The sequence below is a fragment of the Alistipes sp. genome, from assembly GCF_048465575.1.
Taxonomy (GTDB): domain Bacteria; phylum Bacteroidota; class Bacteroidia; order Bacteroidales; family Rikenellaceae; genus Alistipes.
The window spans coordinates 228667-286337 of the sequence record NZ_DBFWLG010000042.1 but is presented as its reverse complement, the minus strand read 5'-3'; the positions used below and the strand labels follow the sequence as shown (position 1 = coordinate 286337).

At 63.1% G+C, this 57671-nt stretch carries 32 protein-coding genes and 1 pseudogene (2 of these 33 only partly in view); 17 read left to right on the top strand and 16 right to left on the bottom strand.

The features are described from left to right. The 5 genes in view from ACMQ11_RS12000 to ACMQ11_RS11980 are tightly spaced (at most 26 nt apart) and all read left to right on the top strand, a layout consistent with a single transcriptional unit that may run on beyond the window. A protein-coding gene (locus ACMQ11_RS12000) for a glycosyl hydrolase (RefSeq protein ID WP_418993012.1) crosses the window boundary here: on the top strand, window positions 1-2285 show its 3' portion. It extends 46 nt beyond the left edge of the window; only the last 2285 of its 2331 coding nucleotides appear in the window; its start codon lies off the left edge, out of view; the stop codon is at window positions 2283-2285. A 26-nt stretch (window positions 2286-2311) separates the two neighbouring features. Then, complete coding sequence (locus tag ACMQ11_RS11995) at window positions 2312-3478, top strand: glycosidase (protein WP_418993011.1); 1167 nt, start codon at window positions 2312-2314, stop codon at window positions 3476-3478. Continuing rightward, a complete protein-coding gene (locus tag ACMQ11_RS11990; RefSeq protein ID WP_418993010.1) occupies window positions 3475-4872 on the top strand; it encodes an MFS transporter in 1398 nt (465 codons plus the stop codon). The genes ACMQ11_RS11995 and ACMQ11_RS11990 overlap by 4 nt, the downstream gene beginning before the upstream one ends. A 4-nt stretch (window positions 4873-4876) precedes the next feature. Beyond that, window positions 4877-6070, top strand: a complete 1194-nt coding sequence (locus ACMQ11_RS11985; protein WP_418993009.1) for an AGE family epimerase/isomerase — start codon at window positions 4877-4879, stop codon at window positions 6068-6070. A gap of 6 nt (window positions 6071-6076) precedes the next feature. Next, window positions 6077-8647 carry a beta-mannosidase gene (locus tag ACMQ11_RS11980; protein ID WP_418993008.1) on the top strand — a complete coding sequence of 857 codons (2571 nt, stop codon included), beginning with the start codon at window positions 6077-6079 and terminating at the stop codon, window positions 8645-8647. 49 nt (window positions 8648-8696) lie between these two features. Here ACMQ11_RS11980 and ACMQ11_RS11975 read toward each other — a convergent pair whose 3' ends face one another. The 10 genes from ACMQ11_RS11975 to ACMQ11_RS11930 all read right to left on the bottom strand — a co-directional run bounded on the left by ACMQ11_RS11975 (window position 8697) and on the right by ACMQ11_RS11930 (window position 26988). Further along, entirely contained in the window at window positions 8697-11561 is a 2865-nt protein-coding gene (locus ACMQ11_RS11975) for a glycoside hydrolase family 2 protein (protein WP_418993040.1), read from the bottom strand. Then, a complete protein-coding gene (locus ACMQ11_RS11970; protein WP_418993007.1) occupies window positions 11561-13228 on the bottom strand; it encodes a cellulase family glycosylhydrolase in 1668 nt (555 codons plus the stop codon). Before ACMQ11_RS11970 ends, ACMQ11_RS11975 begins: the two co-directional genes overlap by 1 nt. A 19-nt stretch (window positions 13229-13247) precedes the next feature. Continuing rightward, on the bottom strand, window positions 13248-13802 hold the full coding sequence (locus ACMQ11_RS11965; RefSeq protein WP_418993006.1) for a hypothetical protein: 555 nt from the start codon (window positions 13800-13802) through the stop codon (window positions 13248-13250). 12 nt (window positions 13803-13814) lie between these two features. After that, entirely contained in the window at window positions 13815-15482 is a 1668-nt protein-coding gene (locus ACMQ11_RS11960) for a RagB/SusD family nutrient uptake outer membrane protein (protein WP_418993005.1), read from the bottom strand. A gap of 10 nt (window positions 15483-15492) precedes the next feature. Continuing rightward, entirely contained in the window at window positions 15493-18372 is a 2880-nt protein-coding gene (locus ACMQ11_RS11955) for a SusC/RagA family TonB-linked outer membrane protein (RefSeq protein WP_418993004.1), read from the bottom strand. A gap of 33 nt (window positions 18373-18405) precedes the next feature. Next, window positions 18406-20244, bottom strand: a complete 1839-nt coding sequence (locus ACMQ11_RS11950) for a RagB/SusD family nutrient uptake outer membrane protein (RefSeq protein ID WP_418993003.1) — start codon at window positions 20242-20244, stop codon at window positions 18406-18408. 13 nt (window positions 20245-20257) lie between these two features. Beyond that, window positions 20258-23542, bottom strand: a complete 3285-nt coding sequence (locus ACMQ11_RS11945; RefSeq protein WP_418993002.1) for a SusC/RagA family TonB-linked outer membrane protein — start codon at window positions 23540-23542, stop codon at window positions 20258-20260. A gap of 34 nt (window positions 23543-23576) precedes the next feature. Beyond that, a complete protein-coding gene (locus tag ACMQ11_RS11940; RefSeq protein WP_418993039.1) occupies window positions 23577-24653 on the bottom strand; it encodes a glycoside hydrolase family 26 protein in 1077 nt (358 codons plus the stop codon). Window positions 24654-24881: 228 nt separating this feature from the next. Next, window positions 24882-25919 carry a hypothetical protein gene (locus ACMQ11_RS11935; RefSeq protein ID WP_418993001.1) on the bottom strand — a complete coding sequence of 346 codons (1038 nt, stop codon included), beginning with the start codon at window positions 25917-25919 and terminating at the stop codon, window positions 24882-24884. A 190-nt stretch (window positions 25920-26109) separates the two neighbouring features. Then, entirely contained in the window at window positions 26110-26988 is an 879-nt protein-coding gene (locus tag ACMQ11_RS11930) for an AraC family transcriptional regulator (RefSeq protein WP_418993000.1), read from the bottom strand. A 297-nt stretch (window positions 26989-27285) separates the two neighbouring features. Between ACMQ11_RS11930 and ACMQ11_RS11925 the strand changes: the two genes are divergently transcribed. Genes ACMQ11_RS11925 through ACMQ11_RS11905 form a run of 5 tightly spaced genes read left to right on the top strand, consistent with a single transcriptional unit; the run spans window position 27286 to window position 33852 of the window. Then, the gene (locus ACMQ11_RS11925) at window positions 27286-28929 is read left to right on the top strand and encodes a carboxylesterase/lipase family protein (protein ID WP_418992999.1); all 1644 of its coding nucleotides are present in this window, start codon (window positions 27286-27288) and stop codon (window positions 28927-28929) included. A gap of 12 nt (window positions 28930-28941) precedes the next feature. Next, window positions 28942-30411 (top strand): glycoside hydrolase family 30 protein, encoded by a 1470-nt coding sequence (locus ACMQ11_RS11920; RefSeq protein WP_418992998.1) that lies wholly within the window; start codon window positions 28942-28944, stop codon window positions 30409-30411. Beyond that, window positions 30399-31556: an esterase gene (locus ACMQ11_RS11915; protein WP_418992997.1), complete on the top strand. Its 1158-nt coding sequence runs from the start codon at window positions 30399-30401 to the stop codon at window positions 31554-31556. Before ACMQ11_RS11920 ends, ACMQ11_RS11915 begins: the two co-directional genes overlap by 13 nt. 21 nt (window positions 31557-31577) lie before the next feature. Continuing rightward, window positions 31578-32711: a glycoside hydrolase family 26 protein gene (locus tag ACMQ11_RS11910; protein ID WP_418992996.1), complete on the top strand. Its 1134-nt coding sequence runs from the start codon at window positions 31578-31580 to the stop codon at window positions 32709-32711. Between the two features lie 7 nt (window positions 32712-32718). Next, window positions 32719-33852 (top strand): glycoside hydrolase family 26 protein, encoded by a 1134-nt coding sequence (locus ACMQ11_RS11905; RefSeq protein WP_418992995.1) that lies wholly within the window; start codon window positions 32719-32721, stop codon window positions 33850-33852. 54 nt (window positions 33853-33906) lie between these two features. Here ACMQ11_RS11905 and ACMQ11_RS11900 read toward each other — a convergent pair whose 3' ends face one another. Next, window positions 33907-34911 (bottom strand): aldo/keto reductase, encoded by a 1005-nt coding sequence (locus ACMQ11_RS11900; RefSeq protein ID WP_418992994.1) that lies wholly within the window; start codon window positions 34909-34911, stop codon window positions 33907-33909. A 196-nt stretch (window positions 34912-35107) separates the two neighbouring features. Here ACMQ11_RS11900 and ACMQ11_RS11895 point away from each other — a divergent pair, with 196 nt between their 5' ends. Next, complete coding sequence (locus tag ACMQ11_RS11895; RefSeq protein WP_418992993.1) at window positions 35108-36775, top strand: DUF6377 domain-containing protein; 1668 nt, start codon at window positions 35108-35110, stop codon at window positions 36773-36775. Between the two features lie 5 nt (window positions 36776-36780). On the opposite strand, the gene ACMQ11_RS11890 is transcribed toward ACMQ11_RS11895, so the two are convergent. Next, on the bottom strand, window positions 36781-38211 hold the full coding sequence (locus ACMQ11_RS11890) for an MGH1-like glycoside hydrolase domain-containing protein (RefSeq protein ID WP_418992992.1): 1431 nt from the start codon (window positions 38209-38211) through the stop codon (window positions 36781-36783). Between the two features lie 20 nt (window positions 38212-38231). Further along, window positions 38232-39095, bottom strand: a complete 864-nt coding sequence (locus ACMQ11_RS11885) for an endonuclease/exonuclease/phosphatase family protein (protein ID WP_418992991.1) — start codon at window positions 39093-39095, stop codon at window positions 38232-38234. A 382-nt stretch (window positions 39096-39477) separates the two neighbouring features. Here ACMQ11_RS11885 and ACMQ11_RS11880 point away from each other — a divergent pair, with 382 nt between their 5' ends. The 6 genes from ACMQ11_RS11880 to ACMQ11_RS11855 all read left to right on the top strand — a co-directional run bounded on the left by ACMQ11_RS11880 (window position 39478) and on the right by ACMQ11_RS11855 (window position 53338). Continuing rightward, the gene (locus ACMQ11_RS11880) at window positions 39478-41973 is read left to right on the top strand and encodes a fibronectin type III domain-containing protein (RefSeq protein WP_418992990.1); all 2496 of its coding nucleotides are present in this window, start codon (window positions 39478-39480) and stop codon (window positions 41971-41973) included. 15 nt (window positions 41974-41988) lie between these two features. Then, window positions 41989-43524: a calcineurin-like phosphoesterase C-terminal domain-containing protein gene (locus tag ACMQ11_RS11875; RefSeq protein WP_418992989.1), complete on the top strand. Its 1536-nt coding sequence runs from the start codon at window positions 41989-41991 to the stop codon at window positions 43522-43524. A 69-nt stretch (window positions 43525-43593) separates the two neighbouring features. Continuing rightward, window positions 43594-46722, top strand: a complete 3129-nt coding sequence (locus ACMQ11_RS11870) for a SusC/RagA family TonB-linked outer membrane protein (RefSeq protein ID WP_418992988.1) — start codon at window positions 43594-43596, stop codon at window positions 46720-46722. Between the two features lie 11 nt (window positions 46723-46733). Continuing rightward, window positions 46734-48653 (top strand): RagB/SusD family nutrient uptake outer membrane protein, encoded by a 1920-nt coding sequence (locus ACMQ11_RS11865; protein WP_418992987.1) that lies wholly within the window; start codon window positions 46734-46736, stop codon window positions 48651-48653. 19 nt (window positions 48654-48672) lie between these two features. Beyond that, on the top strand, window positions 48673-50085 hold the full coding sequence (locus ACMQ11_RS11860) for a BT_3987 domain-containing protein (protein ID WP_418992986.1): 1413 nt from the start codon (window positions 48673-48675) through the stop codon (window positions 50083-50085). Window positions 50086-50098: 13 nt separating this feature from the next. Next, window positions 50099-53338: a glycoside hydrolase family 2 TIM barrel-domain containing protein gene (locus tag ACMQ11_RS11855; protein ID WP_418992985.1), complete on the top strand. Its 3240-nt coding sequence runs from the start codon at window positions 50099-50101 to the stop codon at window positions 53336-53338. A gap of 57 nt (window positions 53339-53395) precedes the next feature. Here the strand turns inward: ACMQ11_RS11855 and polA are convergent, their stop codons facing one another. The 3 genes and pseudogenes from polA to sppA form a co-directional block, all read right to left on the bottom strand. Further along, window positions 53396-56272, bottom strand: coding sequence for a DNA polymerase I (polA, locus tag ACMQ11_RS11850; RefSeq protein ID WP_418992984.1), 2877 nt, complete (start codon window positions 56270-56272; stop codon window positions 53396-53398). 154 nt (window positions 56273-56426) lie between these two features. Continuing rightward, a pseudogene (locus ACMQ11_RS11845) lies at window positions 56427-56870 on the bottom strand (6-pyruvoyl trahydropterin synthase family protein); the annotation flags it as partial. 162 nt (window positions 56871-57032) lie between these two features. Further along, a protein-coding gene (sppA, locus tag ACMQ11_RS11840) for a signal peptide peptidase SppA (protein ID WP_418992983.1) crosses the window boundary here: on the bottom strand, window positions 57033-57671 show its 3' portion. The gene runs 1140 nt beyond the window's last position; the window shows 639 of its 1779 coding nt (coding positions 1141-1779); its start codon lies beyond the right edge, outside the window — the gene reads right to left on this strand; the stop codon is at window positions 57033-57035.

Sequence of the window (57671 nt, the reverse complement as noted above, 5' to 3'; positions counted from 1 at the left end):
CGAACGGATGCACTACCCGACAGCCCGCATTCGTCCGCGTCGAAAACGGACATTTCACGGGTGCCCCGGCCTACTACGTGGGCACCAATTTCTGGTACGGCGCCCTGATGGCCACCGAGGGTCCCAACTGCGACCGCGACCGGCTGTGTCGAGAGCTGGACAGCCTGAAAGCACTGGGAATCAGCAACCTCAGAATCCTCGTCGGATCGGACGGCAACACGGGCGTGGTCTCGAAAGTGGAACCCATCCTGCAAACAGCACCGGGGGTCTACGACGACCGGGCGCTCGACGGGCTGGACTATTTGATGGCCCAGCTCGGAAAACGCCGGATGCACGCTGTGCTCTACCTGACCAACGCGTGGGAGTGGAGCGGCGGCTACTGCCAGTACCTCGAGTGGAGCGGCCGCGGAACCTACCCCATCCCGCGCGAGGTGACGTGGCAGACATTCGTCGACTACGTGGCGCAGTTCCACGAAGCGGAGGCCGCGGACAGCTGCAAAATAATGCTGAAAAATCACATACGCCATATCGTCACCCGAACCAACCGCTACACCGGACGCCCTTACCGCGACGATCCGGCGATCTTCTCGTGGCAGCTGGCCAACGAACCGCGGGCCTTTTCCGAGGCTAATAAGGAGCGCTTTTACGAGTGGGTTTCGCGGACGGCCAAACTCATCAAGCAGCTCGACCCCAACCACCTGGTTTCGACCGGCAGCGAGGGCGAGGTGGGGTGCGAACGCGACATCGAACTCTGGCGGCGCATCCACGCCCTGCCCGAGATCGACTACACGACGATCCACATCTGGCCCTACAACTGGAGTTGGATTCGCAAGGAGGGGGTCGAGGAGGACCTTCCGACCGCCTGCAGGAATACCGACGAATACATCCGCCAGCACGCCGAGATCGCCCGCGAGCTGCGAAAGCCGCTCGTGATCGAGGAGTTCGGCTACCCGCGCGACGGATTCCGCTTCGAGCCGGGCTCGCCCACAACGGCACGCGAAGCCTACTACCGGCTGGTGTTCGACCACGTGGTGCGCAGCGCCGCCGCGGGCGACATCCTGGCCGGCTGCAATTTCTGGGGCTGGGGCGGCGAGGCCCGGCCCCTGCACCTGCGCTGGCAGGTGGGGGATGCCTACTGCAACGACCCGGCGCAGGAGGAGCAGGGGCTCTATTCGGTCTTCGACTGCGACCACGGCATTCCCGACCAGATCGCCCAGACGAACCGCACGCTCGACCGCTACACGCGGGCCCTCGACGCTCCGGCCGGAAACCGCAGCCCGGAGGCGTTGCTGGGGCGGCTGCGCAAGGTCGCGGCCGAGGGCAAAGTGCTCTTCGGACAGCAGGATTTCCCTTTCTACGGATGCCATTGGGCCTATGAACCCGGCCGCTGCGACGTCGAGGCGTGCTGCGGGTCGTATCCGGCCGTCCTGGGCTGCGACCTGGGAGAGATCGAACTCCGCACGGGGCGCAACCTCGACGGGGTGCCTTTCGACACGATGCGGCGCGAGATCGTGCGCCACCACGAACGGGGCGGCGTGACCACCCTGAGCTGGCACCCCCGCAACCCCCTCACGGGCGGCGACGCCTGGGACGTGAGCGATCCGAACACGGTCCGCGCGGTGCTGCCCGGAGGAAAGAAACACGCCGAATTTCTGGGTTGGATCGACCTCGCGGCCGATTTTCTCAACTCGCTCCGGACACCGGACGGGAGCGTCGTGCCGGTGCTTTTCCGCCCCTGGCACGAGCATACGGGCAGCTGGTTCTGGTGGGGCGAGGGACTTTGCACGCCCGAGGAGTACCGTTCGCTGTGGAAGATGACCGTCGCGCGGCTGCGCGAACGCGGCGTAGAATGTCTTACCGTCTACTCGCCCTCCTCGGTGGAGGACGAGCACGAGTACCTCGAACGCTACCCGGGCGACGCATGGGTGGATGTGCTGGGACTCGACGCCTACCACGCGGGCGATGCAGCCGGATTCAAGGCTCGGCTCGACAAGTCGCTCGGAGTGATGGCGCGGATCGCCGCCAAGAACGGAAAACCTTACGCTCTCACCGAGACGGGACAGGAGGGGATACCGACTGCCGACTGGTGGACCTCCGTGCTGCTCGCGGGCATCGGGGAACACCGCCCGGCGTATGCGCTCGTCTGGCGCAACGCCCCGCAAACCGTGAAGCCCGGGCACTACTACGCCCCCTGCCCCGGACACCCCTCCGAAGCGGATTTCAAGCGTTTCCACGACCTCGACCGGACGATCTTCGTCTCCGGAACCCCCGCTCCCAAGCACTGATACGAACCCCTTTCAACACCATCCGCATGACCCCTTTCGAGCAAACGCTCCGCCGGCTCAAAGACCGGCACGAAGAACTCCTGACCCGCAAAAACACCCCGTCGGAGCACTACAACGGCATCTACACCCGTTACCGCAATCCGATCCTCACGGCCGAGCATACGCCCCTCCACTGGCGCTACGATTTCGACCCCCGGGACAACCCCTACTGCATGGAGCGGATCGGGATGAACGCCGTGATGAACTCCGGGGCGATCCGGCTCGACGGCAGATACCTCGTCGTGGCCCGCGTCGAGGGCTCGGACCGCAAATCGTTCTTCGCGGTGGCCGAATCCGATAACGGGATCGACAATTTCCGGTTTTGGGACTACCCCGTCACCATGCCCGAGTACGGCGAGCCGGCCACCAACATCTACGACATGCGGCTGACGGCCCACGAGGACGGCTGGATCTACGGCATTTTCTGCGTCGAACGCAAGGACCCGGCGGCGCCGCGCGGCGACCTCTCGTCGGCCGTGGCCTCGGCGGGGATCGCCCGCACGCGGGACCTCGTAACGTGGGAGCGCCTGCCCGACCTCGAAAGCCCCAGCCAGCAACGGAACGTGGTGCTCCACCCCGAGTTCGTCGAGGGGAAATACGCCCTCTACACCCGTCCCCAGGACGGATTCATCGACACGGGAAACGGCGGGGGAATCGGCTGGGCGCTCGTCGACGACATCGCCCGCGCCCGGATCACCCGCGAGCGGATCATCAATTTCCGCCGCTACCACACCATCAAGGAGGTGAAGAACGGCGAGGGACCCCATCCGCTCCGCACCCCGGCCGGGTGGCTCCACCTGGCCCACGGCGTGAGGGCCTGCGCCGCCGGGCTGCGTTACGTCCTCTACCTCTACATGACCGAACTCGACCGTCCCTGGGTGCCGCTGGCCGAACCCGCCGGGATGCTGATGGGCCCCGTGGGCGAGGAGCGCACGGGCGACGTGTCGAACGTTCTCTTCTCGAACGGCTGGATCGCGGACGACGACGGCCGTGTGCTGATCTACTACGCTTCGAGCGATACGCGCATGCACGTGGCCGCCTCGACCGTGGAGCGGCTCGTGGACTACTGCCTCAACACCCCGCCCGACGGCTACACCTCGGCCAGCAGCGTCGAAAAACTACGCCGCCTGATCGACAAAAACCTCAGCCGATGACACGCGCACCCCTCTCCGAGAAGATCGGGTACGGACTGGGCGACATGTCGTCGAGCATGTTTTGGAAGATTTTTTCCTACTACCTCCCGTTCTTCTACTCGAACATCTTCGGCCTCGGCCTGGAGCACGCCGCCGTGCTGCTGCTCGTGACCAAACTCTGGGATGCGGTGTCGGACCCCATGATGGGGCTGCTGGCCGACCGCACCCGCTCGCGCTGGGGCCGCTACCGCCCCTACCTGCTCTGGATGGCCCTGCCGTTCGCCGCGGCTGGCATCCTCACGTTCACCACCCCGGCCTGGGGCGAGACGGGCAAACTGGTGTGGGCCTACTCAACCTACCTCCTGATGATGACCGTCTACACGGCGATCAATGTCCCCTACGGGGCCATGCTGGGGGTGGTGACGGACGATTCGCGCGAACGCACGGTCTTCTCCTCCTACCGGATGTTCTTCGCCTACGGCGGCAGCTTCCTGGCGCTGGCGCTCTTCGAACCGCTGTGCAACCTCTTCACGGGGCGCGATTCCGGAGGGGCGGCGCGAGGGTGGTTTTGGGCCATGGTCGTGATCGCGGCGATCTGCGCGGGGCTGTTCCTCCTGTGCTTCCGGCTGACGCGCGAACGGGTCGTGCCGGCGGAGGATGCGACCCCGGGCGGACGCTCCGTGGCACGCGACCTCAGGGCGCTGGCCGCGAACGGTCCGTGGTGGCTGCTGCTGGGCGTGGCGGTCGCGGCGCTGCTCTTCAACTCGATCCGCGGCGGGGCGGCGGCCTATTTCTTCAAGGACTATGTGGGCACAGACAATGCACTGGGCGGCTCGATGATCCTCACGTGCGGGGCGTTCCTGGCCGTGGGCGAGGTCGCCAACATGGCCGGCGTGGTGCTGGCCGTGCCCCTTTCGCGGCGGCTCGGGAAACGGATGACCTACCTCTGGGCGATGGTCGTATCGGGCCTGCTGAGCGCCGCTTTCTTCTTCGTCCCGGCGACCACGGCCGGCTGTTGGACGATGGTGGCGCTGCAAGTGGTCGTCTCGGCCGCGGCGGGGGTCACCTTTCCGCTGTTGTGGAGCATGTTCGCCGACGTGGCCGACTACTCCGAGCTGCGCCACGGCCACGGCTCGACGGGGCTGATCTTCTCCTCGTCGTCGATGGCCCAGAAATTCGGGGGCGCTTTCGGCAGTGCCTTGATCCTCTGGCTGCTGGCATCCTACGGCTACGACACCACCGCCGGTGCTGCGCAGAACGGCCAGGCGATCCTGGGCCTGAGGATGCTGATGAGCTGGCTGCCCGCGGCCGGATGCGCCCTGGCCGCCGTGCTGGTGGTCCTCTACCCGCTCGGCGAGCGGCGCATGCGCGAAATCGGTGAAAAACTGGCCCTCCGACGGGCTGTCGAACAATGATCTCATGAACCCCGAACAACGACTCCGGCAGGAACTTTTGGAGGAGCTCCACACGAACATACTCCCTTTCTGGAGCAACCGGATGGCCGACCCGCACGGCGGATTCTACGGTCGCATGACCGGCACGAACGAACTCATAGCCGACGCCCCTCGCAGCGCGATCCTCGCGGGCCGCATCCTGTGGACCTTTGCGGCGGCCTGCCGCGTGACGGGTCGCCCGGAGTACCTCGCGCAGGCGACCGCCGCGCGGGATTACCTCGTCGACCGCTTTCTCGACCCCGTTAAGGGCGGGGTCTACTGGTCGGTGGAGGCCGACGGCCGGCCGCGGGAGACCAAAAAGCAGTTTTATGCCCTGGCTTTCGCCCTCTACGGACTGAGCGAATACGCCCGGGCCACGGGCGACGAACGCTCGCTGCTGCAAGCCGTCGAACTCTACCGCACCATCGAGCGGTACGCCTACGACCCCGTTCACAACGGGTACGCGGAGGCTGCGGCGAGGGACTGGACGGCGCTGGGCGACGTCAGGCTGAGCGACAAGGAGGCCAATGTGAACCGCACGATGAACACCCACCTGCACATCCTCGAAGCCTACACCAACCTGCTGCGCGCATGGCCCGACGAGCAGTTGCGGCGGCAGACGCGCAACCTGGTCGCAATCTTCCTCCGGCACATCGTCGATGCCCGGAGCGGCCACCTGGGGCTCTTCTTCGACGAAGAGTGGCGGCCGATCGAGGCGGGCTGCCACTCCTACGGGCACGACATCGAGGCATCGTGGCTGCTGCTGGAGGCCGCCTCGGCGGTCGGCGACCCGGCGTTGTACGAACGCACGCGCAGCAGCTGCGCCCGGATCGCCGACGCGGCGATGGAGGGGTACCGGCCGGACGGGAGTCTGATCTACGAACGCCGCGCCGACGGCACGACCGACTGCGAACGCCACTGGTGGGTGCAGGCCGAGTGCGTGGTGGGGCTCTCGTACCTCTACCGCTACCACGGCCGCCGCGAGGCGCTCGATGCGGCGCTCGCAACCTGGGACTATATCCGCACGCACCTCGTCGACCGCGAAAGGGGCGATTGGTGGTGGAGCATCCTGCCCGACGGCACGGTCAACCGCACCGACGACAAGGCCGGATTCTGGAAATGCCCCTACCACAACGGGCGGATGTGTCTGGAAATCGCGGCTCTCTTTTCCGAAAATTAACGAACCATGAAAAAAATTCGAATCGCGTGTGCCGCAGCGCTCCTACTGACGCTTCCGGCACGGGCCGCACACTTGTCCCTCGATGGGGCGTGGCAGTTCCGGCAGGCGAATGCCGCGGAGTGGCTCCCGGCGACGGTGCCGGGGTGCGTGCACACCGACCTAATGGCCCTGGGCCACATTCCCGACCCCTTTTACGGCGTGAACGAGAAACATTTGCAATGGATCGGCGAAAAGGATTGGGAGTACCGCCGCACGTTCCGCGCAGGCGAAGAGCTGCTCGGCGAGGAGCATGTCGAACTGGTCCTGAAAGGGGTCGACACCTATGCCGACGTGTGGGTCAACGGCTGCCGGATAGGTCGGTGCGAAAACATGCACCGCACGTGGCGTTTCGACCTGAAACCCCATCTGCGGTCCGGAGAGAACGAAATCCGGCTCGCATTCCGCTCCGTCTTCCGCGAGGATATGCCCAAGTACCTCGACGCACCGGTGCGGCGGATGGCGTGGCCCAACAACGACCAGAGCGACATTTGGCTCAGCCCCTACGCCCGCAAGGCGGGGTACAACTACGGCTGGGACTGGGGGCCGCGGCTGATTACGACGGGTATCTGGCGCAGCGTCGGGATCGAAGCGTGGAGCGGCCTGCGGATCGCGTCGACGCGGATCACCACCCGTCGCCTGCCCGCCTGCTGCCGGCGCTGGGCCGATATGCACGCAGAATGCCTGGTTCTCTCTGACCGGGCCGGAGCGGGCCGCTTCACGGTCCGCTGCCAGGGGCGCACGACGACCGTGGAGGTCGGGCTCCGCGCGGGCGAAAACCGCGTAGCGATGGATTTCCGCGTGCCCGACGCCCGGCTGTGGTGGTGCAACGGCGCGGGCGAACAGCCGCTCTATGATTTCGCGGTGGAGGTTGCCGACGACTCGTGTGCAGCCGCCGACACGGTCCGCACGGGGATTCGCACGGTGGAGATCGTCCGCGAGAAGGATGCCGGGGGCCGCTCGTTTTACGTCCGGCTGAACGGCCGCCCGATCTTCATGAAAGGCGCCAACTACATTCCGACAGACAACTTTCCGACCCGTACGACCGGGGATGTCTACAAGCGGATCGTGCAGGCGGCGGCCGCTTCCCACATGAACATGCTCCGCGTCTGGGGCGGCGGAATCTATGAGGACGACCGTTTCTACGACCTCTGCGACCGCTACGGGGTGCTGGTGTGGCAGGACATGATGTTCGCCTGCGGCATGTTCCCCGGCGACGAAGCCTACCTGAAGAACGTCGCCTGCGAGGTGCGCGACAACGTGCGGCGGCTGCGCAACCACCCCTCGATCGCCCTGTGGAACGGCAACAACGAGAACGAAATCTCCTACTACGCCTGGGGCTGGAACCGCACGCTCAGCCCTTCGCAGGACCGCATCTACAGGGCGGAACTGCATGAACTCTTCTATCGCACCATTCCCCACGTCCTCGAAGAGGAGGACCCGGAGCGCTACTACCACCCCACCTCGCCCTCGACGGGCTACAACGGAATCGGCTACGGGGAGGGCGACGTGCATTTCTGGTCGGTATGGAAAGGAGGCTGGATCGAGGAGTTCGACCGGACCGAGAGCACGGGGCGCTTCATGAGCGAGTACGGCTTCCAATCCTACCCCGCGATGCGGACGCTCGAAAGCTGCATCCCGCCCGACCAACTCTACATCGGCTCCGAAGCGATGCTGAGCCACCAGCGGGCCCGCGACGATGCGACGCGCGACCCCCACTACGGGGACAACCAGATGCGCAAATACTTGGAGCGCTACCTGAGGGTGCCTCGCCAGCTGGAGGACTTTGTCTACGCCACCCAAGTGATGCAGGCCGAAGCCGTGAGGGCAGGGATTGAAGCCCACCGCCGGGCCAAACCCTACTGCATGGGCTCGCTCTACTGGCAGATCAACGATTGCTGGCCGGCGGCTTCGTGGTCCTCGCTGGACTGGTATGGCCACTGGAAGATGGTGCAATACGCCGCCGCACGCGCGTTCGCCGAGGTGATCGTCTCCCCCTTTACAGAAGAGGGGCGCGTCACGTTCCGCGTGGTCTCCGACCGCACGGCGGCCCTCAACGTCGAGCTGGTGCTCACGGCCATGACTCCGGACGGCCGAACCCTCGGCCAAATGCGTCACCCAGTGCACGTCGCGGCGGACGGGGTGACGGATGGGGCCATCGTGGAGCTTGCGGAATTAGGGGCCTGCGAGGAGCTGCATCGCTTCTTCGTCGTGGCCGAACTGCGCGAAAAGGGCTCGGTCATCGCCCGAAACTGTTTTTACCCGGTCTCTCCCAACCGGTACGAATACACCGCAGCCGAACCGGAAATCACCGTATCGGAGGTGAATGGCGGAGTCTTGCTGACGCTCCGCTCGCCGGTGCTCGTGCGGGGTTTGTGGCTGGAGACGGACGATGAACAAACCGTCTTCGCGGACAACGCGCTGACCCTCCTGCCCGGGCAGCCGCTCACGGTGCGCGTCGAAACCTCGTTGTCGGCCCACGCGCTGCGCCGGGCGCTCCGGTGGCACTCGGTGAACGACCTAATGCGGCAGAAAATTTAAAAGCCGGGAAGCTGTTGCTTCCCGGCTTTTTTCGGTTAATGTACTGCGGTCAGAGCTCCAGCAAGGTCTGCCGCGCGACGTTGTAGCCCTCGGCCGTGAGCACCGCGCGCCCCGGGGCCGTGTATTCGGCCTCGACCGTGCGCCGTTCGCCCGGAAGCAGGTGGATGTAGCCCTCGGAGATATACGCCGGAAGAATCGCAGCGCCGCTTTCCGGATCGCGGACGTTGAACTTCACGGCCAGCGCCGTTTCCGATGAGGGGTTCGAGACCTCGAAGCGCATTACGACGCGCCCGTCCTTGCGATCCGCGGCCAGACGGCGCGCCCGGAGCCGGGCCGGAGCGACCCGGTCGAGGGCCTTAAAATCGCGGTCGGGGCTCAGGAGGTAGTCATTGAGCGAAACACGTCTCCCGCGCACGAACAACTCGAGCCGCACGAGGCGGCATGCACCGTCGGCCTCCGCGGCCGGGTCGAGATGCAGCACCGGAGTCAGTCCGTTGGCGGCGATGCGCCCCACAGCGGCCGTGCGGCGCGCGAGGCGCTTGCCGTCGGGCGTATAGGTCGTGACGACCGCTTTGGCGCCCGCGAGGGTTTCGAGCGTGGTATTGACCACCACGACCCGGGAGTCGTCGGCGTTGAGCTGGATGTGGACCGGTTCGCACGCCTTGCGGCAGCCGTAGTAGGAGCCGTGGGTCTCGAAATCCCACGAATAGGTCTGCCATTCGAGACTCGGCCAGGCCGGGTGGCTCATCCAGAGCAGCACGCCCGAGGCGGAGTTCCACATGCGGCTGTTCCACGCTTCGAGCATGGCCCGGTGGCTGTCGTAGTTGATGAGCTGGACCTTGCGGCAGAAATCGTCGAGCGAGGTGGCTTTGCCGTAGAGCCGATCGACCGCCTGGCAATACTCGGGAAGGCCGAAATGAAGGTCGTGGTAGTACCATGTGTCGCTCACGGGCCAGCGGTCGGCCTCGGGGATGAATTTGCGCATGGTCTCGGCCGTCGGCGCCGAGGGGGTGCCCAGTTCGGTGGAGAAGCCGTGAGCCAGGTCGCGGAAATAGGCCGAGGCATCCTCCAGATAGTGCCACGGCCCGCTCGGGCGCAGATTCATGTAGCGCGAATTGGGACTGTAATAGCGGGTGCCGTCTTCGCGGGCGATCAGTTCCTGCAACCGCGGTTCGAGCGTCGGGGTGGCATAACCCTCGTTGCGCGGGCACCACACGGCCAGCGAGGGGTGGTTGCGGAAGCGACGCACCGTCTCGCGCGCATTGGCCATGAAAAGCTCCTCGTCGTTCACGTTCTGGTTGTAGCCCTCGGTCGAGAGCCAAAAGTCGTTCCACACCAAAAGACCGTACTCATCGCAGAGGGTATAGAAAATCTCCTCGGTCGATTCGCCCGTCCAGTTGCGGACCATGTTGAACCCCTCGTCGCGGTGCAGCCGCATGGCAGGTTCCAGCCGTTCGCGCGAAACTCGCTTCATGCCGTCGTCCATGCCCCAGTTGCCACCGCGGCAGAAGATCCTTCGGCCGTTGCAGCGAATCACCATGTAGGGAGCGGCTCCGTCGCGTTCGATCCGGCGCAGGCGCGAGGCGTCAGTCTCCTTCTTGAGCGCCGGCACGACCACCCCGTCACCCACCGGACGGCGGTGGAACGTGTCGAAGGGCATCGTGCCGTCCCGCAGGTCGTCGGTCGGATGAAAGTCGATGCGCAGCTCCTCGCCCGAGGGGGCATCGACACTCAGCTCGTAGCTCAGTTCGCGGATGCCGAAGCGCACCCGTTCCGTATCGGAACAGGCGCCATGCTCATCCACCTCGAGTTGCAGCGTGTAGAGCTCCTGCGCGCCGTAGCCATTGGGCCACCAAAGGCGCGGAGAGGCGATCGCAAGGGCCGGACATTCGGCCGCCGAGCAGCTCACCGTGCGGCTTTCGCCCGCGGCCAGTGCGACCGGCAGTTCGAAGCTGCGCTCTTTGTCTATCGTGCCGCGCAGGAGCACCCGCCGAGGTTCGCTGGCGTGGTTGGTAAGCCGGGCGCGGACGGTCAGCTCGGCCCGCGAGGTGTCGGGAAGCGGCAGGTTGGTGATGACCTGCGGGTCGTGGAGGGTCACCTCGCCCGTGTATTCGAGGCGCACGCCCTGCCAGATGCCGATGTTGCGGTCGCGGATGCCCGGAATCCAGTCCCACCCCTCGGAGCTGATGAAGGTCGGGCCGTCGAGACACAGCTGACCGCCGTTGGGTCCGCGTCCCGCAGCCCGCGACTGCTCGTGGGGAATGCCCGGATTGTGGGGCGGGCAGATCTTCACGGCCAGCACGTTCGCGGCTTCGAGCAGCTCCGTGGCGTCGAACACGCCGCGGGCGAAAGCGCCGTCGATGCGGCCCAGCCGGCGACCGTTGAGCCACACGTCGGCGCGGTAGTTGATCCCCTCGAAACAGAGCCAGGCGCGGCGTCCCGCAGCACCCTCGGGCCGGTCGAAGCGGATGCGGTACCACCACTCGGTACGGCAGAGCGTGTCGGGGATCGAGAGGTTGTTCAATCCGTAGTAGGGATCGGGATAGACGCCCGCCGCGACCAGCGAGGTGAGGACCGTGCCGGGGACCACGGCGTCGTACCACGACGAGGTATCGTACCCGGGGTCGAAAAGCGAACCCCCGGCAGCAACCAGGCGGTCGTCCGGGGCCAGTTCCCATCCCTCGGAGAGTTCCCATGCGGCGGGTCCCGCGGGCGTAAGGCGCGAGCGGACCGCCCGCCGGGGTTTCGGGACAGCGACCTGGGGCGGGGTCGCCGACTGCGGCAGCTCGGCGGCGGGCTGGGGGCTGACCAGGCCGAAATTGGTGGGGACGAGGGGCCGCGGCGACTCCTGTGCGGAGGTTTGGGCGCCAGCGGCGGCAAGGGCGGCAAGCAGCATGCAGCAAAGCAGTTTCATCACGACGCGGGAGTTTTGGGGGTGAAGCGGTAGATGCGTTCGGCCCAGGGTTCGAGTGCGACACCGCCGAGTACGAAGCGCCCGGGGGTCTGCAATTCGCCCTCAGACGACCAGGAGCAGGTCTCGGGATCGAACGCTTCGATCGCCTGGGAGCCGGTGCACCCGGTATTGACCGTCACCTCGAGCGACTGCTTCGGCTCGGCCGAGTTGTTGCGCACATAGACCCAGACGCTCTGACCGCACCGTACGCCCATCGCCTCGACGGGCTGGCAGGCGACGCTCAGCTGTTCGAACGAGCCGCTGCCGTCTGAAAGCATGCGGTCGGAAACGGCGCGAACGCCCCGGAAATAGGGCATCATGCCGCGGTGTTCGAAATACTCCCACCACCAGCTCATCGGCGTGAGGGGCGTGGGCGAGAAGAGTCCGTACCAGAGACCGCGGCGAAAATCGCGGTCCATCTCGTCGCCGAAATCGTCGAAATTCTTCGACCAGTCCCACTCGTAGCCGAACTCTCCGATGACGTAGGGTTTGCCGTAGCGATTCTCGTAGCGAAGGATCTCGGCCGGAATAGCCCCCGTGTTGCGGTAGATGTGCTTCTGGTTGATGTCGATCCCCTCGACGGCGTTCAACCCCTCCAGGTCGCGGTGCGAGATGGAGGTGGTGACGGGGTGGTCATAGGGGTCGATGCTTCTGAGGTAGCGGCTCATGCGGTCGTGCCACGCGACGATCTCGGCCGAGGGGATGGGATTCGCGGCATCGCGGTACTGGATGTTGTCGATCTCGTTGAAGAACTCCCACATGCCGATGGCCGGACTGTACCCCCAGCGGGCGACGATGTAGCGCAACCGGTTCATGTAGCGGCGCGCCTGGGGCTCTCCGGTGAAGAATGCGCGGTCGGCGGCCACGTCGCCCTGACCCATGCAGAGCATGGCGTGGATGCCCAGCCGCTCGCACAGGTCGATGAAATGATCCATCCGCGCGATGGCGCTGGGGTTGTAGTAGGCTTCGGACGGGGTGTAGCGCGGATTGTTGAAATCCCGCTGCCGGTCGATCGGGAAGTTCCAGCCGCACATCCACACGCGAATGAAATTGCCGCCGCTGCGGGCGAAGAGCGGAAGCAGGCAGTCGTAATTGTAGGTGTCGTGCCGTTCGTGAAGCGCCTTGAAATAGCGCGAATCGTCGTTGGCACGCGACTCCCAGCAGATGTTCTCGGCTACTCCCCGGAACGGAGTGCCGTCGTCGTAAGAGAGTGTCCAGTAGTCGCGTGTATGAAGGATGCCGCGGGATACGGCCTCCTCCCCTACGTCGAGACGGACGGGCTCGGAAAGGGAGGTCTCCCGTCCGGCCTCAGTCAGGCGGAAACGGCAGGTGTAGCTTCCGCGCTGCTGCGGCGTGAAGCGCGCTTCCCAGCGCGACGCGGTACCCGCAGCACCCTCGACCCAGTAGCAGGGCAGCAGCCGCTCCCGGCCCGAAGGGGTGGTGACGAGCATGTCGAGCGCCACCTCCTCCTGGAGGTAGGCGTTGGAGTAGCGGGCGGTCAGGCGGATCACAAAATCGGTCCGCTCGTAGAGCCGGGATGTGGTCGTAGAGGGTTCGACCGAGTGGATCTGCGCCTGCGCGCACGCTGCGCCCAGAAGCAGGAGAAGGGCTGAAATCGTCTTTTTCATGATTTTAGGTTTTTCAAGATCAGAGCAGGGCTTTCAGGGCATCGACATCCAGGATCACGGCCGTGCGGGTACCCGTCGCGGCCAGCTCCCAGGCCGAAGGGTTGCGGATGCCCACCGAGATGACGAACTTTCGCCCGGCATATTCGGGCCCGGAAAGGGCCGAGACGGGAATGTCGAGGTAGAACGTTCCGCCCGCCCGGCCTTCGGGTACCGAGACCGCGTCGGGCAGCCTGCAAAGTCCCGCGGGCATCGCCTCGCCGCCATAAGCAGCCACGGCTGCCGCCGTATCCTCGTCGGAGGTGTAGACCTCGACCGTGTAACCCCGCCTGTCGGAGAGCTTGCCCGAGCGCATGACGCCCAGGATCACCCGGACCGTGCCGCGCTCGATGCGGAAATTGCGGGTGTCCTCGCCGCCGCCCGAGGGTACGGCGTAGGAGTTGTTCAGTCCCCCGGTCGAGACGGCCTGGGGCATGTAGATCTTGCCGAATCCGTAATCGGCATCGCCATCGCCCTCGCAGGCCGCAAAGGCCAGCGTGCAGAGGGCTGCGAAGAGCAGTATGAGTTTGTTTTTCATCTTCTTGTAGATTTAATACCCGGGGTTCTGCCGGAGCGTGTTGTTCGAATTGACCACCTCCGAGCGGGTGAATGGCATGTAATAGTTGCGTTCGAGGAAGGTGCGGGAGGCCACCGTGATCTCGGTATAGCTCCATCCGTCGGCGGTCTTACGGACCTCGACCCCGCGCACGGGACGGTTGAGCACCTCCAGGGCATCCTTCCAGCGCAGCAGGTCCCAGTAACGGTGATCCTCGAAAGCCAGTTCGACGAAGCGTTCGTGCTTGATGGCCTTGCGCAGTTCGTCGCGGTCGGTGGTCGTGACGGGTTCGAGAGCGAGGCTCGCGCGGTCGCGGACAAGTTGCAGCGCATCGAGCGCCGTGAGGGTGTAGTCGCCCGGAGCCGCGACGGGTCCGTAGGCTTCGTTCATCGCTTCGGCGTAGTTGAGCAGCACCTCGGCGTAGCGGTAGGCAACCCAGTTGTGCTGCGCCTTGGCGTCCTGCGTGAGGTTCAATTCGTCGGTCAGGAACTTCTTGAGGTAATAACCCGTCTTGCTGGCGTTCGGGGCCGACCGGTCGTCCGAACCGCCCGGGGCCTGGTCGATGACGCGGCCGTTCCACGTCGAGCCGTTGGTCACCACGCTGGCCGCAAGACGCGGGTCCCGGTTGGCGTAAGGATCGCCCGGGACGGGGTCGCCGACATATTCGTAGGCCTCGACGAGGTTTTGCGTGGGCGTGACGCCCGATCCTCCGCCCGGCGTGGCGACGGGGTAGTTGTTGCGTTCGAGCGAATTGGACTGATCGCGCCGCACGACATAGATCGTCTCGGGGCTCGACAGCGAACGGTTGCCCCGGAAATAGGCGCCGTAGTCCCCATCGAGGGCGTAATCGAGATCGGGGTGCGAGATGATCTCCCAGGCGGCCGCGGCGGCGCGCTCCCACTTTGTGCGGTCGTTCTGCGGGTTGTGCAGGGGCGAGGCGGCGTAGAGCAGCACGCGGGCCTTGACGGCCAGGGCGGCCCCCAATGTGAAGCGCCCGCTACGCTCGGAGTAATCGCTCCAGTCCACGGCCAGCCGGTCCTTGCAGTCGTCGATCTCGCGGACGATGTATTCGACCACCTCCTCGTAAGAGGAGCGGGCGACGAAACGCCCCGCGGCATAGGGGGTTTCGACGATCGGAACGCCTCCGTACTGCTTGATAAGCTCGGCGTAGTACCACGCCCGGGCCACGTGCGCTTCGGCCTGGTACCAGTGCAGCGAAGCGAGGTCCTTGAGGTAGTTGGGCCGGTCGTTGATCGTGTCGCGGTTCATGCCCACCATCTTCTCGCCTTTGCCGTCGGAGGTATAATCGAGGAAGAAATTGGCTGCGCGGATGCCCTCGTAGCAGTCGGTGTAGTTGCCCGACAGCGGATTGAGGTTGGCGTTGAGCACGCCCTTGTTGAAATAGCTCGCGTCGCTCTGCACGCGCGTCTGCTGCGCCTCGTCGGTAGCGGCGGCGAAGAGGTTGGAATCGAGCGCCGTAAAGCCGTTCGAAAGGGGCGTATAGAACGCGTTGCCGAATTTCCACAGCGTGCCGCGCGTCGTCTCGATCGACTCGCCGGTTTCGTTCTGATCGAGACTCGTATCGAGAAATTCGCTGCACGAGGTGCCCCCCGCAAGGAGCGCCGCGACGAGGAACGAATGGAACAGGTTGTTGGATTTCATCGTAGTCAGGTTAGAAGGTGAGGCTTACGCCGACATTGTAGGATTTGAGCGCCGGATAACGGTAGGAGAGCAGCTCGGGATCGAGGTCGTAATCGGACAGGAGCTTGCTCACCGTGAACGGATTGGTCACATTGAGGTAGATGCGCAGGTTGGAGATGCCCGCCGCACGGAGCCCGGCATGATAATGGAAATTGTAGCCCACCTCGATGTGGCGCACACGCAGGAAATTGCGGCTGCGGACCCAGAACGAACTGAGCCGGTAGTTGTTCTCGTTGCTCTGGGTCGTCAGACGCGGGTAGGTCGCCGTGGCGCGCGTGTCGATTCCCTGGTCGGGGTAGTAGGCCCAGGCGCCGCGTGCCAGCGGGTAGGCATTGCCGTTGTCGACGAAAGCACGGGTCTGCACGGCGTTGTCGAGCAGGTTGAATGACGCCCCGGCGATGCCCTGCAGGAGGAAGCTCACATCGAAGCCGCGGTAGTTGAACGCCGCGCCCAGCGAGTAGGTCCACTCGGGGTAGGGCGACTTGCCGATCTTCGTGATGTCGTTCTGGTCGACGAAGCCGCTGCGGTCGAGGTCGAGGTAGCGGATGTCGCCCGGCTGCACCGAGCCGAACATGGGCTGCGGAAGCCCCTCGCGGAGCGAGCCGTCGGCCTCGAAATCGTCCACGTCGTAGAACCCGTCGGCCACCAGGCCGATCAGCGTGCCGTAGGGACGGCCCGTCTGGGCGTTGTAGTCGTAGGCGGGGGCCACCTCGGCCATGTAGTCGATCTTGTTGCGGTTGAACGAGACCGATCCGTTGACCGAGTACCCCCAGCGGGCGCGCTGGTCGGTCCAGACGAGCGAGGCCTCGAATCCGCGGTTGGTCATGCGGCCGATGTTCTCGAACGAATAGTTCTTGCCGTAGTAGCCCATCATCGAGTTGTCGAGCGTAAGGATGTCGGTGCGCTTGTCCAGAAAGGCGTCGGCCGAGAGCCGCAGGCGGTTGCCGAAGAGTTCGGCGTCGATGCCGACGTTGTACTTGCTGCTCTTCTCGGCATGGAGGCCGGGGTTGGAGAGGAACATGTGCACCAGCGAACTCTGCCAGACCCCCTCGCCGGCGCCCATGTAGAACGACCCGACGTAGGAGTCGGTGTAGTAGTCCTTGAAGAGGTAGCGGCCGTTGGAAGAGAAATTCGACAGCACGCCCGTGGCGCCCGAGTCGGCGAACCCGCTCCGGCCGTACGAGAGGCGCAGCTTGAGGAGGTTCAGCGTCTTCGAATTCCTGAGAAAGGCCTCGTTCGAGAGGACCCAGGCCGCGGAGACCGAGGGGTAGAACGCCCACTGGTTGCCCGGGGCGAAGGCGTCGTTGCCGAAATAGGAGAAGCCGAACTCGGCCACGTAGCGGTCGTCGTAGGCGTAGTTGAAGCGCCCGTTGAGGTTGGCATAGCGGTATTTATAGGAGAAATAGCCGTCGCCGTTGTAGGCCGAGAGGTGGAAATCGACGGCTCCCGTCAGGGCGTGGCGGCCCAGCGTGCGGTCGTAGCCCAGCGTGATGCGCCCCTGCTTCCAGTCCTCCATGCCATCCGATCCGTACCCGCTCGCCTGGAGCGAGGTGTCCTCGTCGGTAGTGGTTCGCACGCCGTTGTGGTAGCGGGCGTAGTTGCGCGTCTTGGAGTAGCCGCTCTTGGTGTAGGTGTTGAACGAAAAGGCTTCGATCAGGTAGAGCCCGGGGGTGATGAAATCGAGCCGCTCGGTCAGGCTGAAATTGCCCTGCAACACCCGCGACTGGGTCTGCCGCCACCCCAGGGCGTTGAGCGACGCCACGGGGTTGCTGTTGTAGACCGAGGTGCCCGACCAGCGGGTCCGCTCGGCGTCGTCCCAGATTTCGTAGATGTTCGCCGGGTAGCGGGCCATGTTGTAGAAGAGGTCGTCGGTCGAGATGTTGGGCCGCTTGCCCCGCTCGATGCGGCCTCCCAGGTCGACGCGCGCGTCGATGAACTTGAAGAGCGTGAAATCGAGGTTCGCCCGCAGGTTGTAGCGCTCGTAAGTGCGGTTCGACCGCGCGTCGCTGTTCTTGACGTCGTACAGCCCCTGCTGGTTGAGGTAGTTGAGCATGACGTTGTAGCGCGCCACCCGGCTGCCGCCGCGGAATGCCACGTCGCCGTCGATCGTATAGCCCGCGTCGCGCAGCGCTTCGTCTTTCCAGTTCACGTTGGTCCCCGAGCCGTTGCGGTAGGCTTCGAGCTGCTTTTCGTCGTAGGCCGGGGCCCAGCGGCCCTGGTCGTTGCTGACGGCCTGGTTGTAGAGCGAAGCGTAGCCGTAGGAGTCGAGCGGTTCGGCCAGCGCCGTGGCCTGCTGCAACCCGAAGCGCACCGAAGCGCTCACGGTGGCAGGACCGATCCGGCCCCGTTTGGTTTCGATCCACAAGACGCCGTTGGCGCCCCGCTCGCCGAAGAGCGCGAGCGCCGCACCGTCGCGGAGCACCGAGACGCGCTCGATCTCCTGGGGCGAGAGGTAGGCGATGTAGCCGGCATTGACCTCGAAGCCGTCGACGAAGATTTTGGCCGAATTGTAACCGGCGTTGCCGTAGGAGCCGATGCCGCGGATGAGCCACGACGCCAGGTCGTTGCCCGGTTCGCCCGAGCCCTGGAAGAGCGTCAGCCCCTCCAGCTGACCGGCCAGGCTGTTGGTGAGGTTGGGCGCCGTGTTCCGTCGCAGGGTCTCGCCGGCGGCGGTCGAAAGAGCCCCCGTCGTGCGGTTGCGGGAGGTGGTGAAAAGCGCTCCCGGAACCGCCGGGCCGGCCGGGAGAAGCGTGTCGGCGGCAGCCCCGGTCTCCGTCGTCCCGGCCGCCGTGGCGGCGCCCGGCAGGGCGATCCCCGAAAGGAGCAGCGCTATGATGATAAGTTTCTTCATAATCGTGATTGTTTTAGGGAAAAACCGTCGGGACTAATAGCCCGGATTTTGGGCCAGCGTGCCTTTGTTGATCTCCGACTGCGGAATGGGCTCGAGGAACATTCTCGGATTCCAGTAGGCGGTATAGGTCACCGCATCCCACCACGACTCGATGCCCGAGGCGAGGTTGAAGCTGCCCGAGTGGTCCTCGCGGATCTTGAACTGCAACTCGCGCATGTCGCCGCCGAGGATGCCGTCGCCGATGCGTTCGTCTTTCCAGTGCTTGACGTCGTAGTAGCGGTGGTTTTCGCGGTAGAGTTCGATGGCCCGTTCGCGGCGGATGATCTGCCGCAGTGCGGCCTGATCGGTCTGGCGGATAGCCGGAAGACCCGCCCGGTTGTGTACCCGGTTGAGGTTTTCGAGCGCCTTGGAGGCGTTGCCCAGCTCGTTGTAGGCCTCCGCAAGGTTCAGGTAGGTCTCGGCCAGGCGGAACAGGGGGAACTCGAACCAGACGCGCGTGCCGGCCTTGTAGTAGAATTTGGTCGGAGCGGCACACCCCTTTCCGGTCTCGATAGCCGCCGGGAAAGCGGTCTTTTTCCCCGCATTGGAGGTCTGTCGGCCCCAGTTGTTCGCCGACCAGCTCGAATGACCCGCGTTGTTGAAGGCATCGAAGCCCATGAAGATGTTGTCGGCCTTGGCGCGCGGTTCGATCTGCTCGATGTTTTGCAGCCACTCCTCGGCCGGGCGGGGCGCCGGTTCGCCGACCGCAGCCCAGCTGAGTTCCGTACCGTCGGCTTTGTAGTAGAGTTCCAGGAAATTGGTCAGCACCCCGCTAACGTCGGTGTCCCAGCGGTTGTTGGTCCAGACAGGCGAGTAGTTGTTGTAGTAGAAGATGGCGCTTCCGGGCCAGTTCCAGTGGTTCGTCTCGTCGCACTTGTAGGCCAGGAGCACCTCCCGATTCGCGGGGGTCGAGGTCGCCGTGGCGTAGTCGTCGAACGCATGGGGATTGGGATTGCCCGTGCCGGCGCCGCCCGTGTCGATCAGGGCGTAGCCGTTCTCCGCAGCCCACCTCAGCACGGCTTCGTTGGCATCGACCGCCTTCTGCCAGCGCTCTTCGGATCGGGTTCCGAAGCAGACCAGGTTGTCGTGTCCGCCGCTCAGGTAGGGAGTCGCGGAGTTGAACAGGGGCCGCGCGGCGAAGAGCAGCGTGCGGGCCTCGATGGCCAGCACCGCGCCACGGGTCATGCGTCCCGCGTCGGCCGCGGCCCAGTCGCCCTCGGGGAGCGCGTCGTAAGCCGCCTGGCAGAGTTCGAGAATGTAGTCGAGGGTCTCCTGCAACGAGGCCCGGCCTGCAGAGACACCCGGGTCGGCGGGGTTGGAGAATGAGCTGCGGACAATGGGCATGCCGCCGTAGCGGTAGAACATGCCCATGTAGCGGTAGGCAACCAATGCCGTGGCCTCGGCCTTGATCCACCCCTTCTCCTCGGCGCTCATGTCGGGAACGCGGTCGATGTTCTCGCGCACGGTGAAGCAATGGCGGATATAGGCCCAGTTGTTGCCGAAATGGTCGGCTCCGGCATCGGAGCCATCCGTGCCGTTCACATCGAGACCCGACTGCGAGATCGTGTAGGTGCCGTGCCACGAATAGCCGCGCGAAATCTCACCGCTGATGGCGCCCAGCGTGCCGTGACCGACGCCCCAGCCACCCGGAAGGCCGTGGATCAGCGCTTCGCGGTAGCAGGTCATCAGGGCGCTGCGCGCGTTCTTGGCCGAACCGTAAACCTCGTCCAGATCGACCGTGCCGGTCGTGTCGGGCATTTGCAGGAAGGTATCCTGGCAGGCGGCCAGCCCGAACGACACCGTTATCAAAATTGAAATAAGGAACTTTTTCATAGTCTTCTCCGGATTAGAATTTCAGGTTGACACCGAAGCTGAAAACACTCGTCAGCGGATAAATATAGGTACTTCCGTCGGTGCCCTCGGGGTCGATACCGATGTCGGTCAGCTCGTTTCGGAACGTATAGACGTTGTTGGCGTTGAAATAGACCCTCAGCGAGCGGATGCGGCTGCGAGCCAGCCGCCCGCGGGTCATGTCGAACGTGTAGCCTACCTCGATATTCTTGATCTTGAAATAGTTGCTCGATTTCATCCAGAAATCGCTCACCAGGTAGTTGTTGTCCGACGAGGTCGTGTCGAAAGTCATGCGCGGGAAGGTGATCTTTTGACCCGCGGCATAGCGCTCGGCCGTCCAGCGTCCGTCGTACATCCATTTCCAGGCATTGCCGGCACGCTTGAAGAAGGGCATCGTGTAACCGCTGTTGAGGTAGTAGGAGCCGTTGGCCGAGCCGATGAAGAGGACCCTCAGGTCGAAACCCTTCCACCCCACCGACGCCTTGACGTTGAAATGGTACTCGGGGTAGTTGGGATAGCCGATCGGCGCGCGGTCCTTGTTGTCGATCAGACCGTCGCCGTTCAGATCGACGTAACGAATGTCGCCCAGCGTGGCCCGGTTGGCCGTATAGGTGTTGTAGGGACGGTTCGAAAGCTCCTCGTTGGTGTTGAAGAAACCGTCGCTGACCAGTCCGAAGCGCTGCCCGATCGAGAAGCCGGTCTGGTTCATCCACGGGTAGGGATTGGCGGCCTCGGCCTTGAATACGATCCGGTTGCGCGAGTAGCTTACGTCGCCGCTCAGCGAGTAGCGCCAGTTGCCGATGCGGTCCTCCCACGAAAGTTGGATTTCGTAGCCCTGGTTCTCGGTGATGCCGACATTTACGGGCGGTACCTTGTCGGAACTTACGCCGTAGATGGCCGGAATCGTACCCAGCGTGGTGAGGATATTGCGGCGATCCTCGCGGAACCAGTCGGCCACCAGCGACAGCCGGTCACCAAAGAAGCGCGCCTCGATACCCACGTCGTATTTCTCGGCCCGCTCCCAGGTGATGTCGGGATTGCCGATCACACCCTCGGTGGCACCCGCCCAGTAGGGGTTCGGGGACGATCCGTCGGCATTACCCAGCCAGTAGCCGCCCTGGTTGAGGTTGTAGGTGTTCGGCAGGTAGTAGAAGCGGCGGTTGCCGCCCAGCTGGTCGTTGCCGACCTGGCCGTAAGAGGCGCGGATCTTCAGGAACGTGAGGTAGTCGTTGCGGGGGATGAACTTCTCGGCCGTGGGGACCCAGCCCACCGAAAAGGCGGGGAACCAGCCGAAGCGGCGCCCCTCGGCGAACTGCTCCGTGCCGTTGTAACCCACGTTGAACTCGGCCATGTAGCGGTCCTTGTAGTTGTAAGTTACGCGGCCCACGAAGCCCATGACCCCCGAAGGAACGTTGTACGAGTCGCCCGGCATCGTGTAGCGCGAAGCCTTGGCCAGCAGGAGCGCCGAAACGTTATGTCCGTTGAATCCGGCCTGCCAGTCGATGCCCGCATCGAGGTAGAGCTTGTTCCAATTGCTGTAACCCCACGAGTTGAACGAGCCGGCCCCCATGCCGCCGCCGAAAAAGTCCAAAACGGTCGGGTCCTCGGGGTTGCGCTGCACCGAGTAGGTCGGGATCGAGGGCTTGTACTTGACGATGCGGTTGTAGTTGTCCTGGTAGTTGACCGTGCCGTAGATGCGCAGGCCGTGCAGGAGGTAGTCCATCGTATGTTCCAGCTTGATGGTGTTGTCCAAAAGCGAGTTGAAGATCGTGTTCGTACCCGCGCGCAGCAAGCTGACCACGGCGTTCTGAGCCCCCAGCTGACTGCCGGTCTTGACGGCCAGCGGGTTCTGCTCGGAACCCGCCGTACCGGCGAAGCCTTCGACCAGCCGACCCTCGATCATGCCCGGAGAGATGAAGGGATTTCCGTCGTAGATATACTGCATGATGCCCTTGTAACGGGCCGAAAGGTCGTAGGGGTCCTGGTCGCTGCCCAGTCCCTGCGTCTGACCGAACTGACCTGCGGTGTTGATCGAAATCTTCCAGTTCCTGGCTACCGAAATATCGAAATTCGACCGGAAATTGTAGCGGTCGAATTTCGACCCGGTATTGGCATCGTGGTAGTGCACGTCGCGCGTGATGCCCTCCTGCGAGAAATAGCCGAACGAGACGAAATACTTGACGCGCTGCGTACCACCCGCCACGTTGAGGTTGACCTGCATCTGGGGCGCCGTGCGGTCGAACATCTCCTTGTAGAGGTCGCGGTTGGCGTAGTAGAGCGCGGGCTGGTTCTTGAGCAGGGCGCGTTTCTCGGGCGAGAGGTTGGCCTTGGCATCCACCTCGACGGGCGTATAGTCGCGATTGTTCCTGAATTTCCAGAGGTCGTAGTCGTCGAAGATATAGGTCGAAAGGCTCTCCGTGCCGGCGAAACTGCGCTGGTCGTTGCGGATGGCCTCGTTGCGCAAAAGGGCGTACTCGTAGGAGGAAGTGCCTTTCTGGATGTTCGATGCGCGCGTGAAGCCGTAGTTCATCGAGAAATTGACCGTCGGGGTGCCCGTGTTGCCACGGCGGGTGGTAACGATAATCACGCCGTTGGCGCCGCGGATGCCGTAGACGGCCGTCGAAGAGGCGTCTTTGAGGACGCTGATGCCCTGTATTTCGTTGGCATCCATCGAGTTCAGCTCGGCCATGGCCTGCTCCGAAGGCTGCTCCACGCCGTCGATGACGATCAAGGGACTGGCCGATCCGTAGGTCGAGACGCCGCGCACGCGGATATTGGCGGCGTTGTGTCCCGGTTCGCCGGAGCTTTGCAGGCCACTCACGCCCGGGGAGTTGCCGATCAGGGCGTTGGAAATGTTCGCCACGGGGGTGGAGACCAGATCGGTACCCTTGACCTGGGAGATCGAACCCGTGACGTTCACCTTTTTCTGCACCGCATAGGCCGTCACGACGACCTCTTCGGCCACGAGCGACTGCTCCTGCAAGGTGACGTCGATGACGGTTTGCGTCGTGACCGTCACCGTCCGCGATGCGTAGCCGATGAACGAGAATTCGAGTTCGTCGCCCGGCGCGACCCGGATCGAATAGCTGCCGTCGGCCGTCGAGACGGTTCCGTTCGCCGTTCCTTTCACGAGGATCGTGACACCCGGTAATGCGGTTCCTTTCTCATCCTGCACCGTTCCGCCGACCTCCCGCGTCTGCGCCGCCGCCCGCCGGGGTGCGACGCATCCCAGGGCGATCAAAAGAGCGCAGAGCAGGGACGTTTTGAAGAATCTTACCATAGGATTAGTTGTTTTAGGTTTTTGCTTGGGAGGATCATTCGACCGTCACGTGGTCGGCCGGGCGGTACATGTCGGGCAGGTCGCCGCTGAACAACGACCGCGGCCGCGCATACATGGCCCGGAAATCCGCTTCGGAAACATGGCCCGGATAGACCGAATAGAAATGCTTGTCGGATTCGTCCGCGACGTACTTGTTGCGCCACATAACGACCATCGACACGCGCTGGGTCATCAGCGGCGCGAGGATGCACTGAGTCCAGTAGTCGGCCTTGGTGAAAGACTCCTGCCCCGTCTCGGTGACGCCGCACGGTTTTTTCTTCTCGCGCGAGAGTTGCGTGAGGGCTTTCAGATTGGAGCGGAAAGCCGCGGTGTTGAGCCCGTGGTAGCAGTCCATGCCCAGAAAATCGACCCACTCGTCGCCGGGCCAGCGAAAGAGCAGGCGGCCTCGGGCGTCGGCGTACTCCGAGTCCATCTGCGGGGAGAGGGCGTAGAGGAGGTTGTGCACCCCGCGCGTATCGCGCAGGTAACGCACGGTCATGCGCCACAGGTCGATGAACTCCTGCTCGGTGGTGCACTTGGCACCCCACCAGGACCACTCCTGGGTATGTTCGTGATAGGGACGGAAAACGATAGGAACGGGCGTGCCGTCGGAGGCCCTCAGATCGAGGGCGAAATCGGCCAGGCGGTCGAGCCACCCCAGATAGGTGGCGTGTACGGCGCTTGCGGGATCGAGAATCGCACGCACGACGCCCGTCGAGGAGTTGTCCCACGAGTCGCCGCCCGTGAGGGGATTGTCGAGGTGGCAGCAGGCGACGATCACCTCGCCGCGCTCGTAGGCTTCGAGCATCACGCGGCGGCGGATGGCGTTCTCCTTTCGGTCGGATTCGTAGGCGGAACGCTCGTCCATGACCGTGGCCAGATCGACGCTGAAGACGGCCGGGTAGTCGCCGGCGACGGCTTTGGTGTCGGAGCCGCCGGGCTCGTCGTACCAGTAGCGGCCGTACCAGAGGTCGTCGTGGTGACCGAACATGAAACCCCGGGAGGCAATGGCCCAGAGGTTCGAGAAGAGGGCGCGGGTCTGGTCCGTCGCGGCCGGATCGATCAGCTTCAGACGGACCGTTTCGGGCTCGGGATCGGGGCCTGGATCGGGTTCGGGATCGGGTTTATCGCCCCCTCCCGGATTGTCCTGACCGCCCCCGGAAGCCGGTGGGGGGGGGGATTTCGATGTCGCTGCCGCCGCAGGAAATGCCTGCCAGCGAGAGGAGGGCGCACGCTGTCAACAGGTAGGGCATACGCCGCCACTGTATCGGAATGGAATGCAAAAACATGGCGTTTCGGATTAGTATTCGTTTTTCAACAACTCGTCGTGGTCCTCCAGCGGAGCGTCGGACGACTTTTTCATCAGGTAGAACGTGTTGCGGATGTTGTGCACGAACCAGCGGTCGTCGGGCCAGTTGTTGTCGATCCAGTCGTAGGGCCCGGGGAACGAGCGGTAGAACGACAAGTGCGGCACTGAAACGGTCTTGCCCCAGAAATCGTAGCTGCCCGCCTCGAGCTGCCCCACCTTGAAGAGCGGTTCGGCGTACTGAGTATCGTCCCAGGCATAGAAGACGATCATGCCGTCGTCGCCTTTCGACCAGCGGCTCCTGCCCTTGGGAATGATCCGGTAGAAAGCGTTGACGTCCTTTTGGGGGTTGTTCTGGAAGAGGTAGTTGGCGTATTTGCCGTCGGGTCCCGGCAAGTTGAGCGTCGTGCCGTAGCTTACGCCCGAAGTCTCGTCGACCCTTGCCAGTTGGAAGCTGACCGTGTTGTCCTCTTCGTCGGCCGGGGTGTAACCGTTACCCCAGTGCCACGACTTGTCCATGACCGTGGACATGACCACCGCCCCGTCCCAGCCGCCGACCAAAACCAACGAGCTCTTGGGAGCGCTGCCGTCGAGAATGCCGCCGACGGGATCGAAAACATAGACCCCCTCGAGCGGTTCGCGGAACGGATCGTAGGAAACGGAGTATTGGCGGGTCTCGCCGTTCTCGGCTGTCACCACGAACGTGCCCTCCCCGGTGCTCATGTCGAGCGTGCTGCCCTCACGGATCGAGGCCGTGGCGTTGTATTGCAGGTCGATGGCCACGACTTTCACCCGCTTCAGGTCGCTGATGCCGCCCGTGACGAGTTGTACGCGGATACGGCCGTGTGCATCGTCCCGCCAGTCGTCGGTGATGACCGCCGCGCCGATCTGGCTTTCGAGCCGCAGGTTGAGCGGCGTGCGCTCGCGCAGCCAGGGATCGACCATGTCGGGACCCGACGAGTCGTTCTCGTAGCATCCCGCAAGCGCACTCCCCAGCAAAGCGCACAGAAAAAAGAGGATAGTTTTTTGCATAGGTTTTGGTTGTTTAGGTTAGTTGCCGTGTCCGTCGGCACCCTCCTCCGGCAGCGGGGTTTGGCCGGGAAAGAGCGTACGCTGGTCCACCTATGCAAAATTAGACAAAACCTGCATGCCCGTTTAATACGTTTTTAACCAAAACCGATGCTTATAGCACCCTAACGGAACATTCTTTGAACCGGCTGCCTCAGACGTAGATTTTCTTGGGAATGAAGAGCGTCCGGAACCGGTGGGGCGGCATGCCTTTCCTGCGCTTGAAGATGCGGTTGAAATTGGCCATGTTGTTGAACCCGCAGCAGAAAGCGATCTCGGCGATGGTCATGTCGGTGTCGATAAGCATGCGCGCCACGTGGCCCAGACGGATCTCCGTAAGGGTGTCCACGAAGCTCTGACCCGTGACCTTTTTGATGAAGCGGCTGAACGAGACGTCGGACATGCTCACCACGGAAGCGACCTCCGAGAGCGAAATCTGGCGGTTGAAATGCTGGTTCATGTAGGCGAAGACCGTCTCCAGCCGTGCCGAGTGCGATTTCATCGTCTTTTGGACGAACGTGGGGTCGGACAAGAGGCGGCGCTCCTCGGTCAGCGAAAGCGTGTTGAGGATCATCAACATATCCAGTACGGGCTTCATGCCGCCGGCCGAACCCTGCTCGTAGAGTTCGCGGATGCGGGGTGCGACCTCCCGTGCGGTCTCCTCCGTAAAGAGGACGCCTCGCCGGGCCTCTTCGAAGAGTTGTTTGAGGGCAGCCATCGGGTTGCGGTTGAGGAATTTCCCGTCGATCAGGTCGGGACTGAACTGGAGCGTGATCTCGAGGATGTCGTGCGACTGGCAGCGGTCGGTGAACCAGGCGTGGGGCGTGTCGCCGCTCACGAGGACCAGTTCGAGGTCGGAGATCGTCCCCACGTGGTTGCCGATCACGCGCGAAGCCCCGGCGGCCTGCATTACCAGATTCAGCTCCATCTCCTTGTGTGTGTGGAGCGGAAAATCGAAACAACTTTTTTTCCGGGAAAAGATCATGAAGCAGTCGTTGTCGGTCAGCGGCGTGCTTTCGCGCAGAATCTCCATATGCGTGGTTTTAGGCGGGTTGGTATCACAAAGATAGGCAAATATTTCGAGCAGCAAAAAAACACTATCGCCTCGCATACCTATGTATATTATATACATGCGGATTCGAAGACTCTAATTTCTTCATACAGAAATCGAATGCCCGATTCGCAATAGGGGTCTTCCGGGGAGAATGGGGTAAAATAGCATCATATTCGATTAAAAAAGTATAACTGACTCGCGTACGGAATGTGTAATTTTGAAAACGAACCGAAGCGTTCGCTTTTCCTGCCTACCGCTTATATTATTTTAACCGAAATGAACCTATCCAGCAACGCTTTCCGAAGAACGGCAGCCCTTTTGACCGGGCTCTGGCTTCTGAGCACCGGTCCGCTCCGCGGCGAAACACGGTGTAAAAACCCCTCGGAACAACAGCTTTTCATCGGCGAGGGGATCGCCGAAGCCGCGACGCAGTACGGCCCCGTCCGGGGATTTCTGCTGCGGGGCGTCTACTCGTTCCGCGGCATTCCCTACGGCGACGACACGGGCGGCGAAAACCGCTTCCTGCCGCCGCGTCCGCCGCAGCCCTGGCACGCAGTGCGGCCCGCGGTGGCTTACGGGGCCTCCTCGCCGCAGCCGTTCTACGACCGACGGCCCGAATCCTACTCCATGTTCGTCGACCACTGGAACTACGACCTGATGGACGAAGATTGCCTCAGGCTCAACGTCTGGACCCCGGGCCTCGGAGACGGGAAGCGCCGTCCGGTGCTGGTGTGGCTCCACGGCGGCGGATTCACCCAGGGCAACGGCATCGAGCAGGACGGCTACGACGGCGAGCACATCGCCCGCTACGGCGACATCGTTTTCTGCTCGGTGAACCACCGCCTGGGGGCGCTCGGATTCACGGACCTCTCGGCCGCGGGCGAGAAATACCGCCACTCGGGCAATGCCGGAATGCTGGACCTCGTGGCGGCGCTCGAGTGGGTGCAACACAACATCGCGCAGTTCGGGGGCGACCCTGCGAACGTGACGATCATGGGGCAGTCGGGCGGCGGCTCGAAAGTCTGCCTGCTGTGCGCCATGCCGGCGGCCGAAGGGCTCTTCCACAAAGCCGTGGCACTGAGCGGTAATTCGCTCAGAGCCAACGATGCGGAGTATGCTCGCCGGCTCGGTGCGGCGATCCTGGACGAAGCTGGGCTCTCTGCCGCCGAGGCCGACTCGCTGCAAACGATCCCCTGGGAGCGTTACCTCGCGCTGGCCGACCGGGCCCGGCAGCGGATGGCGGCGGCAAATCCGGGCTATCGGAGCGGCTTCGCCCCGGTGGCCGACGGCGAGGTGATTCCGCGAGGAACGTTCTTCAAGGACGAAAACCGCACCGTGGGGTCGGACGTGCCGATGCTGCTCTCATCCACTTTCCACGAATGGAACCCCGACCGCGACGACCCCGAACTGGAGGAAATCACCCTCGAAGAGGTCGTGCAGCGGCTCGCACCGCAGTACGGCCCGCGGGCCGAACGGATCGTCGCAGCCTATGCCGCGGCTTTCCCGGCGCTGCGCCCGATCGAAATCTGGGCGCTGATCGCCTCCAACCGACAGGGCGTCGTCCAGACCGCAGACGCCAAATGCTGCCAGCGGTCGCCGGTCTACATGGCGTGGTTCGGCTGGCAGTCGCCCCTCTTCAACGGCCGCCACCGCGCTTTCCACTGCCTCGACATCTCGTTCTGGCTCTTGAACACCGACCGCATGGTCACCCACACGGGAGGCGGCCGCGAGCCCCGCCGGCTGTCCCGGCGCATGGCCGACGCCCTGCTGCATTTCATGCGCACGGGCGACCCCAACTGCGGCGCCCTGCCCCGCTGGCCCCGCTACACCCCCGAGCGGGGCGAGACGATGATCTTCGACACCCGCTGCCGCGCGGCGGAGGACCCCGACCGCACGGCCCGGCGGGCATTTCACGACTAACCCCTGCACCCAATGAAAAAATTCCTGCTGCTATCCCTCGCAACGCTCTTAGGAGCGGCGGCTCCGGCACAGACCGTCCGCACTTTTCTCACGCGCCCCGACCGCTCGGAGCTCTTCGCCGAGCAGTCGGAGACCGTCGAATTCTCCGACCGCCGTTCGGGACGCGCCCACTGCATCGTCGTCGATCCGCGGCAGCGATACCAGCGTCTCGACGGCTTCGGATTCGCCCTCACGGGCGGCAGCGCCCAGCACCTCGCGGCCATGTCCGCCCCGGCCCGCCGGGCGCTTCTCGAGGAGCTCTTCGACCCCGAACGGGGAATCGGAATCAGCTGCATCCGCCTCACGCTCGGCGCCTCGGACCTCAACAGCTTCGTCTTTTCCTACGACGACATGCCCGCGGGCGGGGAGGATTTCCCCCTGGCGCACTTTTCGCTGGCACAGGACCTGCGGGACGTGGTTCCGGTGATGCGCGAAATCCTGGAGATCGCCCCCGACATACAGGTTCTCAGTTCGCCCTGGTCGGCTCCGGCGTGGATGAAGACCAACGGCGACGTGCGCGGCGGCCAGCTGCGCGAGGCGTGCTACGGCGTCTATGCCGACTATTTCGTGCGCTACGTCGAGGCGATGCGCGACCGCGGCATCGAGATCGACGCCGTGACGGTGCAGAACGAACCCCTCAATTCGCGCAACACCCCCAGCATGTACTGGTTCGCAAACCAGCAGGCCGCATTCGTCCGCGACCACCTGGGACCCAAATTCCGCGACGCGGGACTTTCGACCAAGATCGTCGTCTTCGACCACAACTGCGACCGACCCGACTACGCGCTGGCAGTCTACAACGACCCCGAAGCCGCCAAGTACATAGCGGGAGCCGCCTTTCACCACTACCGCGGCGACCTGAGCGCCATGAGCTATGTCCACGAAGCGCGTCCCGACAAGGAGATCTATTTCACCGAGCAGATGACCACCGAGCGTCCCGGACAGCCCCGGATCGACATCGCCCAGGCGGTCGAGCGCCTCGTGATCGGCATCACGCGCAACTGGAGCCGCAACGTCGTGCTCTGGAACCTGGCCGCCGATCCGGACAACGACCCGCATACCGACAACGGCGGCTGCTCGATGTGCCAGGGCGCCGTGACCATCGACGGCGACCGGACAGAGCGCAACCTGGCCTATTGGGTCGTCGCCCACGCATCGAAATTCGTGCGTCCGGGGTCGGTGCGCATCGCCTCGACGGAGCCCGCGGACCGCAGCATCGTGCTCGACGAGGACGAGCAGCGTCCCGGCGTTTTCCGCGCCAACGTCGCCGAGCGGTCGGGAGTAGCGCCCAACGTGGCTTTCCGCACTCCCGACGGGCACATCGTGCTGGTAGTGGCCAACGACTCCTGGTCGCGCCGCAGCATCTCGATCCAGTACAACGGACGCTTCGCCGAGCTGCCGCTCGAGCCGGGCGCCGCAGCCACTTTCGTATGGGACGCCTGAAGCAGCTCTTCGTCTGCGCGGCACTGCTGACGGCGGCGCTGCCGGTCGCGGCACACGAGCCGGCCCCGTTTTCAACCGCGGGGTGGTGGAAGCCCGCCGAGCCGCCTTTCTCGCCCGTAGTCCGCGACGACGCTGCGATCACGTTCCGGCTCCGGGCTCCGCAGGCCCGTGAGGTCGTGCTGCTCTTCGACGAGTGGGAGGTGACGGAAGCGCCCATGCAGCGCGACACGTCGGGCGTGTGGAACGTGACGATCGGTCCGGTCGAACCCGGCGTTTACCAATACCGCTTCCGCATCGACGGCTTCGAGACCATCGACCCCGTGAACCCAGCGATCAAGGCCGGGACTACCGTGTACGGCAGCGTCGTGGAGGTTCCCGGCACCGGAAAACCCCGCTTCGACGAGGTATGCGGCGCTCCGGCAGGCGAGGTCCACACCCTCGCATACCGCTCGACGCCGCTGCGTCGGCAGCGCTCAGCGCTGGTCTACGTTCCCCGGGCCGCCGTCGAACACCCCGCGCGGCGCTTCCCGGTTCTCTACCTGCGGCACGGCGGGGGCGACAGCGAACGAAGCTGGATCGCGGACGGCCGCGCCGCCGTGATCCTCGACAACCTGATCGCTGCGGGCAAGGCCGTACCCATGTACGTGGTAATGACCAACGGTCTGACAGACGGCTCGTGGGCCGGCGGCAGCACGCCCGAGGGGATTGCCGCACTGGAGGAGGAGCTGCTCCGCGACGTGATCCCGCTGATCGAGAAGCGCTACCGCGTTTTCCGGGACAAACGCCGCCGCGCCATCGCGGGGCTTTCGATGGGCGGCGGACAGGCTTTCGTCATCGGGCTGCGCAACCTCGACCGTTTCTCGGCGATCGGCCAGTTCAGCGCGGGCATTCTGAGCGACGGACCGTTCGACTACGCCCGCTACGGAATCGGGGCGATCGACGACCCGGCGCGCATCAACCGCGAACTGGCGCTGCTGTGGATCGCCTGCGGCACGAAAGACCCTCGCTACGCCGGGCACCTCGACACCACGGAGGAGCTCCGCCGGCGCGGCGTGCGCTTCGAGTTCCACGACGCGCCCCGCGGCCACGAATGGCAGTTCTGGCGGATGCAGCTTCATGAATTCGCCCAACGCATCTTCCGCTAACCCCCAAACAAACCTCAAACCATGAAACGTATCACACTCTTCCTCTTGCTGCTCCCGTTCTGCACGGGCTCCCTGGCCGCCGGCAAGCGGCTCGAAGCCCCCGCGAAGACCACCTTGAAGATGGTCGATCCGCAAGCAACACCCGAAACCCGCGCGCTCTACGCCAACCTCTGGTGCATGGGCTTCCGGGGCGTAATGTTCGGCCACCACGACTACCCCTCGTACGGCATCGGCTGGCGGGGCGACGACGACCGATCCGATGTCAAGGACCTCGTCGGCACCCACCCGGCGGTATACAGCCTCGACATGGCGGGTATCGACGACCGCAAGATCGAATTCATCCGCCAGGCTTACCGGCGCGGGGGCGTCTCGATGCTCGTCTGGCACCAGAGCAACCCCCTGACCGAGGGTCCCGGCACGAAATACCCCGTGGGCACGGCGTGGGACAACACGCCCGTGGTCGGAGAGATCCTCGCCGAGGGGTCGCCCATGAACCGCAAATACAAGGCCCGGCTCGACGGCGTGGCCGAAGCGTTGCGCAAAATGGTCGACGACAAGGGCCGCCCCATCCCTGTGATCTTCAGACCCCTGCACGAGCACACCCAGACCTGGAACTGGTGGGGCCGCTCGGCCGCGTCGGACGAAGAGTTCGTCGCATTCTGGCGCTTCATCGTCAGCTACCTGCGCGACACGAAAGGCATTCACCATGTCATCTATGCCATTTCGCCGCAGATGGACGCCGTTTACGACGACCCCGTGGGCCGCATTCTTTACCGCTGGCCGGGTGACGAGTGGGTCGATTTCGTGGGTATCGACTGTTACCACGGCCGCAACCCCGAGGCGTTCGTCGAGAACGTCCGGGCGCTTGGCGAGGTCTCGGAACGGCTGGGCAAACCCGTCGGTGTGACCGAGACGGGGCTGGAGAACAACCACCCGGCCGACTACTGGACCCGCGACGTGCTGCCGGCGCTGCGCGGAGAGCGGTGCGCGATGGTCGTGGCGTGGCGCAACGACAACCCCCGGCACGCTTTCGGCCCCTATCTGGCCGACGCTTCGGCCGACGATTTCAAACGCTTCCACGCCGATCCGTGGACCGTATTCGAAGAGGACCTGCCCCCGATGTACCGAATGCCCAAAGGCGTAACCGTAAAATAACCGAACCATGCGACGATTTTTCAGCCTGATGGCGGCAGCGGCTCTGTGCGCCTGCTCCTCCGCCGATCCGGGAATCGCTCCCGTGAACCCCGCGGCGTCGCCCGAAGCGCGCCAGTTGTTGCAGTTCCTCTACTCGATCCGCGGAGAGTACACCCTCGCGGGACAGCACAATTTCATCAGCGACCCCGCGCGCTACGACCGGGTCGTGTACGAAATAACGGGCAAGCGACCCGTCGTATGGGGCTGCGACCTGAGTTTCAACGCCCTGGGCGAAAATATCCGCGACTACCACCATTGCGGTCCGATGAACCTGACCGCCCCCTGGGGCGAATGCCGGACGACGGGCCGCACGACCGAGGAGCTCCGGCAGGGGCTCGTCGAAGAGATCAGGGCGCGGCACGCCGAGGGGCGGATCATCACGCTGATGTGGCACTGCTGTTTCCCCTCGGAGTGCAACGACTGCAACGGTGCGTCGATCTGGACGTGGCAGAACCGCCCCTCCGACACGGTATGGAACGAGCTGACCACGGACGGCACGCCCCTCAACCAACAGTGGAAAGCCCAGATGGACACCGTGATTCCCTACCTCGTGCAGTTGCGCGACGCGCGTATCCCCGTGCTGTGGCGCCCCTACCACGAGATGAACGGCGTCTGGTTCTGGTGGTGCAACAGGCCGGGTGAAAACGGGTTCAAGAAACTGTGGATCATGACCTACGACTACCTCACCCGCGTACACGGATTAGACAACCTGCTGTGGGTCTGGAACACCAACGCCCCGCGCGACACGCCGGGCGACGAAGCGGGTCCCTACGCCGACTATTTTCCCGGGCCGGAGTATGTCGACGTGCTGGCCGCGGATGTCTACCACCGCGACTACAAGCCCTCGCACCACGACGAGCTGCGGGCGCTGGCCCAAGGCAAACTCATCGCGCTGGGCGAGGTGGGACAGCTGCCCGATCCGGCTGCTTACTGGGACCAGCCCGACTGGTCGTGGTTTATGGTCTGGGGCTATTTCATCAACGGCCAGCAGACCGACGACCTCGACTCGGCAGCCGCCGTGCGGCGCATCTACGACGACCCGCGCACGCTGACGCTCGACGAGATCGACTTTTCGGACGGCAGCTACCGGCTCCGCAGATAACGAAAAAACCGCAGGCTTTCCGGCCTGCGGTTTTCGGTTCGATCTTTCGCGGCGTCACGCTTTCGACAGGCGGTCGATGGCAAGGAGTTCATCGGCTGTGAAAGCGGTATTTTCCAGCGCCCGCAGGTTGTCGGCGAGCTGGGCCGTGGAGCTGGCGCCGACCAGAACCGAGGTGACGCGCTCGTCGTTCACGAGCCACGCCAGCGCCATTTGCGCAAGGGTCTGGCCCCGCTGCCGGGCGATCCCGTTCAATCCGCGGATACGATTCAGGAGGGCTTCGGTGAGTATTTCGCGCCGCAGCGAACCGCCCGCCGCCATGCGTGAATCGGCCGGGATGCCGTCGAGATAACGGTCAGTCAGCAGCCCCTGGGCCAGCGGCGAAAAGGCGACGAAGCCGGCGCCCGAGCCGGCGGCCAGTTTGAGCACCCCCGAATTCTCGACCTGCCGGTCGAACAGGTTGTACTTGTCCTGGAACACGAGGCAGGGAACATCCCGCTCCGAAAGGTAGCGGAATGCGAAGCGCGCCGCTTCGAGCGGATAACGCGAGATGCCGGCATAGAGCGCCTTGCCCGCACGGACCAGATCGACCAGGGTTTGAAGCGTCTCCTCGAGGGGTGTTTCGGGATCGTAACGGTGGGAGTAGAAGACATCCACATAATCGAGTTTCATGCGCCGCAGGCTCTGGTCGAGGCTCGAGACGAGATATTTGCGCGACCCCCAGTTGCCGTAGGGTCCGGGCCACATGTCGTAACCGGCCTTGGTGGCCACGAACAGTTCGTCGCGGTAGGGGCGCAGCGAGCGCTCCACAAGCCGCCCGAAATTCGCCTCGGCCGCACCGTTCGGGGGACCGTAGTTGTTCGCCAGGTCGAAATGGGTCACGCCCCGGTCGAAAGCGAAATGGACCATCTGCTGCATCCGGGAGAAAGGTTGTTCGCCGCCGAAATTGTGCCACATGCCCAGCGATAAGGCGGGCAACCGGACTCCGCTGCGCCCGGCACGCCGGTAGAGCATGCCCGCGTCGTAACGCGACGCTTCCGCCCGATAAGGTGTTTCGATCATAAAAGATTTTTTTGACTTAACCAACCACAATTGTGCCAGAAAGGGATTTCGCAAGCCCCCGGCAACACGATACAAAGATAGCGAATCCGATCCGAATAACTGCGCCCGGAACGTACCGAAAACAAATTATCCGCTCCGAAAGGGCGTCGTCTGCAAAATTGTTGGTATCTTTAAAGAGTCAAACACGAACCCGACAATGATCGCGCGAATTCAACTCCTGCTCATCCTCCTGACACTCTGTCCGCTCGGCCCCATCGGATGCCACAGCGACCATCCGGATGACTTGACCGCCTCGCTGGATTACCTCATCGAAAACAAGGAGCTCTTCGCCCGCAGGAAAGAAGAACGCATCGAAGAGGTGAAAAAAATGTTCGGGGTAAGTTTGCTGCGCCCCGAGCAGGAGTATGAGATCAACTCCCGGCTCTACGACCAGTACCGCAAATACAACCTCGACTCGGCGGTGGTCTATGTCGAGCGCAACCTCGAAATCGCACGCCGGCTCGGCTCGCGGCTCAAAATCGATGAATCGCTGCTGCGGCTGGCTCCGTTGTACTCGTTTTCGGGAAAATACATCGAGTCGAAAGCCCTGCTCGAATCGATCGACCCCGCGCGGCTGCCCCGCGATCTGAAAAGCAGATACTACGAAGCCTCGATCCAGTTCTACGACCATTACGGCCTGGCCAGCTCGCAGGAGAAATTCGATCCGATCAAGGACGCACTGCGCGATTCGCTGCTCAGGACAGCCGACCCGCTCTCCCGTACTTACTGCTCGAACCGCATCACGCAGCTGATGGGCACGGGCCGAACGGCCGACTGCCTCGAGGCCGAAAAATTGCTGACCGAGCTGCTTGCCCGAACGCCCGAAGATACCCCGGAATATGCCAGTTCGACCCACCAGATGGCCAAACTCTACCAGCGCATGAACCGGCCCGAACTGGTCCGCAAATACTACACCATTTCGGCCATTACCGACCTGCGGTGCGCGAACAGGGAGACCTCGGCGCTTCAGAATCTGGCGCTGATCTATTTCAACGAGGGGGCCTATAAACGGGCGTTCAGATATGCCCAGTCCGCCATCGAGGACGCCGTTTTCGGCGGCGCCCAGCTCCGAACGACCCAAATGTCGAGTTTCTACTCGATGATCAACGCCTCGTTCCGGGACAAGGAGGCCGCCGCAAAGCAGCGGCTGCAACGGTACTCGGTCTTTATCAGCCTGCTGCTGCTCTGCCTGCTGCTCCTGGTGGTCCAGATTCTCAGGCAGATGAAAAAACTTTCGCGGATCAAGGAGCGGTTGTCCGAAAACAACGACGAACTGACCCGGCAGAACCGCGAGATTAGCGAGATCAACAACCTGCTGACGGAGTCGAACATCGTCAAGGAGCGATACATCACCCAGTTCTTCGACCTGCATTCGGACCACATCGACCATTTCGAGAGCTATCGCAAACAGTTGAACAGGCTGGCCATGAACCGGCAGATGAACGAACTCTACGCGAAATTGAAATCCGATGAATTCGCCAGGAACGAAACGGAGGAGCTCTACCGCCATTTCGACCGCATCTTCCTCGGTCTCTACCCCAATTTCGTGACCGATTTCAACTCGCTGCTCGAACCCGGCGAACGGATCGTACCCCGCTCGGGCGAACTGCTCAACCGCGAACTGCGCATCTATGCCCTCTTGCGGCTGGGCATTACGGACAGCGCGAAGATCGCCTCGTTCCTGCGCTGCTCGCTCAGCACCGTCTACAACTACCGCACGAAAGCACGCAACCGGGCGGTCGTCTCACGGGAGGATTTCGAAAAAATGGTCCGGCAAATCGGGAGCATTCGCACCGGTACGGACCAACCCGAAACCGAAGCATAAGCAGCTTACGGGAATCGGGGCCTGCTCACCCGTATTTCGATCCGTCGGCGCCCCGTCCCGTCCGCGGGCAGGAAAGCGCGCGCCGTTCGCGCGCCGTCGATGCGGACCTCCTCGATATGGTCGCCATCGCCTTGCAGGTGGAGATCGAGCACCATGCCGCCGTATTTCAACCCGTTGATCGAAAGGCGGTTGATTCCGCGCGGCAGGTAGGGCCGGAACTCCATCCCCTCCGGTCCGGGATGCAGGCCGCAGACGCCGTAGAGGATCATCGACATGTATCCCGTCGCCGACCAAGTTTGGTGCCGGCGGGAGTGCCACCGGTCGCGTCCGGCCTGATTCCCGCCCTCCGGTTTGCCGGTCCGGGGATCGAAAATCTCGTAAAAGTTGTAATTCCCCTTGTCCTCGTCGAGCGCCAGCGCGGCCATGGCGTTCAGTTCATGTTCGAAAATGTCCCGATCCCCCGTCAGCAGCGCCGCCCGGGCATAGAATGCGTTGACGAACGGCCAGATCAGCCGGTTGTGACGGCCGGGGCGCTCCAACGAAAACCGCTTGAAGATCGGCGTGACGGAGGGCACCCCGAACGGGGTCGTCTCGTTGCGGATCAGCGTGTAGTGCCCCTCCTCGGGCGTTATTACGCCAGAAAGGATTGCAAAGGCATTGCCCAGCGCTTCCTGGTGCCGGTGAACGCCGCCCTGCTCGTCGATGGCGTAGAACAGTTTTCCGCGCGGATTGTAGAAATGGCTGCGGATTCTCAGGCGCAGCGCTTCGGCCCGGTCTGCATACGCTTCGTGGTCGGTTCCGTGCAGCACCCGGTGCATCCCGTCGAGCGCCCGGTAGGCCATGTAGTAGACACAATTCGTGCTCAGACACTTGATCCCATGAGTATGGTGCCGCATCACGCCCGAAAGATCGGACCGGGCGGGATCGTAGATCGGCTCCTCGAACGCAGAAATGCCGTCGTTGAATACCGACGAGCCGGTAAAGAGGCCGTACTCCCGATCGAAAGCCGTGGCTTCGAGTTGCTCGATCGTGCGTGCCCCGCAGGCATACGCCTGAGCGAGAAATTCGCGGTCGCGCGTAAGCAGGTAGTGATACCACGCCCCCTGGACCCAGATGATCTTGTCCCAGTATTGGTGGCCGATGGTCTGCCGCTCTTCGGTTACGTGCCAGAGCGAACGCTCCATCACCTCGGGGATGAAGAGGTCCGTTCCGTTCCACGTATTGATGGCCACGTCGCGTGTCCACTCTCCGCCGTAATCGGCTCCGGCAGCCAGGATGCTGTCGCGGATGTTGTAGCGAACGGTCTTTTCGGCCAGCTCCCAGGCTTCGTTCACCCGGGGGTTGTCTGTCTCGAAAAGCCTCTCCGTGCCGTTGTTCCGCGGTGCGCACGAAACAAAACTGGCGATTGCCGCAAGGGCTGTGATTGCGATTTTCATCTCTTCGGTATTTGGATTGGTTACGGAATTTGCAGATAGACACTGACCGGATAGTGGTCGGAGAGCGTGCGGACCACAGGGCTTCCCGACGAATCGGACGCCCAATAGACATCGGTCAGCAGGCCGTAGCGAAGCACCTCGACGCCCGGGGTGACCAGTACGTGGTCGATCCGCCGATCGCTCCATTTGCCGGGATCGAACCCGTTGACCGTGCCGTTGGGGGCCATACGGACGGATGCGACCTGGTAGGAATCGCTCAAAACGCCCGCTTTCAGCAGCTCCCGGTAGCTCGGGCTCCGCTGGTCGACATTGAAATCGCCGGTCAGCACCACTGCGCCCCCTTTCCCGTGCCGTTCGATCCATCCCGCGAGCAGGCGGGCGCTCTCCAGGCGGGCGTTCTCGCCGACGTGGTCGAAATGGGTATTGAGGAAGAACAGCGTCTTTCCCGAGGTCCTATCCCGCAACCGGACCCAGGTGCATATCCGTGGGTATTTCGCGTCCCAGCCCACGCTCGGACGGTCGGGCGTCTGCGACAGCCAGAAAAGCCCCGAATCGAGCAGGTCGAAGCGCTCCTTGCGGTAGAGGATCGGAGCATATTCACCCGCGGTTTTCCCGTCGTCGCGGCCTCCGCCGATGCAAGCGTAGTCGCTCGAAAGGCGAGCCATCAGGTCGTCCAGCTGGTTTTTGAGCACCTCCTGCATCCCGACCAGATCGAACGCTTCGTAGGCGATCAGATCGCAGATCGGGGCACAGCGCCGGTTCCATCCGTTGCCGTGCTGCTCGTCGGCCGCATTGGCATAGCGGACATTGTAGGAGGACACATGAATCGGCTGCCCGACGGCGAACCGCCCTATAAAAATAAGAAGAAAGACCAGTTTTTTCATTCGGATCGTTTTCCCGCTGCTATTTCGGGTCGTACAAATTTATCCCTTTCTGGCCGGCCGGAAACGGTTTAAACGAAAATTGTAGCCGCAGGAGAATTTAATACGCTATTTATCAGTGGGTTGAAAACTCCTGCCTGTTCGAAAAAAGTAGGTTGTCTGAAGAGAACCGAAGCTACCATCCGCTACCGCCTGATAATCCCAGCCGTAGATGTTACCCTCCTCTGTATGCTACTCTTTTCGGACCGCATTCATGTAGTAGAACATTGGTAAATAGTATATTACAGAATTCGAAAAGCTACTTTTTTCCATTCACCCCGCACCTCCTTGTCCGATTACGGAATAAATTTGTGAAAAACCGAATCGACCGCTAACCGCTATGCGCATGAAAAAATCGAATATCCTTTGCCTGCTTGCCATCGCAGCATCGGCAGCGTCCTGCGACCAGGACCCCGACAGCGTCAACGCGAAATTGAGCGTTCCGCAACACTTCCGCGTAGACGAGCAAACCATTGCACAAACCTCCGTGCGCCTGCAATGGGACGCCGCAGCGTCCGACGCGGTAGCCGGTTACACAGTAGCCTACGCCCCTGTCGACCGAAGCAATTTCTACGAAAAGGAGTGTTTCGAGACCGAAACGATCGTGACGGGTCTCCGACTCGAGACCGAATACCGGTTCAAGATAAGGGCAAATGCTTTCGGAGCGGTCGAAAACAACTCCGACTGGTCTCCCGAGATCACGGTTACGACCCTGGCGCCCGCCCTGCCGGATATGCCTGCCGGCTTGCGAACGGTCTTAGACGCCGTTTCGTCGACCCGCATCGCGGTGGCCTGGGACCCCGTCCCAGGAGCCTCGGATTACCTCCTTTCCTACAAGCGCGAAACGGATGAGGCGTTCGTCACGCTCGAAACCGAAGCGACGGAGGCGGTAATCGGATTGCTCGACGTCGAGACCGCGTATGTCTTCAGGGTCCGGGCCCGGTCGCCGATCGGGTTGTCGGAATCAACCCCGGAGTTGAAAATCTCGACGCGGGCGCGGTCCGAGGGGTTGTTCTACCCCGAGGATTTGATCGCATTCGCCCAAGGGCCGGCCAACGGCGGCCAGTGGAAAAACCCCACGGGCGAGGTGGTGCTCCGCCGAGACATCGACATGACCGGAAGCGGGTGGACACCCATGCCCGAATTTTCCGGAACGCTTGACGGAGGCGGGAAAATGATCTCGAACCTTGTGTGCAAAGTCGGCGAGGAGCGGGTCGGAATGATCGCCGTGCTGAAAGGCACGATCCGAAACCTGACGCTGGGCACCGGCTGCCTCTTCGAATCGACCCGGACCACAGCACCCGAGTCCGCCGAAAGCGGCACCAAAATCGGCGCGTTCGCCGCCGTGGCGCAGGAGGGCGGTCTGGAGAGCTGCACGAGCATGGCGACCGTGAACGCAGGACCCGGCTCGGAGTCGGTCGGCGGACTGCTGGGCCTGACCCGATCCGGCAGCGAAACGGTCTCGCTCCGAATCGAGGGCTGCACCCACGCCGGAACGGTCTCGGTAAGCGGAAACATCCCCTGCACGCGCAGCGGACAGTTCATCGATCTGGGCGGCATTGCGGGGAGTGTCGAAGCCGGAGTCGCCGTAACCGGCTGCACCAACCGCGGCAGCATCGCGTGCGAAAACAGCGCCTCGGCGGCACAGGCCCGGCTGAGCATGCGCATCGGCGGCATCGCGGGCTTCGCATCCGACGCCGCTTTCTCAGCGTGTACCAACGACCCTGCGGCCCGGATCGGCGTCGAAGCCAATCCCCACTATGCGCGTGTGGGAGGGATCGCAGGCTATGTCCGGGGCGTCGCGTTTACGGATTGCATCAACCGCGGGGAATTCGTCCTGGCTTCGGCCCCGGACCCCACCTCCGAATACGAAACGGGCGGCATCGTTGGCCGGGCCGAGAACGGAACCGGCACGCAGCGGATCGAAATGCGGGACTGCCGCAACTACTCCGACCTCACGGTCGAAGCGCGCGTCGAGGCGAACAAGCCCGTGACGGTCGCCGGAATCGCAGGATTTCTCAAAATGGGCAGCGTGCCTTTCGAGATAGCCGATTGCCACAACGTGGGAGACCTCCACGCAACGGCCACGACGAGCACCTCCCAGCTGGGCGGCATCGCAGGGTGCATCGAGGCGCAGGCAGAAGGAACGGTCTCGGGCTGCACGAACAGCGGGAAACTGACCTCGGTGCTCACCTCCAACAAGGCTTTTCACGTGGGCGGAATCGTCGGCGTCAACAAGTCCGCGACCACAACCGTGAAGCAGTGCTCCAACACGGGCGATCTGGACATAAACAATACCCAGAAAGCCTACGGCGGCGGGATCGTCGGCGAGGCGCAGGGGTGTACGGTCGAAGCGTGTACGAATTCGGGCCACGTGCAGGCACTTTTCAACGCCCTGGATGTCACGCACATCGGCGGAATCGTCGCCCGGACCTACCGCGGTGCGACCATCCGGGGTTGCACCAACAGCGGGCGTATCGTCTACGGAGGGACGAATCCCAAGATCGGTGCCGACCGGGCGGGCGGATTCGGCGGAATCGTCGGCTACCTCGACAAGAGCAACGCGACGGTCGACGGGTGCACCAATACCGGCACCATCCTGGGAGACGCCGCGGGAGAGGGCCGCAAGGGGGCGATCTGCGGATGGGCCTCGGCCGACGGTCCCACGGCCATCCGCAACTGCGTGGTGCAGGGTGCCGTGGGCACCTACGACCCGGCGGCCGACGACCTGGGCGTCTCGGCGGCCGAGGTGCTCACTCCCGAGAATTACTCCCGCTACATCTACGGAGGCCGGATCGCAGCGAACGCGCTGGAAGAGGCGGACAACGTGTTTACGAAATAAATAATAGATACGATTATGCGAACATTAGCAGCAATGATTTTTCTGCTGGCGGCATTTGCAGGCTGCTCGGCGGACAAACCCCAAGCGGGAGAAAAACCGGGCGGCGGAAGCGATACCCCGACGGACATCGAGGTGGAAAAGGACCGGAATCTGGTCGGGAAAATCGCGTATGCGGACGGCGAGCCGGCCGCGGGCGTGGTCGTAACGGACGGCTATTCGTGTACGGCCACCGACGAACAGGGCATCTATCAGCTCACGCGCAACCGCAACGCCCGCAACGTCATTCTCAGTTATCCGGCCGATTGCAGAATCGGAGTCAAGGAGAATCAGATTCCCGATTTCTTCCGCCCCATCGACAACGCGCAGAATAAGGTGCTGCGCGAGGATTTCACCCTCGAGCGCCTGGAGGGAGGAGCGCCCCGCTCTTTCCTCTTTTACCCCATCGGAGACCCGCAGATCAAGACGCGCCAGCAGATGGCCCGCTTCACCGACGAGATTCTGCTCGACCTGAACGACAACCTCTCCCAAGAGACGCTTCCCGCGTTCGCCATCACGCTCGGCGACGTGTGCGACTGGAATCCGGACATGTTCGAGCAGATCGCTACCGTTTTCTCGCGGCTCGACGCGCCCTGTTTCCACGTGATCGGCAACCACGACCGCGACTGGCGCGACGCGGACAAGACGAACTACTACGTCAGCACGCTGCGCGCTTTCGAGCGATACTACACCCCGGTCAACTACTCGTTCAACTACGGCAGCGCCCATTTCGTCATCCTCGACGACATCCAGGACAAGGAGAGCGGCTACGACGTGGACCTCAACGCCGAGCAGATCGAGTGGCTCCGGCAGGACCTCTCGTATGTGCCCAAAGACAAACTGCTCGTCGTCTGCCTGCACGGCCCGGTCCGCAACCGGCCCACCTTTACCAAACGCGCAGAACTGCTGACGTTGCTGGCCGAATTCGACGAAGCCCACATCTTCTCGGGCCACACGCACACCAACTTCACGCTCGTGCACGACGATTTCGGCGGGATCGTGGAGCACGTCACCGGAGCCGCCTGCGGCATGTACTGGTACGGTTCGATCTGCATCGACGGAACTCCGATCGGTTACGGAAAGTATTTGGTCGAGGGAAATACCATCAAAGAGGGGGTCTACAAATCGGCCGGCTACGACGAAGAGGTGCAGGCGCGTCTGTACGACCAGACGAAATTCGCCGGCTGGAATTCCGACCCGCAGGCCAGGCAGTACGTCTACTGCAACGTCTGGAACAGCAACCCCGACTGGAGGGTCGAACTGTGGGAGGACGACGCATTCTCGGCCGAGATGGTTCGCTTCAAGGGCTACGACTTCTCGATCAACGAGTGGCTGCCCCATATTTGGGACGCCTCCTACAAGCCCGAACCGGTCACCATCGGCGAGCTGTACCGGGTAAAACCCCGGAGCGAGGCTTCGAAAAAAAGCGTGAAGATCACCGACCCGTACGGCCGCGTCTACTGGATAAGAAACGTTACCAAAGATTACAACTCTTATTTCGCACCGGCGAACTGACCCTCCGGCGGCAGAGAATCTGCCGTTCCGCGGTCCTCCCTGACAAACTACTAAACCCTACTTATGCGAATGAAAACTTACGCTACATGCCGTTTTCGGCAGCGGGTTTCGCTTTCCGGCCGGATGCTGGCTTCACTCGTGATGCTGCTATGGACGGCCGTGGCGAGCGCCGAAATCACGGATACCGGACCCGCAACGGGGCAGGTGAAAGGAAAGATACTCAACGCCCAGGGCCAGCCTCTGGTGGCGGTGACCGTCACCGTCGAGGGAACGCAGCGGGGCACGCTGTCGGATGCCGAAGGGTACTATGCGATCGACGCGGCTGCGGATGAAATGCTCACCTTTCGGTTTCTGGGATTCACCACCCAACAGCAACGGGTGCCCCGCTCCCTGACGCTCGACGTGGTGATGCGCGAGGAGGTTCAGCAGATCGAGGAACTGGTCGTCGTGGGTATGGGACACCAGGCCCGGGCCAGCGTGATCGGAGCCGTCACCACGATCGACGTGGCCGATCTGAAGACGCCCGCCCGGTCGCTGACCAACGCGCTGGCCGGACGGCTGGCCGGCGTGGTGGCCGTGCAGCGCTCGGGCGAACCGGGCTACGACAACTCCGATTTCTGGATTCGGGGCTTGTCGACGTTCGGCGGCAACAAGACGCCGCTGGTGCTGGTGGACGGCGTGGAGCGCGACGAGGCGATGGCCAACATCAACCCCGAGGAGATCGAGAGCGTCTCGATCCTCAAGGACGCCTCCGCCACGGCCGTGTACGGCGTGCGGGCCGCCAACGGCGTGGTCGTAATCACCACCCGCCGGGGCGAGGTCTCCCGCAAACCGCGGATCGACCTGAAGATGGAGTACGGAATCAGCACCCTCACGCGGGTTCCGCAGCTGCTCGGCGGCGTCGACTACATGAACCTCTACAACGAAGCGGCCGGCAGCCAGGTCTTCTCGCCCGAGCGGATCGAAGCCACGCGCCTCGGAACCGATCCCTATCTCTACCCCGACGTGGACTGGCTGGACGAGATCTACAAGGACACCTCCAGCAACCACCAGATCACCCTCAACGTGAGCGGCGGCGGCCAGGTGGCCCGCTATTTCGTCTCGTTCGGCAACCTGCGCGAGACGGGCAACTACCGCGAGAATCCCCGCAGCGAATACTCCTCGAACATCAAGGTACAGCGCTACAATTTCCGCACGAACGTCGGTGTCTCGGTCACCAAATCGACCCTACTGGACATCGAGCTGGGCGGTTACGTGATCGACGGCCACTATCCGGGTATCTCCAACTCGTCCCTCTATGCCAAAGCCTATGTGGCCAATCCGGTCTCGCTGCCCGTGCGCTATCCCTACGGACAGAACGAGGACGGCACCACCCGCTACGTCTGGGCGGGCATCAAGTCGGGAACGGTCGAGAATCCCGTCGAACGGCTCATGGGATCAGGTTACACGACCGAATACAAAAATCAGCTTCTGGGACAGGTGCGGCTGACGCAGGATTTCGGCAAGATCGCCCCCGCGCTCGAGGGACTCAAGGCCAACGTGGCTTTCTCGTTCGACGCCTACAACGAGACCAAGATCAACCGCCACAAAAAGGACTCCTACTACCTGGCCAACGGCCGCAATCCCGAGACCGGGGAGCTGGAGCTCGTCCAGACCGTGATCGGAGACGAATACTTGGGTTTCGACAAGGCGCTGTACAGCGACCGGGCCATGGAGTTCAAGGCCCAGGTCAACTACGACCGCAAGATCGCCCGCAACCACAACATCGGTCTGATGGCCATGTACTACCAGCGCGACCTGCGCAAAAGTGCCAACGACGCCATCTCGTCGCTGCCCTATCGCAAGCAGGGGTTGGCGTTCCGGGCCACCTACAACTACGACCTGCGGTATTTCGTCGAGTTCAACCTGGGTTACAACGGCTCGGAGAACTTTCCCAAAGGGGAGCGGTTCGGCATCTTCCCCGCCGGGGCCGTCGGCTACCTCATCTCGGAGGAGAAATTCTGGAAAACGGGCCGTATCGCCGACGTGATCTCCCTCTTGAAATTCAAGGGCTCGGTGGGGCTGGTCGGTTCGGAGGCCCTGCCCAACAACCAGCGCTACGCCTACCTGACGCTGGTGGGCAGCGGCCTGGGCAGTTACAGTTTCGGCTACGACCCGACCGGTTACGGCGGCACGGGCGAGAACCGCGAGGGCGTGATGGGGCTGACTTGGGAAAAAGGGATGAAAGCCAATGTCGGCTTCCAGGCCGAGTTTTTCCGCAAGCTCACCCTCGAGGTGGACTACTTCCGCGAGCGGCGGACCGACATTCTCGTCCAACGGGCCTCGCTTCCCGGCATTCTGGGTCTCAACAGCCAGCCGTTCGCCAACATCGGCGAGATGACCAACTGGGGTGTAGACGGAACGCTCGAATTCAACCACGCGTTCCGGAACCTTTCGCTGAGGGTCTACGCCAATGCGACCTACGCGCGCAACAAGGTCGTCTTCCAGGACGAACCGGCCTGGAAATACCCCTATCTGAACCGGACGGGCAAGCGGTACGGCCAGCCTTTCGGCCTGATCGCCCTGGGCTATTTCGAGAGCCAGGAGGAGATCGACGCCAGCCCCGCGCAGCTGTTCGGGCAGGTCCGCCCGGGGGACGTCAAGTATCTCGATGTCAATGGAGACGGGGTAGTCGATTCCTACGACGAGGTGGCAATCGGTCACCCGACCATGCCGGAGCTGCTGTACGGTTTCGGCTTCCAGATCGGATTCAAGGGGCTCGATCTGGCGCTGTTCTTCCGCGGACAGGCCCGGGTGAGCTACATGCTGGGCGGCGAGGGTTTCGTCCCGTTCAAGGAGGGCGGCGACCGGGGCAACCTCTTCCGGGAGGCGCTCGACAGGTGGACGGTCGAAAATCCGCGCCAGGATGCGTTCTACCCGCGTCTGAGCATCGGCAACACCGAAAACAACTACCGCGCTTCGACCAAATGGCAGTACGACGGCAGTTTCCTGAGGCTGGCCGATCTCGAAATCGGATACAATTTCCCCGAGAAAGTGTTGAAAGCACTCCGGATGCAGGGCCTCAGGGTCTATTTCCACGGCTCCAACCTGGCCCTCTTCTCCAAGTTCAAGATGTGGGACCCCGAGCTGGGCAAGGGCCGGGGCGACGCCTATCCGTTGCAGCGCAAATTCAATTTCGGTGTGCGCGTGAATTTCTAAAAGTGAAAAAAATGAACCGATCCGATATTTTTAAAATCCTCCTCGCGGCAATGGGGCTGGTGGCGGCCTCCTGCGATTTTCTCGACAAGATGCCCGATGACCAGAAGACCATGGACATGGTGTGGAAGAGTCAGAAAGAGACTGAAAAATTCCTCTATAATATCTACGCCAGCCTGCCCGAACCCGCCTGCATGATGTGGAGCGACGTGCCCTGGGTCGCCGCTTCGGACGAACTCGACATCGTGTGGGACCGGTACTATCCCACCAGCATCAACGTCGGGAACTGGAATCCGACCACCGACTACTACGATATTTGGAACGCCTGCTACAAATCCATCCGGGCCTCGTTCGTCTTGGAGAACAACATCGACAAGTGCTACGAGCTGCCCTACAACCTCAAACAGCAATACGTGGCCGAAGCCAAATTCCTCAGAGGCTACTACTACTGGTTGCTGCTGCGCCAGTACGGCCCGTTCGTGCTGGTAGAAAACGAGATGGACTGGCAGGACAAGTTCACTCTCGCGCGCACGCCCTACGGGCAATGCGTGGAGTATATCTGCCGGATGATGGACGAGGCCCGGACCGACCTGCCCCTTTCGTGGCGGGCGACCAACCCGACGTGGATGGGCAAGCCCGACAAGCTGGCCTGCCTGGCCGTCAAGTCCGAGGTGCTGCTCATGGCCGCCAGCCCGCAGTGGAACGGCAATGCCGACTACGCGGATTTCGTCAACCCCGACGGCACGCCCCTCGCCGACACGCAATACAGCGAGCAGCGATGGCGGGATGCCGCCGACGCGGCCCTGGCCGTGATCCGGGCGGCCGAGAGCCTGACCGGAGAGCAGGCCGTGCGCCTCTACCGCAACGACGAGAACAACGACGGCGTGTTCAATCCGTTCCGCTCGGTGCAGGGGGTTCATCTGGTCAAGTGGAACTGCGAATACCTGTGGGGAACCACCAAAGGCAATTTCAACAACGTCGAGCGCCACGCGACGCCCCGCCCGGGCGGTTACAGCGGACTGGCCCCGTCGCAGCGCGCCGTGGACGCCTTTTTCATGGCGAACGGACGCACCATCGACGACCCGGCCTCAGGATATGTCGAAAGCGGATTCGCCGCCGCGCCCCACCCCGCGTGGACGAACGACCAGGTGAGCGAAATCCGCAAACGCAACTGCTGGGGCCACCGCGTGGGCGAACGCAACATGTACGCCAACCGCGAAGCGCGCTTCTATGCGGCGATCCTCTACAACGGACGCCCCGTGCCGCAGGTCGCGCCGGAGGACCGCAACCTCTTTTCGTCCTCCGCGAACCGCGACGGGTGGGGCCGGGCCGAGTTTTACAGCGACGGGATGAGCGGCTCCGGCAGCGCCGACCACTCGACCACGGGTTACACGCTGCTCAAATACATCAACTACGACAGCAACCCCTACCGCAGCCAGCACAGTGCCTGGCGACAGGGCACCTACATCCGGCTGGCCGGGATTTACCTCAACTACATCGAGGCGCTCAACGAATTCGATCCGGCGAATCCCGACATCCGGAAATACTGGGACCTGATCCGGGACCGGGCAGGCCTCGAGAGCATCTTCAAGACCTATCCCGAGATACGCGGCAATAGGGAGCGGCAGCTCGAATACATCCTGCGCGAGCGCCAGGTGGAGCTCTGTTTCGAGGGCGACCGCTATTTCACGACCCGCCGCCGGCTCCTCTCCGACAAGATCGACCCGGCGCACCCCGCGGACCGGCGCATGTACGGAGACAACGGCCCGCTGTACGGCATGAACATCGCGGCCGCGGGCGGTTTCGGCGCGGAGGATTTCTACAAGCGAACCGTCGTCGAGAACCGGGTCTTCGAAAAGAAAATGTACCTGTTTCCCATTCCGCAGCACGAGATCGACCGCAACAGCGCGATGGTTCAGAACCCCGATTGGTAGACTTTTCAAAATTTAGAACATGAATGCGAAAAAAACCATCTTCCCGCTGGTGTGCGCGCTCACTCTGTGCGCCTGCGAGGAGCAGATCATAGATATGGCCGACAAGGATACCGTCCCCTCGAAAGTCTATTTCCTCGGCGACCCCGTCCGGCAGATCGACTACCTGGACACCGGCGACCCCGACGGCTCCTTTTCGCTGGCAATCTGCAAGTCGGGAATTCGGAAAGAGCCCGTCTCGGCGCGCATCGGCGTGCTGACCCCCGAGGAGCTGGACGCCTACAACCGGCAGACGGGGCATGATTTCGTCCTCATCCACCCCGACGTCTACGCGATCGGGGAGCGGGAGTTCTTCTTCTCGGGCGGATACGACGACCTGAGCCGGAATATCCGGATCGATTTCGACCTGGAGCTCCTGCGCTCGGTCGCCGACAACGCCGTGCTGCCGCTGAAAATCCGCCAGTCCTCGGCCCGGATCAACGAAGAGCGGTCGCTGGTGGTGTTGAAACCCCGCGTCCGGGAGGTCACGATCGCATTTGCGGACGGGGTGAAAGACGTAAATTTCGTGGACAACGGCGCGCTGCAAAAGGACATTCGTCTCTCGCTCGAGGCGCTGCTCGGCCTTGAGGAGAACCGCTGGGACGTCGATTTGGAACTCCGGGTAGACGAGGAGTACGTGGCGCAGTACAACGCCCGGGAATCGACCTCCTACGAGTTGCTTGCGAGCGACTGCTACTCGCTCCAGCCGCAGAGCACGATCAAGGCGGGCCGCACCGACGCCTCGTTCCTCCTCCAAATCGAAAAGGAGAAGATCGCCCGACCGGGCCAGTACATGCTGCCCGTGCGGTTGAAGAGCAGCTCGCGGTTCGCGGTCGACCCGAACTCGCTCTACTGCATCCGGATCGACATCTGGTCGGGGGCGAAGCTCGACCGCACCGGCTGGGAGGTTGTGCTCTACAATACCTACGAGCCGGCCGAATCGGGCGCCGACAACAAGTATTTCCCCTACGGCTATCCCCAGGCCATTCTCGACGGCGATGTGGCCTCCTACTGGCACTCGCAGTGGAAGCCGACCAAGGTACCGCCTCCGCACTACCTGGTGATCGACATGCTTGCGCCCCATCTGATCGAACAGGTCGAACTGATCCAGCGGCAGAAAAACTTTGCCTCGAAAGACGTCGAACTCTACATGGGCAGCGACCTCGCACCGCTCGCGGGGCTGGAAAGCATCACCGAGGTGGAAAAGATGCAGGAGGCGCTGGCCGGAATCGACTCGTGGAAAAAGATCGCCGCCGTACAGATGAAAGCCGAGGCCGTGCCCCAGATCTTCAACGTGACGCGCACGTCGGGCCGCTACCTGTTGCTGCTCATCACCTCAAGCCACCGGCCCGACTCCATCACCAGCCTTTCCGAGGTCTATCCATACGGAAACTGAACACGCTCTACACATGAAAATAACAACGACGCTCCTTCTGCTGTTGCTTATCTCCCGGTCGGCGGCCCAGCCCGCCGACTGGGAGAACCCCGCGGTCAGCGGCTTGGGCCGCGAACCCATGCGGGCCACTTTCTCGCATTATACCTCCATCGCCGAAGCCTCTAAATACGGCAGCCCCACGCGCTGGGAGATGAGCCTAAACGGACCTTGGAAATTCCGCTACGTGCACGAGGCCGCGGATCGTCCGACGGGGTTCGAGGCCGCCGGTTTCGACCCCTCCGCCTGGGACACCATCGAGGTCCCGGGACCGTGGGAGATGCAGGGTTTCGGAACCCCCATCTACACCAACATCAAGTACCCGTTCGAGCGCAACCCGCCCTTTATCCGCGGCCTGGGCGACAACGGCAGCCCGGTAGGTTCGTACCGCCGGTCGTTCGACCTGCCCGCGGAGTGGGCCGGCCGGCAGGTGTTCATCCGTTTCAACGGCGTTTCGTCGGCATACTACCTCTGGATCAACGGCCACCGGGTAGGCTACGCCGAGGACTCCTTTCTGCCCTCGGAGTTCGACATCACGCCCTTTCTGAACGCGGGCTCCAATTCGGTCGCCGTGCAGGTTTTCCGCTGGAGCGACGGCTCCTACCTCGAAGACCAGGACGGATGGCGCGTCAGCGGCATGCTGCGCGACGTCGTGTTGTTCGCAACGCCAAAGACCTACATTTCCGATGTTTTCGTCCAGCCCGACCTGGACGCCCGTTACGAGGACGGGAGCTTGCGGATCGAGGTCGAGGTCGACAACCGCGCACAGGCGGCCGCATTCCGGTCGGTCGAAACCCGGCTGCTTTTCTGCGGCCGTGTCGTGAACAGCTCGATCGTCGGAACGGGCCTGCTGGCCCCGGGAGCGCGGAAAACCGCGGTCACCCACCTCAACGTGAAGCGCCCCGAGAAATGGTCCGACGAGAATCCCGCGTTGTACACGGTCGTCGTGGCGCTGAAGAACCTCGCGGGCGACGTGCTCGACGTTATCAGCACCCGCACGGGCTTCCGGAAACTGGAGATCCGCGACAAATGCTTTCTCCTGAACGGTCAGCCCGTCAAGATGAAAGGCGTCTGCCGGGTCGAGACGGACCCGTTCGGGTGCAAGACCGTGACCCCGGAGCGGGTGCTGCAAGAGGTCCTGACCATGAAGCGGAACAACATCAACACGGTCCGCACGGCACACATGCCGGCCGCCGATTGCTTCTACGACCTCTGCGACGAATACGGCCTGATGGTGATCGACGAGGCGAACTGCGAAGCGCACGGGTTCGGCTACCGCGAGGGAACGCCGGCCCGCGACACGGCGTGGAGGTCGGCGCACGTCGAGCGGATGGTCCGCATGGTGGAACGGGACAAGAACCACCCGTCGGTGGTGCAGTGGTCGCTGGGCAACGAAAGCGACAACGGAACCAACATGGAGGCCATGCACCGGGCCGCAAAGGAGCTGGACCCGACCCGCTTCACGCACTACCACTTCTCGAACGACCCAATCTCGTGCGACGTGCTCGGCGGGGGCGTATGGCGCAGCGCCCGGCCGAACGTTTCTGGACGCTACCATTCGGCCGACCAGATTTCGATCCTGGCCGAGGCGGAGGACCCCAGGCCGATTATGATAAACGAATACGCCCACGCGATGGGCAACGGCATGGGGAATCTGAAAGATTACTGGACGGAGTTCGACAAGTACGACCGCATTTCGGGCGGCGCAATCTGGGACTGGGTCGATCAGGGGGTGGTCATGTGTGCGGCAGACCACTCGATCTACGGCCTGACGATCCCGTCCCGGCTGCGCGCCTACGCCCTTGCGGAGTGCAACAAACCGGGCGGAGCCTATTTCTGGGCCTACGGAGGCGATTTCGGGGACACGCCCAACGACTCCAACTTTTGCAACAACGGAATCGTCGCGCCCGACCTCTCGGAACGCTCCTCGAAACTCAACGAGGTCAGAAAGGTCTACCAGAGCATCGAGTTCTACGCCGAAGAGCTGGAACAGGGGCGCATCGGGTTGTGGAACAAGTTTTTCTTCACCCCATTGGACGATTTCCGGATCGGCTGGTCGCTGCTGGAGAACGGCGTCGAAATCAGGCACGGCATTCTGCCGCAGCTCAAGCTGGCTCCCCGGCAGCGGGGGAGCGTGCAACTTCCGGTCGGGGAGTTCGACATGGAGCCGGACAAGGAGTACGTGCTCCTGCTCTCCGCGCACCGGACGGAGCCGACCGCCTGGTGCGAGGCCGGGTACCGGATCGCCTGGGAGCAATTCATCCTCCGGCCGTGGAATTTCGCAGCGTCTACACGGCTCGAACCCGGAAGACCCCGCGTGCGGGAGGCCGGGGACGAGATCGTGATCCGCAGCGGCGGCTTCGAGATCCGTTTCGACAAGCTGCGGGGCAAGATCGGCACGGCGCATGACGCCGCGGGCGAAGCGGTCGTGGTCGACGGTCCCGCACTCGATTTCTGGCGTGCGCCGATCGACAATGACGGGACGGGACGTATCGGCCATTTCATCGACGGCCGGTTCTATCCCGACGCCCGGGGCGGACGCCTCACCCGCCTCTGGGCCGAGGCGGGCTTTCACGCCATGAAGCGCCGCGTCGATACGGTCTACGGTCGGTGGTCCGACGACCGGTTCGTTGTCGAAACCCGCTACCGGCTTGCCGGATCGGAGACCGTGGCGTTCGATGTCGCGGAGACCTACACGTTCAACGACCGGGGAGAAATCCTGCTCTCGGCCGACGTACGACCCGCAGGTGAGGTTCCCGAGGTCGCCCGGGTGGGCTACGACCTGGAGCTGGCCGAGCGGTTCCGTCGATTCGAGTGGTACGGCAAAGGGCCCTGGGAAGCCTATTGCGACCGGCAGGACGGAGCCCGGTACGGTCTGTGGAGCGGAACCGTCGACGAGCAGTGGATGAATTACAGCTATCCGCAGGAGAACGGCAACAAATACGCCGTGCGCCATGCTGCGCTGCGCGACGCGGCGGGGCACGGCGTGCAGGTCTTGGGTTCCGAACCGCTGCAAATTGCGGTTAAGCGATTCCGGAACATGGAGATCGCCCAGGCGCGTCACACCGACAAACTACAACCGCGCAAGACAGTTGTATTCAGTGTAAATCACCGGATGGCGCCGATCGGGAACGAGAGTTGCGGCCCGAAACCGCTGGAGAAATACGTCGTCCACGCCCGACCGTGGCGGTTCGAGCTGCTCTTCTCACTCAAATAACAATCGGCCCGATGTCCAAGCATCGGGCCGATTGCGTTACGCGCGTGCGGTCGACGGTCAGTGGGCCTCGAGCCAGTTCGTTCCGATACCATAATCGACCGCAAGGCGCACCTTCAGGTCGGCGGCGTGTTCCATCGCCTCGGTGACGATCCGCACGACCTGATCCTGCTCCGAGCGGAGCATATCCACGACCAGTTCGTCGTGCACCTGAAGGATCACACGCGAACGGATGCCATCGGACTGAAAGCGGCGGTGCACCTCGATCATGGCGATCTTCATGATGTCGGCCGCCGAGCCCTGGATCGGGGCGTTCACGGCGTTGCGTTCGGCCAGCCCCCGGGCCACGGCGTTGCGCGAGTCGATGTCGTTGAGGTAGCGGCGGCGGCCGAAGATCGTCGAGACGAAGCCCTCGGTTTTGGCCTTTTCGACCACCTGTTCCATGTACTCTTTCACCTTGGGGTAGGAGGCGAAATAGCCGTCGATGATCTCGCGCGCCTCCTTGCGCGGAATTTCGAGCCGCTGGCTCAGTCCGAACGCCGAAATGCCGTAGATGATACCGAAATTGGCCGTCTTCGCCCGGCGCCGCTCCTCGGAACTTACCTCCTCCAAGGCTTTGCCGAAGAGCCTCGCCGCCGTGGCCGCGTGGATGTCTTCGCCGTGCTCGAATGCCGCGATGAGCGATTCGTCGCCCGAGAGGTGGGCCATCAGGCGCAGCTCGACCTGGCTGTAATCGGCCGAGAGCAGCAGGTGGTCGTCGTCCGAGGGGATGAACGCACGGCGGATGCGGCGGCCCATCTCCTCGCGCACGGGGATGTTCTGCAAGTTGGGGTTGGTCGACGAGAGCCGCCCGGTAGCCGTCACGGCCTGGTTGAACGAGGTGTGGATGCGTCCCGTCGTGCGGTTGACCAGTTGGGGCAGCGCCTCCACATAGGTCGAGAGGAGTTTTTTCAACCCCCGGTATTCGAGGATCAGATCGACGATCCGGTGCTTGTGGGCGAACGACTGGAGGTAGTCCTCGTCGGTGCAGAACTGCTTGGTGCGGGTCATTTTGGGCTTCTCGGCGATGCGCATTCTGCCGAACAGCACCTCGCCCAACTGACGGGCCGAGTTGATGTTCAACGCCGGTTCGGCCGCCTCGCGCCGTATCTCCGCCTCCAGCTCCTGCAACTTGCGGCTCAGCTCGACGGCGTATTCGGCCAGCGCCGCCGAGTCGATCGCAACGCCCGCCATTTCGATGTCGGCCAGCACCTCGATCATCGGCTCCTCGATCCGGAAATAGAGGTGCTCGAGCCCGATCCGCTCGATCATCGGGTAGAGCACCCGCTTGAGCTGCAACGTAATGTCTGCATCCTCGGCGGCGTACTCCTTGCAGCGCTCGAGACTTACCAAATCCATCGTCAGTTGCCGGGAGCCTTTGCCGATGAGGGTTTCGATCTCGATGGGCTTATAGTTGAGGTATTTCTCGGCGAGGGCGTTCATGTTGTGACGCGACTCGGGGTCGATGAGGTAGTGGAGGATCATCGTGTCGTACTTGCGCCCCCGGATCGAAAGGCCCAGCCGCCGGAGCACCATCAGGTCGAACTTGATGTTCTGACCGATCTTGGCGATCCGCTCATCCTCGAAGAGCGGTCGCAGGATTTCGGTGTATCGGGCGGTATTCTCCTCGGTGAAAGGCACGTACCACGCCTCGTGCGGCGCCACGGAGAGCGACATGCCGACGATGCGGTCGTTGAAAATGTCGAACCCGGTGGTCTCGGTGTCGAAGCAGAATTCGTCGTGCCGCGCGATCTCGGCCACCACGTCGCGCAGTTGTTCGGCGCTCTCCACCAGCCGGTAGTCGTGGGGCGTGGTCTGCGCGGTCTGGAGCCGAAGCGTATCGGCCTCGGCCTGCAACTCCTCGACGACTATCTCCTCCGGGACCGCTGCGGGCTCGGCGGGTCCGGCAAAGAGATCGCCTTGCCCCACCATCGCGGCCTTTTTCGCCGCCGCGGACTTGGCGCGGGCCATGTCGGCCAACTGCGTCTGCGCGCCTTGCCTGGGCCCGTCGGGCAGCTGTTCGGCCGGAGCACGGTTCGAAAGGTCGTTCATGAAGACTTTGAAATCCAGTTCGGCGAAGAGGGCCTTGAGCTGGTCGATATGCGGCTCGCAGACCGTCAGGTCCTCCTCGCGGAACGGAATGGGCACGTCGAGGCAGATCGTGGTGAGGGTTTTGGCCAGCCGCAGTTTCTCGCCCCATGCGGCGATCTTCTCGCCCTGCTTGCCGGGAATCCGGTCGGCGTTCTCCAGCATGTTCTCCACCGTTCCCCACGTCTGAACCAGTTTGCAGGCGCTCTTCTCGCCGATGCCGGGCACGCCCGGAATGTTGTCCGAGGAGTCGCCCCACAGGGCGAGTATGTCCCGCACGAGCTGCGGATCGTCGATTCCGTACTTCTCGCGGATCGCTTCGCGGTCCACGATCTCGATCGCGCCGTCGGCCCCTTTCTGCTTGTAGATCCGGCAGTGGTCGCGCACCAGCTGGCCGTAGTCCTTGTCGGGAGTGACCATAAAGACATCGTATCCGGCTTCCACGCCTTTCTGCGAGAGGGTGCCGATCACGTCGTCGGCCTCGTAACCCTCGACCTCGAGGATCGGGATGCACATGGCTTCGAGCACCCGTTTGACATAAGGAATCGAGAGGAGGATGTCCTCGGGCGTCTCGGAGCGGTTGGCCTTGTACTCGGGGAAGATTTCGCGGCGGAAACTGCCGCCCTTGGGGTCGAACGCCACGCCCAGCAGGTCGGGGTGTTCGCGCTTCTGGATGTCGCGCAGGAACTTGACGAAGCCGAAGACCACGGAGGTGTTCATGCCCGCGCGGTTGCGCATGGGACGCCCCAGAAAGGCGTAGTAGTACTTGAATATCAATGCGTAGGCATCGACCAGAAAGAGTTTTTTCATATTGTTGAGTGCGTCGTTATCTTCTCGGTGAGAAAACAGCTGACCGCCGTTTTCATCGCCTTCGGCGGCGTTTGCAATGTGGACTCCACCTCAAGTCCCCTCTCCCGGAAGAGGCTTTCTCCCGCAAGTCGGAAGTTTTTAATTCTAAATTTCCGTTGTCCTCCGCAAACCACTCGGCGTAGGAGGTCGCGGTTTCGTGCAGGCGCAGCGAATGCAGCGTCACGCCGGCAGGCAGGCGGCGCCGGATGCGGTCGGCAAAGTCGGCGAGCATGTGCTCGCATGTCGGTTGGTATGCGACCTCCACGATGTTGCGGAACCGCTCGCGGAGCACCTCGCGCAACGCCGTATCCGCCGTGTTGCGCAGCACCAGGGCGTGGTCGAAATGCGAGACGATCTCCTCCTGCACGATCCGTTTCAAAAGCCCGAAATCGAGGACCATGCCGCACTTGGGGTCCGCCTCGTCGGCCGAGGGGCGGCCCTTGACCGTGACGAAAAGGCGGTAGGAGTGTCCGTGAATCTCGCGGCACGGCCCGTCGTATCCCTCCAGCGCGTGCGCCGCCTCGAACGTAAACTCTTTAGTCAGTCTGATTATTGCCATGGGAGCAAAGATATGGATAAATGCGGTACGGGGAAAGCATTTGCCCGTTTTTCTTGGCCCGTATCGTGCATGATTCGGGCCGCAGGGAACAGAACGGCCCGCAGGGGTGATAAAAGAAGCGTCCCGAAATTCGGGACGCTTCGCGCTTCGGGTCAGCCGGAGTCAGGGCTGCTCCATTTTATAGGGAGAGTACATCAGCACGCCCTGTTGCCGCATGGCCTCGCGCACCTGCCGGTACTCTTTCATCATCAGCCCCAGCTCCGAACGGACGAATGCTTCGCGGACGCTCATGTTGAGCGACGCGAGGATCGCCGCCAGTCCCGAGGGCATCTCGGTGACCTCGACCACGTGGTAATCGTCGCCCAACCCGGCCTTGTCGACGGCTACGGCGATGGCCGTCTTCAGCCCGCCGTAGGAGTCGATCAGACCGATTCCGAGTGCATCACCGCCCGACCAGACGCGGCCGCCGGCAATGTCGAGCACCTTGTCGATGGGGAGGTTCCTCCCCTCGGCCACGTAGTCGGTAAAGGTGGTGTAGACCTTGTCGACCCCCCGCATGATAACCGCCCGCTGCAAGGGGGTAAGGGGCGAGGAGGCGCCCATGCCGGCCGAGGTGTTGCTCTTCACACCGTCGAAAGTGATCCCCAGTTTGTTTTTCAAGGCGTCGAACGGATCGATGTACATGCCGAAGACACCGATCGAACCGGTGAGCGTCAGCCGGTCGGCCACGATCGCGTCGGCGGGACAGGAGATGTAGTACCCGCCGCTGGCGGCATAAGAGCCCATCGAAACGATGACCGG

Bases quoted from the DNA above. Each gene is read 5' to 3' on its own strand.
- ACMQ11_RS11995 (WP_418993011.1), top strand. From the start codon at position 2,312: ATGACCCCTTTCGAGCAAACGCTCCGCCGGCTCAAAGACCGGCACGAA.
- ACMQ11_RS11990 (WP_418993010.1), top strand. From the start codon at position 3,475: ATGACACGCGCACCCCTCTCCGAGAAGATCGGGTACGGACTGGGCGAC.
- ACMQ11_RS11985 (WP_418993009.1), top strand. From the start codon at position 4,877: ATGAACCCCGAACAACGACTCCGGCAGGAACTTTTGGAGGAGCTCCAC.
- ACMQ11_RS11980 (WP_418993008.1), top strand. From the start codon at position 6,077: ATGAAAAAAATTCGAATCGCGTGTGCCGCAGCGCTCCTACTGACGCTT.
- ACMQ11_RS11975 (WP_418993040.1), bottom strand. From the start codon at position 11,561: ATGAAACTGCTTTGCTGCATGCTGCTTGCCGCCCTTGCCGCCGCTGGC.
- ACMQ11_RS11970 (WP_418993007.1), bottom strand. From the start codon at position 13,228: ATGAAAAAGACGATTTCAGCCCTTCTCCTGCTTCTGGGCGCAGCGTGC.
- ACMQ11_RS11965 (WP_418993006.1), bottom strand. From the start codon at position 13,802: ATGAAAAACAAACTCATACTGCTCTTCGCAGCCCTCTGCACGCTGGCC.
- ACMQ11_RS11960 (WP_418993005.1), bottom strand. From the start codon at position 15,482: ATGAAATCCAACAACCTGTTCCATTCGTTCCTCGTCGCGGCGCTCCTT.
- ACMQ11_RS11955 (WP_418993004.1), bottom strand. From the start codon at position 18,372: ATGAAGAAACTTATCATCATAGCGCTGCTCCTTTCGGGGATCGCCCTG.
- ACMQ11_RS11950 (WP_418993003.1), bottom strand. From the start codon at position 20,244: ATGAAAAAGTTCCTTATTTCAATTTTGATAACGGTGTCGTTCGGGCTG.
- ACMQ11_RS11945 (WP_418993002.1), bottom strand. From the start codon at position 23,542: ATGGTAAGATTCTTCAAAACGTCCCTGCTCTGCGCTCTTTTGATCGCC.
- ACMQ11_RS11935 (WP_418993001.1), bottom strand. From the start codon at position 25,919: ATGCAAAAAACTATCCTCTTTTTTCTGTGCGCTTTGCTGGGGAGTGCG.
- ACMQ11_RS11930 (WP_418993000.1), bottom strand. From the start codon at position 26,988: ATGGAGATTCTGCGCGAAAGCACGCCGCTGACCGACAACGACTGCTTC.
- ACMQ11_RS11925 (WP_418992999.1), top strand. From the start codon at position 27,286: ATGAACCTATCCAGCAACGCTTTCCGAAGAACGGCAGCCCTTTTGACC.
- ACMQ11_RS11920 (WP_418992998.1), top strand. From the start codon at position 28,942: ATGAAAAAATTCCTGCTGCTATCCCTCGCAACGCTCTTAGGAGCGGCG.
- ACMQ11_RS11915 (WP_418992997.1), top strand. From the start codon at position 30,399: ATGGGACGCCTGAAGCAGCTCTTCGTCTGCGCGGCACTGCTGACGGCG.
- ACMQ11_RS11910 (WP_418992996.1), top strand. From the start codon at position 31,578: ATGAAACGTATCACACTCTTCCTCTTGCTGCTCCCGTTCTGCACGGGC.
- ACMQ11_RS11905 (WP_418992995.1), top strand. From the start codon at position 32,719: ATGCGACGATTTTTCAGCCTGATGGCGGCAGCGGCTCTGTGCGCCTGC.
- ACMQ11_RS11900 (WP_418992994.1), bottom strand. From the start codon at position 34,911: ATGATCGAAACACCTTATCGGGCGGAAGCGTCGCGTTACGACGCGGGC.
- ACMQ11_RS11895 (WP_418992993.1), top strand. From the start codon at position 35,108: ATGATCGCGCGAATTCAACTCCTGCTCATCCTCCTGACACTCTGTCCG.
- ACMQ11_RS11890 (WP_418992992.1), bottom strand. From the start codon at position 38,211: ATGAAAATCGCAATCACAGCCCTTGCGGCAATCGCCAGTTTTGTTTCG.
- ACMQ11_RS11885 (WP_418992991.1), bottom strand. From the start codon at position 39,095: ATGAAAAAACTGGTCTTTCTTCTTATTTTTATAGGGCGGTTCGCCGTC.
- ACMQ11_RS11880 (WP_418992990.1), top strand. From the start codon at position 39,478: ATGAAAAAATCGAATATCCTTTGCCTGCTTGCCATCGCAGCATCGGCA.
- ACMQ11_RS11875 (WP_418992989.1), top strand. From the start codon at position 41,989: ATGCGAACATTAGCAGCAATGATTTTTCTGCTGGCGGCATTTGCAGGC.
- ACMQ11_RS11870 (WP_418992988.1), top strand. From the start codon at position 43,594: ATGAAAACTTACGCTACATGCCGTTTTCGGCAGCGGGTTTCGCTTTCC.
- ACMQ11_RS11865 (WP_418992987.1), top strand. From the start codon at position 46,734: ATGAACCGATCCGATATTTTTAAAATCCTCCTCGCGGCAATGGGGCTG.
- ACMQ11_RS11860 (WP_418992986.1), top strand. From the start codon at position 48,673: ATGAATGCGAAAAAAACCATCTTCCCGCTGGTGTGCGCGCTCACTCTG.
- ACMQ11_RS11855 (WP_418992985.1), top strand. From the start codon at position 50,099: ATGAAAATAACAACGACGCTCCTTCTGCTGTTGCTTATCTCCCGGTCG.
- polA (WP_418992984.1), bottom strand. From the start codon at position 56,272: ATGAAAAAACTCTTTCTGGTCGATGCCTACGCATTGATATTCAAGTAC.